We start from the raw sequence: 51356 nt of genomic DNA on the forward strand, positions 1-51356 counted from the left end.
CCGCTCCGCGGAAGCGCTAGCGGGCCGCTGCGCGGCCCGCACAACCTGACTGCTGCGCAGTCTGGTTAACGCCCCGTCCGCTGCGCTCCCAGGGCTGCGGGACTATGTCCCGCTACCAGGCTTTCGCTTCACTCCATCCCGGTTCGGCGAGTCCGCTGCGCTCCCCCGCCTGACGGTCCTTCCGGCGGCGCCTCCAGGACTGCTTGGGCCCGCTGGCGCGGGCCGGGCTGGCTACTGGGGGTGGGGGGTTGCTCGTTCGTTGCCGGTTTCAGTGTAGTGGGTGCATCGGGTTGATGCAGCATGTAGTCTTGGCGGAAATACGGGACACCCCCAACCGCCCTGGAGCCTCCCCATAATTCCGAGAGGAATGACCGCGGATGGCCGGTCACGCTGAATCTACCGGACCTGATCCCACGCTGAGCAGCGTTTCTCTGCGCCGGGTGACGCAGTATCAGACGGCGTTCGTGAACGCCCGGTTGAGGCTGTTCGCGCTCCTGGAGGCGCAGGGAGTGCCCGCGAGCGAGGCGGACGACCTGGAGGCCGGGGCGGTCGCCGGGGCGCAGTGCCAGATGTTGGAGCTGGACGGGATGGCGCCGGCCTCCCGGAGCTCCTGTTCGCGGACGGCTGGGACGAGGGGGTGCGGGTCATGAGCCAGGCCCTGGTGGGCATCGCGGACCGGGAGTGGTCACGGCGCGGCGGCCGGTCCGCTGGAGCCGCTGAGCTGGCCGTACATGTTGAGGGCGTGAGGCAGCGTGAACGGGTCGGCCTGGAGCGGTTGGAGACGTTCGTCCGGGAGGCGGTGCTTCCGCGGACGCATTCGCACACCACGGCGCGGCGTCGGGTGCTGGAGGCGCTGGGCGAGGCCGGCGGTCTATGCACGGCCCGGACGCGGACGGGGACGTCGTGGTCTGCACGCTCGGTGCCGGGCACTACGACGTGGACGACAAGCCGCCCTTCAAGGACGGAAAGCCCGGCGGCTGGCACAAGGCGGGTGTGTCGATCTGGAACGACCTGGGCGCGGCCTGCATTCCGCACGCGGCCCTCTGAAAGACCACAGGAATTCGATGCTCGGAGAGGGCATGGAAATGTCAGCGATTCAGCTCAAGGAACACCAGGTAGACCAGCGCTCCGCGTTTCGCAGGTGGGTGGGATTCCCTGCAAGATCATCTGTGCCCCCGCAGGGTGCCCGAGGCACAATCGTATCAGCGACCGGCTCGGGCAAGACGATCACGGCCGCCGCGTGCGCGCTGGAGTCGTTCGCGGACGGCCGGATCCTCGTGACCGTGCCGACCCTGGACCTGCTCGCGCAAACCGTCCAGGCGTGGCGCCTGGTGGGCCACACCAGGCCGATGGTCGCGGTGTGCTCGCTGGAGAACGACGCGGTGCTGAACGCGCTGGGGGTGCGGACCACCACCAACCCGATCCAGCTCGCCCTGTGGGCAGGGTCCGGGCCGGTGGTCGTGTTCGCCACGTACGCCTCCCTGGTGGACCGTGAGGAACCGGAGGACCCGACGGGTCGGAGGAAGGTTCGCGGGCCGCTGGAAGCCGCTCTGGCGGGCGGGGAGCGCCTGTACGGCCAGCGCATGAACGGCTTCGACCTCGCGATCGTTGATGAGGCCCACGGAACCGCCGGGGACATGGGGCGGCCGTGGGCGGCGATCCACGACAACACCCGCATCCTCGCCGCCTTCCGGCTCTACCTCACCGCCACACCGCGCATCCTCGCCTCGCCCTGCCCGCAGAAGAGCACGGACGGCCAGGAGCTGGCATCGATGGGACAGGACTCGGAAACCTACGGGCCGTGGCTGGCCGAGCTCGGGCTGAGCGAGGCGATCGAGCGCGAAATTCTCGCCGGATTCGAGATCGACGTGCTGGAGATCCGCGACCCCTCCCCCGTACTCGGGGAGTCCGAAGAGGCGCGGCGGGGCCGGCGTCTGGCCCTGTTGCAGACCGCGCTTTTGGAGCACGCGGCGGCGTACAACCTGCGTACGGTCATGACGTTCCACCAGAAGGTCGAGGAGGCCGCCGCGTTCGCGGAGAAGCTGCCCGAGACGGCTGCCGAGCTGTACATGAACGACGCCTCGGACGAGCACCTGGCGAAGGCGGAGAAGCTCCCCGCGTCGTCGATCGACGCGGAGTTCTACGAGCTGGAGGCCGGCCGCCATGTCCCGCCGGACCGGGTGTGGTCGGCGTGGCTGTGCGGCGACCACCTCGTGGCCGAACGCCGCGAGGCGCTCAGGCAGTTCGCCAACGGCATCAACGCGGCCGGGCGCCGGGTCCACCGGGCGTTCCTCGCCAGCGTTCGCGTGCTCGGAGAAGGCGTGGACATCACCGGCGAGCGGGGTGTGGAAGCCGTTTGCTTCGCCGACACCCGCGGCTCGCAGGTGGAGATCGTGCAGAACATCGGCCGCGCACTCCGGCTCAATAAGGACGGCTCCACCAAGGTCGCCAGGATCATCGTGCCGGTGTTCCTGGAGCCGGGCGAGGACCCGACCGACATGGTCGCCTCCGCCAGCTTCAAGCCGCTCGTGGCCGTCCTCCAGGGCCTGCGCTCGCATGATGAGCGCCTGGTCGAGCAGCTCGCCTCCCGCGCGCTCACCAGCGGCAAGCGCAAGGTCCACGTCCGGCGTGACGAGGACGGGCGGATCGTCGGGGCCGGCGGGGAGGGCGACGGCGAGGACCAGGACGATACGCAGGCCGCCGTCGAAGCGGCGCTGCTCTACTTCTCCAGCCCGCGCGACGCGGCGACGATCGCGGCATTCCTGCGCACTCGGGTCTACCGGCCGGAGTCGCTGGTGTGGCTGCAGGGCTATCAGGCCCTGCTGCGCTGGCGGGCGGAGAACGAGATCACCGGCGTCTACGCCGTGCCCTATGACGTTGAGGTCGAGGTCGGCGTCACAAAGGACTTCCCCCTCGGGCGGTGGGTCCACCAGCAGCGCAAGGCGCTGCGGGCGGGTGAGCTGGAGGGCCGGCGCAAGGTCCTCCTGGACGCGCCGGAGGCCGGGATGGTGTGGGAGCCCGGCGAGGAAGCCTGGGAGAGCAAGCTCGCCGCGCTGCGCTCGTATCGACGCGTCACGGGGCACCTCGCTCCGCGTCAGGACGCGGTCTGGGGCGAGGGCGAGGCGATGGCGCCCGTGGGGCAGCACATGGCCAATCTCCGCAGGAAGGGCGGCCTCGGGAAGGACGCGGAGCGGGCGGCGGAGCGCGCAAAGCAGCTGGAGGCGATCGACCCGGACTGGAACTGCCCCTGGCCGCTGGACTGGCAGCGCCACTACCGGGTGCTCGCCGACCTGGTCGACGTCGACGGCAGCCTGCCCGAGATCCAGCCCGGCGTCCTGATGGACGGCGATGACATCGGGCGGTGGTTGGAGCGGCAGTCCCAGCCGGGCACCTGGGCGCAGCTGTCGACCGAGCAGCAGGAGCGGCTGTCCAGGCTGGGTATCAAGCCCGCTGAGGCGCCATCTCCGGCTCCGACAGCAACGCGTGCGACGAAGGGCCCGGGCAAGGCACAGCAGGCGTTCCAGCGCGGTCTGGCGGCCCTCGCACAGTGGGTGGAACGGGAAGGCGCCCACTGGCCTGTACCGCGCGGCCACGCTGAAGAGATCGTGGTCGACGGTGAGCCGGAGCCGGTGGTCATCAAGCTGGGCGTATGGAATTCGAACACCCGGGCGAGGTGGGACAAGCTCACCTCCGAACAGCAGGTCGCCCTCGCCGCCCTGGGCGTGCCCTGGGCGAAGGCGGCGGTGCCTGCCCCGTCCAGCCCGGCATCGGTGGACGACGGTCTCGTCCAGCCCGTGCCGTCGGACGCGCAGGCGCAGGAGGACCACGACAGGGCGACACGGTGACGGAGGAAGAGCGCCGGGCGGCGCGGGGCACGGCGCGGATGCAGCGCATGCGCACCCATACCAAGGCCGAACTGCTGCGCATGGCCTATGCGGGCGGCCTGGTGCCGTACAACAACCCCGAGAAGTGGCGCAAGGACGAAATCGCCTCCACCGTGGTCGACACCGAGTTCCGCACCGCCGACCAGCCCGCCCCGCCCCGGCCCGCCGCAGTCACCGCACGTCCCGTCCCGGTGAAGCCGCTGCCGCAGAAGGACCACCATGACGAGTGCGACAAGTCGGTGTACGAGGGCAGCACCTGCGACCTCATCGAGCAGTACGGACCGCCCTCCGAACAGGGCGACTACTGAGACAGTCACCCGATCGGGGAGGCACGTTCGGCGCCACGGCTCAGGCGAGGCTCCGCGACGCGATCAGCCGGTTGGTCAGCTCTACCGTGGCGAGGTACCACCAGAAGATCCAGTCGAGGAATGCTTCGTCGTACTCGCCTCGCTGGTCGGCCCGGCGGTGGCGCAGGTCGAAGCGGTTGGCGATCTCGAACAGCGCGCCTTCGTCCTTCCCGAGGTGCTGCTTGATCAGGGCACGGCGTTCCTCAAGGATGCGGGCGAGGTTGAAGATGGCCGATCGCTTGCTCTCGGCTGACGTGTCACGCCCTCGGAAGAGGGCGATGGCGTGGCGGACACCGGCGGTGGTGTCGGGTGGGCTGTCGTTGAGGGCGCGGTGCACCAGCTGGCTTCGGGCGTCGTCGGTGACGGTGACCAGGCGCCCGAGGTCCTCACCCTCGGCGGCCAGTTCGTAATCGATGCCGGCCTCGCGCAACAGCTGGTTGACTTTCCACCGGTACAGGAAGCGTGCCGGGCCGTTGTGAAACTCCGAGTGGTGCCATCCGCAGCCGCTGTAGGAGTGGAAGCGCCGCGTACGGGGGCGGCTCACCAGGTCGTGGAACACCTCGATCAGCCCGTAGAAGGTGTCTTCGCCCCACGCCTCCGGCGCCAGCGGCCACAGATCGGGGATGCCAAGTCGCCTGTCGATCACGTCGGAGGGGTCAGGCAGCTCGCTGTGATCGTCGATGCATTCCTCGCCGAAGACTTCGACCAGGTAGCCGTTGTCGGCGAACTCGCCGATGAGCCGCGCGAAGTCCCGTCGGGTGTCCCGTGCGGCACTGTCATCGTGAGCAAGTCCAATGCCGCGGCGCTGCGGCCAGTGCGGCCGGGGCGCGGCCGCATGCCTGAGCTCGGGCGCCCGGCGGATGAGTTCGGTGAACCAGTCGTGCTGGTCCATCACGGCCCGTTTGGTGCCCCAGCCGGTGGCGGTGGTCGCCCAGGGATCGGATGTCGGCGCGGTGTGGTTGGGCAGATCCTCGAAGTCGGCGACTGCGGTTGTGCCGGCCAGGGCCTCCGTCATGAGCCAAATAGCCCGGTCCTGCCAGGAGCCTGTGGACCGGAGCACGCGCTCGCCCTCGGATATGAACAGCGATGCGGGCCAGAGGAGTTCGTAATTGCTCAGGTCCAGACTCACCACAACATCATCACCCATAGGAGATGCGTCCCGACCCTGGGCGATGAATTCCCGTCTCAGTCCCGGATGAGCTCCTGGAACTGCGGACATCCCACCGCATGCCCCTCTCTGACGAGGACTTCCCCGGCAACGACCACGACCTCCGCTACCACGGCAGACAGTCGTGGCACACACGAATCTCGTGCGAGTTGCCGTCTTCATCGAACGCCTTGAGATCGACGGAGCCGACCGGCGCCCGGTAGGTGACGTCCTGCTGCGGGTCGGAGCCTTCTGCCATGGCGGCCAGTATCTACCAGCGCTCAGATGGCCTTCGGGGCAAGGAACGTGACCCGTCCGCCACGATCGTCAGCAGACCCGCACAGGACTGCCCGTCTTGCCGCCACACCTGCAGGAACGCTGTGGGAAGCGGCGAGGAGTGTTGTCAGTGGGTGGCCATAGCCTGTCGAGACGGGAAACGCAGAGAGGCACGCCCATGAACGCCAGTTACTACCGGAGCCAGCTGGACAGAAAGAACAAGGCTCGCGCTGACGCGGAGAAGAAGGTCGGCGAGTTCCGCAAGAAGGAAGCCGACAAGCGCGCGAAGGCCACGAAGGAGAAAGCGGCAGCCGCCAAGGCAAGCAGCCAGGGCACCGTCAACAGCAAGCAGCGTGCTGCCCAGCGGTACGAGAACGAGGCCAACAAAGCTGGCCAGGACGCCAGCACGTGGAGCGCCAAGGTCGGCAAGCTCTCCAAGGAGGCAGCTGACCTGTCGGCCAAGCTGGCGAAGGCGGAACAGGTTGAGCGGGCCGCCGCAGAGAAGGCTCGCCAGCGTGAACAGCAGAAGACGGAGCGTCATGCCGCAGCTGAGCAGCAGAAGATCGAGAGCCGTCTGTCGGCGACGGAGGGCGAGGTGCGCACGGTGCTGAAAGAACTGCGGGCCCCGAAGCCGGAGAAACTGCGAGTGCTGCTACTGGCAGCCGCCTCCGCCGGTGACCTGCGAGTCGGCCAGGAACAACAGAGGATTCGTGCGGCCGTGCAGAGCGCCACCCATCGCAACCTTGTCGAACTGGATGTCCACCCTGCTGCGACGGCGGACGTCTTCCTGGACGCGCTGACCCGGTTCCGTCCCCACGTGGTGCACTTCTCCGGCCACAGCACACAGGACCTGATCGCTTTCGAGAAGGGCGAGGACGGTTTCCACGAAGGTGCCATCGTCAGCGCCGGCGCCTTCGCCCGGGCCATCGCCGCCGTGGACGACAAGCCGCTGCTGGTCATGCTGAACTCCTGCCACTCCGCAGCCCAGACCGGGAAGCTGGTCGGCACCGTGCCATTCGCCATCGGAATGTCCGACACTATCGGCGATGTCGACGCCATCACCTATGCCGCCCGGTTCTACGCCGCCGTCGCCGACGGCCAGTCCGTCCAAGCCGCCCACCTGCTCAGCCGTGTGGCCATCGAAATGAACGGCCTGCTCGACCGCGACCTGCCGACCCTGGCCTGTGCAGCGGACGTCGCCCCCAGCGCTACAAAGCTGGTGACGCCACCTCCGGAGTAGGACGTGGGCATCTCGTGCATGAGCACCCTGCTGTGGATACGCCTGCTAGCCCGGACCGATCGGTTGAGCCGAACGCACGATAGATGTCACCAGTGACGGGCCGCCGACCTGCGCCTTTGCGGCTGGCGCGGCAAGGCAGCTGTCACTGGTTCTGCACGTTACTTGTCATCGGTGAGGGGCTAGGCAGGCATGCTGTCACCGGACGCGCCGCAGCTGGCCAGGTGGATGAGTCGGGCCGTTGCGGGGGCTCAGCCGCGGTCCAGCGCGTCTATCAACTTGCCGAGATTCCGCACCGCACGATCGGACGCGCCCTTGGCTGCCAGAGCTCCCAGAACGACGTCCCGCTCCAGCAGCCCTGAGCCGCGCAGGTCCTGCAGAATGCGCTGGGCTTGCTGCTTGCCGAACTGGTCACCGAAGCCGTTGTTCTTGTAGAAGTCCAGGCGGTCGATTGCTTCGGCCAGCTCGGAATCGATCTGCTCGGGCTGCTCATCGGGCCGGGTGAGGTCGATGGCGCCGAGTTGGCGCGCCCAACCTTTGAGCGGAAAGCCGTGGATACTCTCCACGATGGCCAGCGAGGACCCACGTGCCAGGCCCGCAGCGAAGTCGAGGGTCTTCTCGTCCGGAACGTATGCCAGAACGGGCCCCTTGCCACGGCCGACACGGTCGCGGGAGGCACGGGGTGTGGTGACAGTGTGTTCCGCCGCGAAACGCCGCAGGGACGGGATCTGCTGTTCCACACCGAAGGCATTAAGCACGAGCACGCCAGCGGCGCCCTGCTCAGCGCATTCTTGCCGGACCCACGCCACGGCCAGATCGGCTGCGATCTCCCAATCCCGCTCGGGGTCGTCATCGGGCACCCACGCTGCCCGCAGGATGCTGCTTGCGCTCACCACGTTCGCGGTCCTCTCTACCTGAGACGGCCGCGCGGAGTGCGCGGCCGGACCTGGTCACGCTATCCGCAGCCTCCGACAACCGGTCCCTGTGCGAGTAAGGGGACGGAGGGTAGACGGGCCCGCCCGTCGATCTTGGTGACATCGGGCGTGCTTTGGTGACGCCTATCGTGCTTCGGCTCATCGGTCCGGGCTCGCAGGCTGTTCGGGCGTGGTTGCTACAGGTCGAACTCGAGGTGCTCGATGTCCGTGAAGCGGACCTCCTCCAGCTGGCCAGCGCGGCGGCCGTTGTCCTGGAAGTACATCTCCTTGAGTGCTTCGGCGGCGATCCGCTGGAGCTGCCGGTCGGTGGCGCCGGCCTCCTGGGCGTCGAAGAGGCGGGCGGCGTAGCGGGGCGGCAGCGCGACGCTCAGGTGTCGAAGGCGGTCCTCGTCCGTCGTGCCGATCGGCGCGGTGTAGCCGATGCGGGCGCGGGTGTCGATGACGATGCCGCCGGTAGTCGCCGCCCTCTGCCGCGCCTTAGCGCGGATCTGCGGCTGCCACCGCTTCTTCACCTCCCGCTCCAGACGGGCTGCGAGGTCCGGGCGGGGCTTCTTGATCTGGTCTTTGACGTACCGCTCGACCGTGCGCTGCGAGATCCGCAGCATCTGGGCGACCGCCTTGGTGCCCTTCAGCTGCTTGACCAGGTACCGCATCTGCGCGGGCGCGCTCTTGGGCGCCGGGCGGGTGAACGCCTTGTGCACCGCGGCGTCCAGGCCGTCCCTGAACATGCTCATCGCGCTCTACCTACTCCCCGGTGTCCTGATCGGTGACGGTGCCGTCCTTGATGTACCGGGCGAGGTTGAGCTCCGGGGCGTTGAACTGCTCGCGCACACCCTCGCCCCACAGCACGCTCTGGGTGCCCTCCCACTTCACCAGCCCAGGGTTCACACCGAGCTTGAAGCCGCCGGGCAGCGGCTTGCCGTCCCGATAGGGCAGGAAGTCCAGCGGGGAGGGCCCGTCGGAGGCGTAGACGGCACAGTCCGAGAGGATGGCCACCGGGTACTGCCCGGTGAAGGCGGCGTGCTTGACGATCTTGCGGTGCATGTTGATCCGGGTCCGGGAGATGACGGCGGCGCGGATGTCCGGGCGCCACGTCGGCCGGGCGAGGGCCCGCCACGGCTGCCCGGGCTTCCAGCCCTCCCCGCGCGGGCGCTCGCGCAGCTTGCCGATGCCGCCCTTCACGGTCGCCTTGATTGCGGACACAACAATCGCCAGCTGAGGGTCACGCTGCCGGTAGCCGTCCATCGCCGCGAGGAACTCCTCCGGAGGCAGGTCCGCGCCCACCCCGAGGTCGGCCATCGTGGCGAGGTAGGCATCGCGCAGCCGGTTGTACCAGGCGTCCAGGTAGCGGCCGTTGTCGTGGCGGACGTACGCCTCGATCGGGGGCACGTCGTAGCCGAGCTCTACCGCGTACGCCACCGTCGGCGTGGCATACCAGGCCGGCCCCTCCGGGCGGTCACCCTTCGGCGTAAACGGACTTGGCAGCAGCTCGCCGTCCAGGTCCGTCCACTCCTTTGCGAGCTTCACGCGGGACAGGTCGACGTGGCTGAGGTCGACCAGCCAGGAGCCGGGCAGTTTCGCGTCGAAGACGGGGTTCTTGACGTGCGTCGGCGCGCCCAGGCCGACCGTGAGGCCGTTCGCGCCGGCGGCGAAGGCCATGTTCACGTCGATGCCCACCAGGTGGGGGCGAAGGCATTCGGCGTCGGTGAGCGGGCGTGCCCAGTCGTACGCCTCCTCCACCAGGACCTCGGCCGGGGTGCGGTGGTGGAAGCGCGGCAGGTCCGCCAGGACCGGGTGCCCGTCGGGTGCCTCGCACGGCGCACAGTCCACCGGATCCTTGCCCAGCGAGCCGGGGTTGTGCTCGGAGTGCCGCTTGCCCGTCGCGTCTGGTACGGAGGCGCGGGTCGGCGGGTGCAGGGCGGTCATCAGCTCCAGGCCGGTCACGGCGGTCGATCCGCGCGGCGTCATCACGCGGGCCGCATACGTGCCCAGCAGCCGGGCCAGCTCCGCCGGCGGCAGCTGCCCCGCGTCTGCCCAGTGCCGGGTGTCGAGCGCGTCCCACGATGGGATGCACAACTGCACGCAGGAGCGCTCCGAGCCCTGCGCGGGGCGGTAGATCCGCGCCCACGGCCCGAACCCGCGCTTAGTCAGCTGCCAGTGCGCGCGCGCCAGCTGCTCGATGACCTTGTGGCCCTCCGGCAGCCGCCCGGCCAGGCGCTCCTGTTGGGTGAGCGTGACGGGCAGGCCGTAGTACTCGCACGCGGCCTCGGTCAGCACGATCAGGGGGTCGGCGTCCTTGCCCGCCCCGGACAACTTCGGCTGACCGAGCCGCCCTTCGCGCAGCGTCCACTCCACCAGGGACGGGATCGACTTCGCGGTTACGTCCAGGACCAGGCCGCCGACGCAGTACGCCAGCACCTGGCCGTCGGTAACGTCGACGACCGCGAGCGGACCGTTTTCGAAACGCGGATCGGCGCCGTTCACCAGGGTGCCTGCGGGGGCGGCCTTCTTCGAGGCCGGACGGCGCGACGTCGGCCTGGTCGTGACCGCCGGGCGCGGTACAGGGGCAGCGGGGCGCAGTGCGGTGTTCGCAGCCTCCGCAGCCGGGCCTGCGGGTGCGGGCGCAGGAGCGGCCGCACCCGCAGGCGTCTCGGGAACCGCCGTGTCCTCAGAAGACACCGGAGCGTTGGGGGGGTAGAGCTGGGCGAGCTGCTTGAGCATGCGGGCGTAGGCATCGCGCTCCGGCGGCCGCGGCTCGGTCTTGCCGGCCTCCCAGCCGCTGACCGTTGCCCGCCGCACCTGCAGCGCGGCGGCCACCTCGTCCAGCGTCAGGCCGTGCGCCTGGCGCAGCCGCTTGCGCTCCGCCGGGGGCGGCAACTGGGAGCGGGACGCGATGAGCGCGTCGACCGCATCGAACAGCTCGGACATGCAGCACCTCCTGTCCCGCAACCCTAACGTGAAGCGCACATTTCACGTACCAAACGCGTACGGGTGGCGTAAATGGCGGTTGGGGGTCCACGATTGCTTCCGGAAAGGCGTCCGCGAGCTGGGTTGCTGCAGGCTCTTTAGCCGAGGGCCTGCGGTGGTGTCCTGGCTACGCCTGAACTGGCCGGGGAGAGCGGCTTGGTGTGAGAGGTCTGGGAGAGCAGACGGCCGCCGTGCACCAGTCATCGCGGTGGCAGAACGCTCGGGGGCAGGCATGGGTGAGATCGTCAAAGGGCTCGAACGAGCGTTGCTGACCCGTCCCATTCCCACCGGTGACGCCGCTGTGCGTTTCCTGCTCAAGACGGAGAAGGGCTCCACGAAGAACGTGGCTGTCCTCCTGGGGATCTCCCAGCGCACGGTACAGAGGTGGGCCACCACCCGGCCGGGAGTGCGTCGGCGTCCCAGTGCTGTGCATAGGGGGTTGATCGATGAGGCCGTCAGGGCACGGTGGCAGCCCCTGGTGCGCGCCCGCCGAAGGGCCCGGGCCGAGGCCGACGGGTTTGTCCTCCACAACAGGGCGCGGTTCGGATTCGCCGCTCCGGCAGGCTCGTCGGACGATCCGCGGGTACGGCTGATCACCCAGTACCTGTCGGGAGAAGTGGCCCGCGAGCTGTTCGCCGCCCGGGACGCCGGCAGGGGCGAGCAGCAGCAGTTGGTGATCCTCGCCCGTGCTCTGGGGCATGCCTACTTCCGGGACGGAGGCCGACGTGCTCACGGTCTCGGGATCGCCTTCACCGACGTGGAGTTCGCCGATTTCTCCATCAACTGACGTGCACCTGGGTCCGGGTTCAGGACGAGGGCGGGATCTGGTGCCGTGTCAGCATCGCGTCGTAGCACTGTGCTTCCTTGCGTTCGCGCCAGTCCCACTGGATACGGCCGGTGCACTGGCCGGCGGGCGGCTGGGGCGGGCGGAGCCTGGCCGCCTCCGCTACGCGCAGCAGGTGGGTGCGGTCGTGAGAGCCGGCCAGCAGATGCTGGTCCTGGCCAGGAACGAGCCGGGCGAAGCAGACGGCGGCCTTCAGGAAGACGCGCGCCCACGGCGGCACGCGGTGGGTGGCGCAGCCGTCGGTGTAGCGGGCGCGGTCATGCAGGGCCAAGGCGGCCGCGGCGTCGTCGTAGTCGCCGGGACGGGCGGTGGCGAGCTGCTGGAAGGAGGCGCCGGTGAATGACGCGGCGGCGAGAGCGGCGGCCAAGCGGGGATGGGCGGTCACGGTGGCCAGGCGTCGGGCGACTTCCCGGGCTGTCTGCTCGGTGAGCGGTGCGGGTGGCGGGCGGTGCCGGAAGGTGATCGCCGGCGGCGCGCACGGGGCGGTACATGGAGCGGGGCTGTCGTAGGAGACGAGACGGTCCAGCACAGGCAGGGTGAGCCACCGGTCTGCCGGCCGGGCCGGCTGGTCAACAAGCTGGGGTACGGGTGCGGTCGCGCCGTAGTAGTGGCGGCGGGCGGCCTGGAAGTCGGCGGTGACGCAGTAGTCGGCCGTCTGCAGCGCCTGGTGCAGGGCGGCGGGCAGATGGGGGCGGTGGCAGACCAGGGTCAGGTGTATGCCGGTGAGGGCGCGCAGTTGCAGGAGGCACATCGTGCGGCGGGCGGTGAGGCGGTGGGCGCGCAGGACGGTCAGCCGGGTGACGGACAGGGCCGTGATCCATGCGGTGGCGGCTTCCCAGGCGGGCTGACGGCCGTCGGGGAAACGCCCCGGGAGCAGGGGCGGTTTGCCCAGGGCGGCGATAAGGTCGTGGGCGAGGCCGGTTTCGCTGGTGGTGCCCGGGCCGGGGTGCAGGCTGATCCGCCCGGAGGGCGGATGGTGGGCGGCCAGGGCGGTGTGCGTGTGAACCGCATCGTCGCCCGGGTCGATGACCACGGCGACGGACGGTGGCACGGCGAGTGGCATGGCGGCGCGGTGGTCAGGCGAGGCGACTGAAGGCCCAGCGCAGCAGCTCCTGATCGACACGGGAGCGGCCGATGCGGGTCAGGGCAGTGCGGGTGTGGGCGGTCAACTGGGCCCAAGCGCGAAAGTTGCCGTGTGCGGCGTGCTGGTCGGCGAAGGCGATGTCGTCGGGATCGGCGTCGGCCCAGACCGGGTGGAACAGCGGAATCACCTCAAGGACCTCGGCGGGGGTGAGGCGGGTGAAGTGCTGCCAGATGAAGATGCGGGAGGACAGCATTGGTTCGCGGCGCAGCACGGTGTGGCAGCCCTCGCCGCCGACGAAGATGATCGCGAGCTGGGTTGAGGGTTCGTCCCACAGGTAGCGGAAGTATTCGAACGCCTCCCCGTTGAGCCATTGGGCCTCGTCCACCAGGAAGGTGCGGGGGCGTTCGGCCAGCGCGATCTTCAGCAGGCGGTCGAACTCGCTGGGGTGGCGCGGCGGTTCGCCGGCCAGGTCGAGCGCGGTGAACAGTTCGTAGCGCACCGCGCGGGCGGTGGGCCGGGCCCGGAAAGTGACCCGGCGGACGTCCTCGCCGGGTTCGAGTTCGCGCAGGCAGGTGTTGACGGCGAGGGTCTTGCCGAAGCCGGCGCCGCCGTGGATGCACATCATGGCGCGGGCGGCGACGGTGTCGGTGATGTTCTCCCGGGCAGTGAGCAGGGCCCGGGTGGTAACCACGGAGGCGTCGGGCAGGTCGACGTACTGGTAGGTGACCGCGGTCACGAGGTGTCTCCGTCTTTGTCGGTGGTGGGACGTGCGGCCCGCCCGTCAGGGCCGTCCGGAGCGGGAGCGGAATCACGGCCGGACGGGAGCGGGGTGGGCCGGTCTGGCGTGGTCAGCGCGGCCAGGGAAGCAGGGGTACGCCACCCGGCCGGCGGCGCGGCGGGAGGGATGAGGTCCGGCAGCGACAGGTCGGTGTCGGTGGCCTGGGCGAGTTCGGCCTCGGCCTGCGCGGTGGTCAACGCACCGAGCCGCTGAGGTGCCTCGGGCTGGTTCACTGCGGCGTAGCGCTCGCGCTGGGAAGCCTCCAGGTCCTTCTTGAGGCGGCGGGTGCGGGCGGCCCGTGCTCGCCGTACGGCGCTGACCTGTTCCTCGGTGGCCCGGTCGGCCAGATCCGCGGGACCGAGGTAACGGCCGGTGGCCGCGTGGTAGACCTCGATCCGGTGATCGTGGTGGGGCATGAATCGGACCCGGACCTGGATCCCGGCCTGACCAGTCATCCACGCTCCCACATAGTCGCGTTTCCTGAAGCGCACCCCGCGGGTGGTCAGCGTGCGGGTACCGGCGTCCTCCAGGGTGAAGGTCCACAGATCCGCGACTGGCACGTCCCGCAGCGGGGTGGGATCGTCCTGCCACGCCTGAAGCGGGGTCCTGCCCCGCAACGGCACCGGGCTGTGCTCGGTGTTCCACCAGAGCGTCCAGGCCAGCAGCCGGGCGGTGAAGTCCTCGAAACTGAGCACCATCTCGTCCTTCGGACGGGAAGAACGTTTGCCGGGGCGCGGCTGACGGGCGTAGCCGGGCAGCGCGGCCAGGAACATGCTCTCCACCGCCCGGTTGAGACCCTCCACGGTGCCCTTGAGGTGGGGGGTGTAGGCGGGTAGGTCCTCCACCGTCACGTCCAGGAGATCGAACGCAGCGGTCACGGTCCTGGACAGGAAGTCCTTGCCACGGTCCACACGCACCTTCTCCGGCAGGCCGCTGAACGGGCCGTAGGGGTCCTCGCGCAGGACCGCGGAGCGCAGTGCGGACAGCACGGACTCCCGCGACGGATGCACCGGCGTTACGGCGACGCCGGTGATCGCGTTCGTCGCGCAGTCGGTGAACCAGGTGATCCACGGTCTGCGGGCGGTGCCATCGACGTCGACCAGCACCGGGGCCTGCATGTGGTCGGTCTCCCACACTTTGTTGCGCCAGCCCCGCGGCCGGGCCAGGAACACATCGTGCTTGCGCGCCGCCCGCTCCCCTCCCGCGAGGCCAGCCCGCTCTCCCGGCGTCAGGTCCCGGCGGATCGCGCGATGCAGCGTCGTCAGCGACGGTGCGTCTGCAGGCGGAGACTTCCGAGCGGCGCGGAGGACCAGTTCGCGATGGACGGCCCGCACGTTCCCCTTCCACAGTGCCAACAGCCCACGGACTTCAGGCGTGATCGTGAACGTCGCACCGGCCCGGGGCGGGGCACCAGGGCTGGTGGCCGCGGCCTCATCACCCTCAGCCGCGGCCAAGCACCGCCACACCGTGCGCTCCGCCACCCCCAACGCGTCTGCAGCCACCCGTACATGACCCGCTGTCAGCGTCTTCCCCGCCCGCAGAGCGAGCAGCCGCCGTACCGCCGGACCGCGCAGTGCCGTCCTCGACGCCGCAGGCAACCCGCCGCCTGTACGGACGGCGTCACCGTCCTCCATGTCATTCCCCTCGCGCGGTGGGACGTCGTGTACGTGCCGGGTGCCGGGCGCTGCGATCGCCCCTCCGCCTCTTGCCGGAGCGCCTGGTTCACAGCGGCGGCGCGACCCTGCGCAGCAGCCGTCCCAGCAAAGCCCGGTCGACGGCCGCGTCAGCGGTGGTCAGCAGCGCGTTCTGCATGTGGGCAGTCAGAGCGGCCCACATGCGGAACGTGCCGTGGGCGCACGACTGGTCGATCCACGTCAGATCCGGGGCCGCGACGGTGCGCCACAGCGGATGGAAGCCGGTCACCACGGCCGCCACTTCCGCTGCAGCCAGGCGCGGAACCTCCTGCCAGCCGCCGACCCGCGATGCCAGCTGCGGCAGCCGGGCCAGCGCCCGCTCGCTGCCCGACCCGCACAGCACCACCGTGATCCGTGTGCCGGGGTCGTCCCACAGGCTCTGCAGGTACTCCAGGCACGGCACAGGCAGGCGCTGCGCCTCATCGACCACCAGCACCCGCGCCTCACCCAAAGCCCCCGCGACCGCGGCGTCGGCCCGCGCCGAGGTGTGCGGGAAACGGCCCGGCAGCGCCAAAGCATCGAACACCGCCCGCCTCATGCCGGACACCGACGGGCGCACCGGCACCGGCACCCACGTCACCTTCCAGCCCGGAGGCACCTCGTGGAGCGCCATCCGCACGGCCGCGGTCTTGCCCCGGCCCGGGTCGCCGAACACACACACCGCGCCCTGAGCCGCCATCGCCTGCCCGACCGCCTCGGCCACCGCCCGCACCGACGACGTCCCCACCAGCTGTGCTCCCGCCGGCAACGCCACACCCGCCACCGCACCGCCCTGCCCCGCCGACAAGCCCGCGAACGCCGCCGGCGGCGCGGGGTGCGGCGGCCGGCGCGCCGCCACCTTCGCCGCGCCGCCCTCACGCGTCCCGGCCAGCGCAAGGTCAGCCAGCGCCTGCCGTGTCCGCTGCTCCTCCCGCTCCCGCCGCACCACCACGCGGTCCGGCAAGACCCTGCCGGCCTCCAGGTCCCGCCGCACCACCCGGTACAGCGACGCCAGCGACGGCACCTCTCCCCCGGCATCCTTCAAATGCCGGTGCAGCACCGACACGTTCCCGCCCGCCTGCGCCAGCACCTCCCACACCTGGTCGGACAACTCCAGCCGGGCCCGCGGCCTGCGCTCCACACGGCCTTCCGTCCGCGCCGCGTCCAGCCAGCGCCACACCGTGCGCACATTCACCCCACCAACCTGCGCGCCCGCACGCACGTGCGCCGTGGTCAACGCCCCCGCCGCCTCGAGCTCCAGCAGCCGGGCCACCAGCACCGGCCTGGACACCCTCAACCCCGCCGTGACCTCACCCCACACGCCCGGCTCCCCCACCCCACACCCTCCCGACGCCCAAACCCGACGCCGACCACCGTGCCGCCGACCGGCCCCCGAAGGATCAGAAGTGCCGTTCCCACGACAGCGGAACAGAGAAGGGTGTACCGCCCCATGACAGCCACGACGGCACCAGACACCGCCCCATGTCAGTGACTCCCCACGCTCAACACCACACCACCAGCGAAAACACCATGACCTGACATGCCGTCACTGACACCACCCACTGACACCACACCGGCACATCGCAGACAACCTCGGCCGGAAGTCGAACCACCGCATCAGCGGCGGCGACTGGCGGAACTTCTCCAACTTCCCCGCCACCGCGCCGAACGGCAACGCCTACGCCTCCTGCTCCGCCTACCACCGGGGCAGCGGCGGCAATCCGTGGGGCGTGGACGCCCCCGTTCCGTTCCTCGGGGACGGGCCGGGGAACCGTCCCGGCAGTGTGGTGCACTGTGACGAGCCGGCGAACAAGTTCACCGAAAACCTCACCCGGTGACCCGGAGTGGGTGAGTGAGCACATGACCACCGACTGATCCGATGCACGAAGAGGGGGGACAGGCCGGCCCGCACCGGCCGGCCCGTCCCCCCTCCGCACGTCTAGGGAGAAATCCTCATGGGCTTTCTGTACTTGGCCTTCTTCGCCGCGTTCCTCTACCTGGTGCCCGTGGCCCTGCTCTGCAGGAAGGTCGCGATCAAGACAACGGCGAAGATGGGCTGGACCATGGCTTTCCTGCTGATCGTCTTCCCCGTCATCCTGCTGGTCATCGGCGGCGTGGTGGACGCCAAGGGAGCCGCGTCGTAGGCATCTGCCGCATCACGCACAGAGGGAGCACGGCATGCGCATTCCTGGACCCGAACCGAGGGCGGACGGCGGGGTGGGAGCCATCGCGGAGACCGGGGGCCTGCACACCTACCAGCTGTGGCTGCACCAGGAGTACGGGCCCGTCGCGCGCTTCCAGCTGCCGGGCGTGGAGATGGCCGTCTCGGTCGCCGACCCCGTGCTCCTTGAGGCCGCGGCACACATCGACAAGCGGCCCGAGCCGCTGTTCGAGTTCCTTTCACCGCTGTGCGAGGCGGGGACCTCCAGGTGCTCGGCGCCCGTGAACACGGGCCCTGGCGGCGGCTGCTCCTGGAGGTGCTCGCCGGGCGGCCTTCCCATGAGCGGCACTTCGGGGAGTTCGTCTCGCTCGTGGAGGAACTTGCCGACCGGTGGGGCGCCCAGACGCGCCCGAATGACCCCGGCGATGGGGGCGGCGCGCCGGTCGTCGCCCTGCAGAAGGATCTGACCGCGCTCTCACTACGGATGATCTGCGCGTACGCACTGGGCGGCGACGGCCTGGACGGTGTCGTCGACCCGGACGCGGTCGTCGACGCCTTCGAGGTCGCCCTCGCCGAGTACCTGGGGAAGATGTACCGGGCCGCGAACGAGGGGGAGGACGACAGCGGCGCCGCGGAATGCTTCACCACCGCCGTCTCCCAGCTCGGCGAGAACTCCACCGCGATGCGCCTGGGCGGAGTCCACGCGCTGGCCGGGCTCGCCGACGTCCCCACCGATCTGCTGCCCCAGACGTGTGCGGTCAGCTGGTCCGGCCGGGGATCACGGCGAGCTGGGAGACGAGGAGTTTGGGCCGGGTGGTCATGACCTCCCTGACCGTCCACCCGTCAGCTCGCAGCAGATCCGCATAGGCCGCCACGAAGACGTGCTCCTCGGCTGCCACATCCGCGAAGCTGTAGCCGTTGATCGCGTCCGGGAAGGGCACGTGGTGTCCGACACGGACCTGCCCTCTCCCGGGCCAACCGGGACTGCACAGAAAACCGGCGGTGAGAACGCGGCTGTACTCGTCGAACTGCGCTGCCGGGTAACGCTGAAGGAGCAGAGCGGTCGCGGCCAGCGTCACCGCCTGGTCCCGCGCGTCAACGTCCACCACAGTCCTCCCCCCTCCTCTCCCGATGCCCGGAATTCTGTCAGGGCTGCCCCCAACTCTGAATCGGCGCTGCGGATCATCGCTCTCCTTCCGCATTGGCCTCCGGGGCGGGAGGCCACCAGGGCCCTGACGGTCCGGCCCCGGTCCGTCCTCATCAACGTCGACCGCTCACGCCGCACGCGACCACGGCGGTGTAGGTTCCGCACTTAGACCTCATTTCACTTGGTGAGCCTGCGGTGACATATGAGGATCGCGGCGATGGCGGTGAAGGCGCGGAAGTGTTCCGGCTTACGTTCGTAACGGCGGTGGAGGCGTCGGCAGCCCGACAGCCAGGACATGGTCCGCTCCACGACCCAGTGGTGCCGGCCTAGGCGTTGGGGTGACTCGATGCCCTTGCGTGCGAGGCGGTGCCGGATACCGCGGGAGGCGAGCCAGCGCCGCAGGTGGCGGTAGTCGTAGCCTTTGTCGCCGTGCAGCTTGCCGGGCCGTCGGCGGCGCGGGCCTCGACGAGAACGGATGGGCGGAATGCCGCGGACCAACGGGATGAGGGCCTGGCTGTCGTGGAGGTTGGCGGCGGAGATGCCGACCGACAGGGGAATACCACGACAGTCGACGAGGAGGTGGATTTTCGATCCCTTCTTGCCACGGTCGGTCGGATTCGGCCCCGTCAGCTGCCCCCTTTGAGGGCCCGGACGCTGACGGAGTCGATCGCGCACCGCGACCAGTCGAGCCCGCCCCGGGCGCCGAGTTCGTCCAGGACCAGGCGGTGAAGCTCGGCCCACACCCGGGCCTCGGTCCACTCGGTGAACCGCCGGAAGGCAGTGACCCCTGACAGCCCGAACCCCGGCGGAAGTTGGTTCCAGGTGCAGCCCGAGGTGGCCACGAAGACGATGGCGGCCAGGACCTCACGGTCCCCTCGTCGGCGGTGTCCTCCGCCCTGCGGGCGAACCGGTGCCGGTGGCACCACCCGCTGGAACAGCGTCCACAGCTCGTCCGGTGCCATCCGCTCGACAAGCGCAGCAGTCATCACCCCAGACTGCCGCAAGATCACGCCAAGTGAAATGACGTCTAAGAAGGGCGACAACCGATACTCCGTCCGCCTCATCGACGGCAAGGACAACGGTGCAGGCGGAAAACGAATAGACAAGACGTACACACAGAACCGCGTCCTTGACGGCGACCCCTTCTACGTGAAGATCACCGACTAGCCGGGAATGACATGCCGCTCCTTCACGAGTACACCTGCACGGCCACACCAGGCCGCCGCGTCCTGGAGGTGTACGACGCCGACACCTACCTCGGCGACACAGCAACCCTGCACACCGCCGAAGAACAGGTCGTAGCCGGAGAGCGCCACCACCTCCACCTGGTCAGCCTCCAGCCCGCCATCAAAACCCAGGTCAGCATCCGCATCTGGGACACACTCCCCCACGTGCCTGCCGACGCCGAAGGCCACGTACCGATCACCATCGAGTCGCAGACCGGCACCCTCGTCGTCAACGAGCTCGAGTTCGGCCCCGCCGGCGAGACGACCCTGCCCCGGCCCGGCGTGTATGAGGGCCACGCCTGGTGGCGCGGCCGACAAGCCGCAGGCGACTACTACGACAGCTATTTCGACCAGGAGACCGAGGACTGGTCCCTCGAACAGACCCGTGCCTACTTCGCCCAGTGCCCCGCGGGCGAGCACTACGTCCTCGACCTCGCCTACCTCCGCGAGCCGGACCCAGTCGACGGAAACCAAGCGGGTCGCTGAAGCCCCGCAACCATGCGGCAGCGGCCAGCCTGCGTCCTGAGCGGCACGCCCACGCCTCGTAGCAAGGGGCCGGTCTCCTGTCCCAGAACCTCTGGGCAGGAGACCGGGCGGTCAGGACGGCCCGCCCCTTTCACCTGCAGCGTCCCGCCCGGTCCAGCTCAAGGGCCCGGCTAACGGACCCTGGAAAAGCAGTGCGCCTGGCCACCGTCCTCGTCGGGCACAGCATCCGCGCACGCTGTCCGCCCCTGCTCACCCAGCGACGGAGTCGGAGCGGAATCCTCCCAGCCGTATCGCCGCGGCTCCGTCGAGTCCTGCCACCACAAAGTCAGCCCACCCGCCACGGCCATGAGGACCAGCCATACCGCCACGGCCCACCGCCACAACCGGCGACGGCCTGTCACCGCCACGGTTCCACCTCAGCCCCGGCGCCCACCAGGATCGGACCGTACCGGTGAACGCTTCTTGCGATCCCTTCACTGCCGCTCAGCGCGCCGTCTCCCGTCGCGTACGTCTCGAACGGAACGGGCGCACGCGAAGAATTGCGGCGGGCCGCTCGTTCAAGACCCTTGTTCGCTTCTGCGCCCAGCCCCTTGGCCAGCTCGCACCGATTGGCGCCGTTTCGGACCATATTGCCTCCTGTCACGGCTACTTGGACGACAGAGTAGGACGAGCACGCCCAGGAGTCCTCGCGGCGGCCATGCCGACGCCGCGCGGCTGACACACGGCGCAGCGACTGGTGAATATCGGTCGACGTCAGCGCCGTGGTGCGCCCGGGGTTCGCGTGCCTGTGCGGCGGCGCGCCAGTGCTCTCAGATGGTGAACCCGCCATCGCAGTACCAGGCGCTCTCGGCGAGGGCCTGGTACGTGGCGGTCTGCCAGCTATTGAGGCGTGCCTGGCGGCAGCTTTCAACCTGTTCGTGAGGTACGCGCGGACACTCTCGGCATATTAGGCAGAGGCAGCGCTGTGCAACTGCGCGAGGTAATAGGCAATGCCGCTGACTTCTTGAGCCGCCTGGGCGGCATAGAGCTCCGTGAGCCGGAAGATTGCGAAATGACGTTCCACGCGTTCGGTCAGGGAGGCATTCCAGTGAGCAGGTGGGTCGACGAGGAACTGGACGGCCGCTGGCCTCGTCTCCACGACGGTGGCGGCGAGTCACGCATCGTCGCTGGTAGCGTCGGAATATGGGCGGGAAGGACCAGGAGGAGGAACGGGAGCGGCACCTGCTGGGCGCCATCTGTGCCGAGCTGTGATGTGTTCGGGCCGTCCGGCCCCGCTCCGGCGCGGGGTGCGTGGGCGGGAGGCAGCATCATGCGACGGGCCGGGCTGTGACAGTCGGGGGCACTGCTCCGTGAGGGGGGGGCGCGCAGGCGCCAGAGGAGGTCGCGTGCCGCATCGCGGGTGGTGGTGTCGGCGGGCGTCATCGTGGTCATCACGGGCAGGCCGAGGGTGTTGACGGTGATGGGTCTGCTGCGGCCGTTGATCTAATGGTCGGTGGCTGAGGGTGCTGAAGGCGCCTCCTCGATGCCGACTGTCGGCGTCAGCACGAGACGCCCTCCGCTGATTCGGGCCCTGGGCTCTGAAAAAGGACTGACGCGCATCGCTTCGGGAGGCGGCGCGAGGGCCTGAGGAATCGAATGCTCTTGGCTGTGCGCCGGGCGCGGGTCAGCGTCGCCGTGCGGGAATGAAGGCGCCGGTGAGGCGTTCGGCCTCGGTCCACAGGCGTGCCGCGATGGTCTTGTCCTGGGCGCTGCGCGGCGGGGCGATGGTCTTGGTCGGGCCGACCATCGCCCAGCGCGGGCCGTAGTAGCCCCCCGCGGTGGCGTCGGGGCTGGTGGCCGCGTACAGCAGGGGTTCTGCACCCTGCTCCGGTCCCTGAGACGGAACGATCTTGTACAGAAGTGATTCCAGCAGGCCGGGCCGGCCGCCGTTCAGGGTGGGGCCGGAGGTCATCAAGTTGGTGCGGGTGTAGCCGGGGTGGGCGCCGGCCGACAGCAGGGGCCAGTCGTGCTGCGTGGCGAGTTCGGCGAGATGGATCATCATCATCATGTCGGCGAGCTTGGACTGAGCGTAGGCCCGGGTGGGGCTGTAGTTGCGGCTGGACTGCAGGTCGTCGAAATCGATGCGGGCCCTGTTGGCGGTGCCGCTGCTCATCGTGGCCACCCGCGGGGCGGGTGCGGCCAGGAGCAGGGGCAGGAGCTGGACGGTGAGAGCGAACGGGCCGAGGAAGTTGCTGCCCAGTTGCAGCTCGAAGCCGTCGGCGGTCTCCGTGCGCTGGGGCACGTTCATGACGCCTGCGTTGTTCAGCAGCAGGTCCAGTGGCCTGCCGTCGGCGGCCAGGCCGTCGGTGAACTCGCGTACCGACGTCAGGTCGGCCAGGTCCAGGCGGCGGACCTCCGTCCGGGCGCCGGGGTGCGCGGCGAGGATTTCGTCGCGGGCCTGCTCGCCCTTGGCCGGTGTGCGCACCGCGAGCAGGACATGGGCCCCGGCGCCGGCCAGCCGCTTGGCGGCCTCCTTGCCAGTGCCGCTGTTCGCGCCGGTCACCACGGCGAGCTTTCCGTGCTGGTCAGGAACCTGGTACATGAGGGAACTCCATTACGGACTGCCGGTATCTTGTTTCGATCCCACGATAACGGACCGCCGGTATCTAATCAAAGTACCGCCGGTTTGTAACATGAGGGCTGTGACCTTCCAACGTGCCCGCACTGACGAACAGCGCAGCCAGCGGCGGCGCCAGATCCTGGCCACCGCGGCCGAGATGCTGACCGAGATGCCGGTCGCGAAGCTGAGTCTGAACGAGCTGAGCCGCCGCGTCGGCCTGGCCAAGGCGAATGTGCTGCGCTACTTCGAATCACGCGAAGCGGTGCTGCTCGACCTGCTCGACACCGAAATCCAGGACTGGATCACCGAGCTGGAGCGAGCGCAGGCGGACGGCCAGGGCACCACGCGAGAACGCGGAGACGCTCTCGCCGACCTGCTCGCCACCTCGATGGCGCAGCGGCCCACCCTGTGCGATCTGCTCAGCGCTCAGGGCGCGGTACTGGAGCACAACATCTCCACCGAGGCCGGCATCCGCCACAAACGTGCCGCCCGTGAATCACTGCAGAGCCTGGTCCAGCTCGTCCTGCGCCACCTCCCCGAACTCGGCTCCGAGGATGCCGCCGCACTGGTGGAAACGACCCTGCTGATGGCCATGACCGCCTGGCAGTGCAGCCGTCCCACGGACGCGATGCTCGCGGTCTACGCCTCCGACCCCGAACTGGCTTCCATGCGCCTGGACTTCACCGACCTGGTCCGCCGTACGACGGCCGTGACCGCTACCGGTCTGCTGGCTCGACGCCAAGCGCGGACCGACGCGCCCCCGGCCAACTGAACGAGAGTCGTTCCACAACTGCACGAGTGCCATAGCGGCCTTCGCGCTGTCGAACAGCTCCCCGTCGCGCCGTCTCCCGAAGTGGGGTTCTGGCACAGCTTCCGGGCTCTGTCGCCGATGTGGGGGTGCCCGACTGGTGGATCACGGCGAGAGGAGGGTGCGGTGCCGTAGGAGTGCCCAGGCGGGCTCGCCGTGGGCTGGCAGAGGGCTTCGCGGAGAGCTTCCCGGCGCCCCACGGACTCAGGCGGTGCGGCCTTTGCGGTATCGGCCGGCCCGGCTCGGTCCTCGTCGGCGCTCCAGGGTGCGGGTCGCCTTGTTCTCGACTGGCTCCAATGGCGGATGCCGTTGTGCGTGGGAACGGCTCGCAGGGGAGGCTGTTTTATGGCACCGAGCCGTCGATGCCATCGTTCATTCCGCTTTGACCTGCAGAAACAACGTGTGGACTCGGTGAGTGGCATGACCCTGCAGCCCGACGATCTTGCTGCCCACTACGAGCGGCTCGCCGACGACTTCGAAGAGAGCTGGGCCCACAGCCCGGCGTTCGTCTCATGGATGAACCGGCGCATTGGCACCAGGCTCGCTCTCCAGCCCCAGGACCGAGCCGCGGACATCGGGTGCGGCAGCGGGCTGTACGCGCGGTCCATGGCCGAGCAGGCGCTCACCGTCGTGTGCGTCGATCCCTCAACGAAGATGCTGGCAAAACTGCCGAGAATGCCTTCCTTCGTACCGGTGCGCGCGTCCATCGAGGATCTGGCCACTGGGTCTGTTCAGCTCCCTCACGCGGGGCACCTCGACGGGGTGCTGGTCAAGGACGTCATTCATCACGCTCGCGATGTGCCGATGGCACTGCGCACGCTGGCGTCCTTGCTCGCTCCGGGAGGGCGGCTGGTCATCGTGACCTGGCCGTTGCGCATCGACTATCCGCTGTTCGACAAGGCGGTGAAGCAGCATGAGCAGGCTTACATCGACCCTCAGGACATGACGAGGGTGCTTACCAGCTGCGGTCTGAGGGTCGAGGTGACGTGCGAGAGGTATCACCTGTCGATCGCCAAGGAGCAGTGGCTGGCTTGGGTGGCCAACCGCTTCATGTCGCTTCTCTGCACCTTTGACAACGATGAACTGGCGGAGGGGCTGCGCGAGATCGACACCCGCCACCCCGGGCCTGTGATCGAATTTGAGGGCCGATTCGTCTTCACCCACGCACTCGGCTGAGGCCCCGCTAGAGGACTTCAACAGCGCAAGGCCCGGACCGGATGTCCGGGCCTTCGTCATGCTCCGGATCTTTCAGTACCGATGACCAGCCGCCAGACGCCCGGGGCAACACCCGCGCCGATCGCCGCTACGCTGAACACGCCCCCCCTGCGTCAGGGCTACGTCCCCCCAGGGACGCTCTCAGGCAGAGAGCCGAAGGACCGCCGACCTCGAGGCGCGCGCTGTTGCGGGTCTCGGCAAATCCCCGGGGCTGCTCTGGGGCCCCACTCCGTTCGCCGTGGAGCCAATGTGCCGCGGCCGCCGACCTTTCGAGGACCGGGCCGGCTCGGCCCGTCCGCGTCGGATGGCCGGCATCGCGGCCTGGCCCGTCTACGAGTTCCCGGCCAGGAACGGCAGGATCACGTCGGCCATCTCGTCGGGTACTTCCTCGGCGAGGTCGTGTCCGGCGTCGAGGACGTGCCCAGTGACGCCGTGGGCCATGAGCCGCATCTGTGACTCGTTGCGGTCGCCGATGAAGGCCGAACCACCGAGCGCCAGCACCGGGATGTCCAGCTTCTTCTGTGTGGCCTGCCGGTTCTGTTCGGCGTCGACGAGTATCGCCCGGTATAGCGAGAGCATCGCGCGGATGCCACCGGGCATGGAGTAGCAGCGCACGTATTCGTCGACCGCGTTGGGGGGTGAGGGCGGTGTGGTCCTCGAAGCCGAAGCCGGGGAACAGGGCCTCGGCGAACACGAGAGCGTTGACGTGGTCGCGTTGACGTGGTCGCGGTGACGCGCGGCGAACTGGTAACCGGTCACCGCTCCCCCGGTCCTCGCCGGTCACGGCGTACGTCTCGTGTCCGAGGTGGGTCATCAGCTCGGCGGTCCCGGAATACGCCAGGGACCTGCTTTCTGCCAGCGGCAGAACACCGGCCCGACCGGGCTCGACGATCACTACAGTCCAGGCTCATGACGACGATTACGACGCGTACGGTCGAGTACGCGGCCGACGGTTTGACGATGAGCGGGCACCTCGCGCTCCCGGCCGGTGTCGACCGCCGGCCCGCGGTCCTGATCGGGCCCGAGGGGGTGGGGCTCAGCGACGTCGAGCGCCGCCGGGCCGATGCTCTCGCCGAGCTGGGATACGTGGCGCTGGCCTTCGACCTCCACGGCGGGCGCTACTTAGGCGACCCCGAGGAGATGCTGGCCCGTTGCCTGCCGCTGCTCGCCGACCCCGACCGGATGCGGGGCATCGGCCACGCGGCGCTCGACGTGCTCCGCGCCGAGCCGCGGACCGACCCGGAGCGGATCGCCGCCATCGGCTACGGCACCGGGGGCGCCATCGCGCTGGAACTCGGGCGCGACGGCGTCAACCTGCGCGCGATCGCGACAGTCAACGCAACTACCACGGGCCGGCCGGGCGAGGCGGCGCGCATTCGCTGCCCGGTGTGGGCCGGGGTCGGGTCGGAAGACCCGATCATGCCGCCCGCGCAACGGGACGCGTTCACCGCCGAGATGCAGGCCGCGGGCGTCGACTGGCGTCTCGCGGTCTACGGCGGCGCCTTGCATGCCTTCCACCACCCACCGGTCGACCACATCGTGCGTCCCGGCGTCGGTTATCACCCTCAGCATGCGCAGCGAGCCTGGCGGGACGTCGTCGACCTGCTCGCCGAGTGCCTGCCCATAACGGAGTGATCTGGGCAGACGACTGGGATGTGGTCGCAGGCTCTGACCTTGAGTTTCAACTTGTCGCTGAGCCCTCGCTCCAGCGGAACCAGGCGCGCTCCTGATCGATGTGGAGGAGGAACTCAGCAACGGGTCCCGATGGTGATTCCAGGGTCAGAGCACCTTCGATGAGGTCGTAGACCTCATCGAACCGTTCGAACTCCCCTTCTTCGACAAGGGCGTTGATCTCGTCGAACCAGGGCTTGAACTGGCTGAAGGCGGGCTGAGGGCGGGCTGAGGGGAGAAGCGTCCGCGCTGCCAGGGCATTCCTGGCTCGTCGACGGCAATCGTGCCGACGAGAGTGCTGCCGCTCAGAAGCCGCCACTCTTCTCTTCGTGATGATCCGTCATCCTGCTCCACGGTGAGGTTCCTACGGCCTTCCCACCTGGCCGTGCCCAGCACGGCTTGCCCGGCTCGCAGAGGTGGGCGAGTGGGGTCCTGGCGTGGCGCCACTGTGCCACACGGCACCCAAGGGCCGGCCGCCGGGCCGCTCGACGGCCCCGGGCCGCTGAGCGACTGGCCGGCTTCCTCCGCCTCGGCCTCTTCAGTGACCGGACTGGCGGACGACATTGTCTGCCTCTGCCAGGGCACAGACTCGGTGCTCTCTCGGCGGTCCCGCCCAGAGCGTCTCGCCGACGCCGCCCGGCCACCGCAGGCGGCGCCCCCGGTGTCTGGTGTGGTCGGTCAGGAGACGACGACGCTGCCCGCGGGCGACGTGTTGATCGTTCCCTGACCGCCGCTGACACGGCTGACGGAGTTGCCCTTGCCGTCACGCTCGGAATACACCGTGATCTCAGAGTCGATGTCGTACGTGATCTCTGCGGAGTTGCTGTCGACGTTGTAGCAGCCGCTGGGATTGGTGTGGGTGGTGCCGTTGATGGTCAACGTACCGGATGCCATGGAAGATCCGTTCTCTCAAAGGCACGCCGACCGGCCGTCCTGAAGCCACGGACCGGCCCGGCCGACGCCGACGACAAAGATGCCTTCAGCATTGAGGAGAGCCGACATACCGGCATATCCGGCTGCATCAAACAGGTGACTACGTACTACGCCGCGAAGCGGTCGCACCCGGTAACCGCTGAAACCGGCCGAGGCAGCACAGCTGCCCTTACGTGGGCGACGGCGTCCTCCAGCACCCTGTTCAAGACCTTGCTGCCAGCACCGGCCCCGACACAGTCTCCTGGCAACACGCAGAACTTGGCAGAGAAGATGAGGTGCGCAGGCAAGCCGTCGGCGAGCCGGGCGGTGGTGCGGCACCGCGCCGCGCGCCAGCTGGCGCATCATGCGCACCCCGAACACCGGGACCCGCGGGCGGCCGCGCGCCGCTGCAGGGACTCGAAGGACATGGCGGCGGCCTGGTCGGTACGACGAGCTCGCCGTCGAGCACCAGGCCGTCGGGCGGGACGGGGGACGCGCGCACCCGGGCAGGGAAGAGGTCCTGCTGCGAGGCGGCGCCGCGGCGGGACTGCAGGAGCACCCGGCCGGGCGTGGTGTGAACAGGAGCGCACGGAATGCGTCCCACTTCGGTTGAAAGATCAGCTCGCCGGGGAGCTCGCCTGGCCGAGGCAGCTGTCACGGGCCTGGGCCGGCATCGGCTCGACCGGTGGGAGAAGCACCACCACGCGCGTGCTGGGGTCAGTCGTGCGCTCGGGTCACAAGCTTCCAACCGGTCCCGGTGCATCCCTGGTGCGGCGGCGGGAAGCGGTGACCGCGCACATCGGTGCTGTACCGGTGGTGCTCACCGCACTCACACTCGTAGATCCCCGACTCGGGCACGATCTCACCCGGCTTGAAGATCGTTTTGTCCTGCTCATCGCTGTTGTTCATGAGTCCGGTCTATGGGCCCCGGCGGCACGACGCGACTCGGCGAGCGCCGGACAGGATTTTCGGGCTGCGGGTGGTGCTTGACCGGCGCACCGGCAGGAGGATGCCCCGGGGTGCGTGGGCTCCGGCTCCCGCGCACCCTGGTCTCCATGAGCCGGTCGCAAGAGGCCGGGCTCCAGGGCTGGGACGAGATGGACGTCGTCCGGTCCGCACTGATCGAGTGGCGGGGCGGCGGGCCGGAGGCCTGGGCGATGTGATCGACCGGAGCAGTCCGCCGGGCGCGCCCCCGGTGAACGGCCAGGCCGTGCTTGGCGAGGCTGGCGGCTATTGCCTTCTCGCCCGTCGCTGCGTTCGGGCAGATCGGGATGTCCCCGCTCTCCAGCACGGCTCGCTGTCCGTGGGCGGCCGCCGCCGAGGCGGGAGCCCTCGCTGCACGGCGGCGACCGCGGCACCGTCGAGCGGGTCGAGCGGGTCGAACGGGTCGAACGGTATTCCTGAACGCCTAATCGTCCTCTTCGGAACCGGAGGCACGGCGGCAGGTCATGTCCTGGGAGTCGAGGGTGCCGCGCAGGAGGTAGGCGTCGACCCGGTCGTTGACGCACGGGTTGGGTGAGGTCGTGACGCTGTGCGCCCCGGCGTCCTTGCCGGTGAGCAGCGCCGAGCCCTGGAACCGGCGGTGGAGTTCGACGGCTCCCGCGTAGGGGGTTGCCGCGTCCCCCTCGTTCTGTACGAGCAGGACGGGCGGCAGCCGCTTGTCGCCCCTGACGTCGATCGCAGTGTGCTGGGCGCTGGGCCACGTCGCGCACGGCAGGTTCTGCCACGTACTGAACCAGGCCATGAACGGGCTCTTGGCGTGCAGGCGCTCGGCGTCCCGCTCCCAGCGTTCCCAGTCCTTGGGCCACTTGGCATCGGCGCAGTTGACGGCCGTGTAGGAGGCGACCGCGTTCTCCTTGGCGACGTTGCCCTTGGTGTCGGAGGGGTTCGTGCGGGCGCCGTCGGCCAGCTTCTTGGGGTCTCCGGCCTCGTACGCGCTCCACGCCTCGGCCTTGGGGGCCCAGGTTTCGTCGAAGTACACGACCTTCTGGAACGAGTCGATCAGCTCCCGGGGGCCGATGGTCCCCTCGATCGGCTTCTTCCTGGCCTTGTCCAGCAGCTTCTGCCACCGCTCGCGCACCTCGGCCCGGGTCTGGCCGAGGTGGTACTCCGCGTCGCGCCGGGCGACCCAGGAGGTCCAGTCGGCGAAACGGCGTTCGAAACCGGGGATCTGGGCCTGGTGCATCCCGTACCAGATCTTGTCCGGCGCGGGATGCACGACAGAATCGAGCACCATGCGGCGCACGTGGTCGGGGAAGAGCGTGCCGTACACCGCGCCGAGGTAGGTGCCGTAGGAGATGCCCAGGTAGTTGAGCTTCGGCTCTCCCAGGGCCGCGCGGATCACTTCGAGGTCGCGTGCGGTGTTCGGTGTGGTCATGTGCGCCAGCAGCGCACCGCTGCGCTTCTTGCAGCCCTCGGCGTACCGCCGGGCGTCGTCGCGCAACCGCTTCTTGTCGGCATCGTCGCCGGGCACGGGGTCCGGCTTGGGGCCCTTGGCGAATTCCTGCGGATCGGCACAGGAGACCGGGGCCGAGTGGCCCACCCCGCGCGGATCAAATCCCACCAGGTCATAGGCCCGTGCGACCTTCGACCACACCTTGGGATTGAGGCCGTTGAGCGCCGCCACACCGGAGCTGCCAGGACCGCCCGGGTTGATCACCAACGTGCCCTGCCGGTCTTCGGGCGCGGCGAGGCCGGCCAACCGGTCGAGCCACACCTTGATGGTCGCGCCGTCCGGCTCGGCGTAATCGACAGGCACGGTCACCGATCCGCAGCGGAAGTCCTGGGGCAGGCCCCACTCGGGCGAACACGACTGCCAGTCGATGCCCGCCTTGGCCGCGCGTTCGGCGGTCTTCTGGACGCCGCGGGCCTCGGCCTCGGTCTCTCCTTGCGAGGACGCCTCTGCGGCGCGCGTCTCAGAGGCGGTCGCCCCGCCGTCGTCCGTGAGGGCGACACCCGCCACCGTCACGACACCGATCACCACCGCACTCGCCCCCGCGACACCCACCAGCCGTCTCATAAGACATTCCTCACCCGGCGCTCGGCCGACAGCGGTTCTCCTGCCATGAGCCTGGCCGCCCTCTCGCCGCGCACAACGCGTCAGGGCGGTGGTTCACCGGTACGGGCTGTGGCAACTGGCTTCTTCGGCGGTGAGAGCCTGTCTTCGAACTCTGGGGCCTCTGCGGCTCAGCGGCGCCCCGACCCAGCAAGATCGCTTCGCATGGCGACCGTCGTCTGCATGTCGTCTGCATAAGGGCAGACGTTTCGGTCGGAGCCTGGGCGGTGGCCGTGTGGTCGGGAGCGAGGGAGGGGTGGCTCCCTCGCGGCGCACAAGGGGCCTTGTCCCGGGCTGGGGTCCCGCGGCAAGGGGCATGGCGAGGTGTCTCTGGCCCTCCTTCATTGGGCGCCGGGGCAGCCGACGGGATCGCTGGCGGGGTCCGCGCAGTGCTCGCAGTGCTCGCAGTGCTGCCGTGGAGGGGTAGGAGCTGATTCGGGGTTTGGCTGGGGCATGCCCGAAGGACGATTGAGCGCGACCACCGGTTGCCGACCTCGCCCCGTGGCCGCAGCGTGCGGCGGAACGAGGCATCGGTGACGGGCGAGAGAATGATGGCTGGCTGGCCTTGCAGTAGCGAAACGGGGTAGCAGCACTGCATGAAGCTGCAACCGCGTTTCACGCTGGCCGCGGCCACTCTTGATGCACCAGACGCCCACGAGTTGGCGCAGTTCTATCAGGGCCTGCTCGGGTGGCCGATGCGAAAGGAGGAACCCGGCTGGGTTGAGATCGCTCCGCCCGATGGCAGTGCCGGACTGTCATTTCAGACAGAGCCACTCTTCACCCGCCCGCGGTGGCCCTCCACACGGTCCGAGCAGCAGATGATGATGCATCTGGACATCGAGGTGAACGATCTTTCATCAGCCGTCGAGCACGCTCTTGCCCTGGGGGCGACGGTGGCGGACTCCCAGCCTCAGGATGACGTACGCGTCCTGTGCGACCCGGCGGGCCACCCGTTCTGCCTCTTCGTGCGCACCGGCCCGAGCGCCTCCTCGAACTGATCGGCCATCAGCCAGGTGTCGCCCGCTCCCGGGGCAGGTGTCGCCCGGTCCCGGGGCCGGAGCGAAGAGTTCCCGGTGCGCGTGCACGGGCCGCGGGCCGGGCGTCAGGATGCGGATCGCCGCCGGCCGCAGCACCGGGTCCTGTGCGGTCCGCAGCCGCGGGATGAGCCCGGCGCGCAGCAGGGAGGACTTGCCGCTGCCCGAAGGGCCGAGCACGATGAGGCACCGGCGTTCCCTGGCCAGGGCCGTGAGGTTGTCCGTGAGGCGGGTCCGGCCGAAGAACCAAGCGTGGTCGTCGGGTTCGAAGCGGGCCAGGCCCCGGTAGGGCGGGTCCGCGGCCTCCTCGTCCATGTTCCGGGGCCGGATCGTCTCCTCGGCCCGGGCGGCGTGCCAGCGATGCTCCCAATCAGCCGGGTCTCCGTTGCAGGCCCGCACATAGGCCAGTGTCAGAGGCAGGGACGGCAGCGTTTCCCCCGCCGCCGCGCGGGCCAGGGCGGCGGTCGAGTACGTGGCCTCTCGGGCCATCTCCCGGTAGGTCGCCCTGCGGAGCTTGCGCAACTCGCAGGCGAAGCGCTGGACAGGCCCCGCCCCTGGATCGATCGGTTTCTCACGGCGCCCCACCGCAGCTCGGCCTCCCCCTTGGTGTCCTGCCGTTCAGCCCAACACGGCCACCACAGCGGCCAAAAGACAACCGCGAGCCAACCCCCGGCCCCACCCGTGCCCGCCGTTGTTTTGTCTACCAGCACAAACAGGGGCTGCGAGAAAACCGGCTGGCCACTGAAATCACTGGGCAAGGCCGAAACCGCCGTTTCCCACAAGTGACGGGACGGTATCTGCGCCCCGTGATCGGGGGAGGGCGCAGGTGTTCAGGACAACAGCTGGAAGGACAGGATCATGCGCACAGTACGGTCTCTTGTGCCGGGCGGCGCACGCCCGCAGCGGGAAGAGAGGACGGCGTCGCCGACGATACGCCGAGCCGCCGTGGCGGGTACCGCGGCCCTGGTGATGGGGCTGGGCGCCGTGCCCGCCATCGCTGACGGGCAGGGGAACGCCCGGCCCGATCGGGCACCGACCGCGGTGCCCGCGGCTCAGCACAAGGCCGCCGACCGGAGCGAGGTCCAGCGGTCGATCCCGTGGAAGAAGCGCGGGGCCGGCAAGGTCAAGAGGTGTGCCCGGCACGGCAAGAAGTACGAGTTCAGTGAAGCTCCACAACACACACGCTCCCTGCGGTACGTACCGGTTGCTGCGAATACTCAGTGGCGGGGCTCTGCTGTCAGTGGTGAAGATCGCGGCATGAACGTCTTCCTGGAAACCAGCCGGCTCGTGCTGCGTGCGTTCACCGAGGCCGACGTCGATCACCTGCTCGCGCTGGACAACGACCCCGACGTCATGCGCTTCATCAACGGCGGCCGGCCCACGAGTCGTGAAGCAATCCAGGCCCAGAGTTTGCCCAGGCTCCTCCACGACCACCCATGCTTGGGGACCCGCGGTTACTGGGCCGTGCAGGAGAAGGACACCGGAGCCTTCCTGGGCTGGTTCGAATTCCGTCCACTGGTCGACCACAGCCCCGCTGTGGTCGAGCTCGGATACCGGCTCAACAAGGCCGCCTGGGGCCGCGGCTACGCCACCGAGGAATCACGGGCCCTGATCCGCAAGGGCTTCACAGATCTCGGGGTTGAGCGGGTGACGGCGAACACCATGACGGTCAACACGGGATCCCGGCGTGTAATGGAGAAGGCGGGCCTGTCGTTCCTCCGCGACTTCACCGGTGACTGGCCGGAGGCCATCGAAGGCTCCGAGCACGGCGAAGTCGAATATGAACTCACCCGAACCCAGTGGGAGCAAGCAGGACTCCGGTGACTACAACGCGCCGCCGCCGCTGAACACTTCCGCGGGTGGACCACAGCGCCGGGCCAAGCGCGGCGAGCTGCTGGAGCTTGTCGGCGGTGAGCTTCGTGCGCCTCGCCTGCCGTCTTCAGCGCTCAATACGGACACCGCATCGCCGCGGCCGCGTTCGGGGCAGCAGCGGGTGCCGGTGAGCTTGTCCTGACAGGCGGCTTCCGAGTACCTGCCCGTCCTGGCCCAGGCCACCACAGCCGTTGACGCGCTGCCCGCCTCGCTCGGCCACCTGGAGTGACGCCGCGACCTGGTAGCTCCTCAAGATTCCGGCCATGTCACCCTGTTCGCGTGACACCGAACATGGGCCGCCAATTTCCTGCCGCGCTTGCCGCCGCCATGGCGGTCCGGTACGACGACGCCGACGGTGACGGTGACGGTGTCGACTTCGAACCCTTCGCGGGCCTTCCTGCCCGCCGATGAGACAACCGACTGGTTCCGAGCATGGACCGGCAACGGCGAGCTGAATGGCGACGACTTCCGAGTGTTCGGCCAGGATGGCACCGGCGGATACGCCGCCCTCTGGCTGGTCCGCCCAGGCCGTGCACTGGTCGAGCAGCCTGTGGTCTTCCTCGGCTCCGAAGGAGAGACCGGTGTCGTCGCGCGTAACCTGGGCGCCTTCCTGTGGCTGCTGGCCGACGGCTTCGGCCCTGGGGAGGCAGCCACCTCGTACGAGCCCGACTGGGTTCCACACCCCAATCGTGAGCTGACGGCTATCGCGGAACAATTTGCACCAGACCGCCGCACTTCGGCGTCTTCCGCGATCGAGCAGGCCACACAAGAGTTCCCCGACTTCGACGACTACATCATGGAACTCTGCCGCTGACTCGATCGCCTGCGGCCAGAGGCGAATCGGACCAGATTATTTGAGACGCGGACCACATCGACGGGGACGGGACGGCAGTGAGCATCCCTGGACGACACCTGCTACGACGCGCCCGCGTTCGACGAGAAGTGCGGCCGCCTCGTCGATCAGGGAAGGTCAACTCCGGCTCGATGAGCCTGGACAACTTCTGCACACCGTTTCGGAAGAAGTTCCGCATCATCGACAAGGACAAGTACCTGCTGGATCCGGCAACGCCTGTTCAAGGGCGGTGACCCGTCCAAGGCAGACCTGGTCTGCGCGATGGCCAAGCCCTGACGGCCCCCATCGCATCACGGGCCCCGCCACCGCACCACGCGGCGGCGGGGTCCCGGCTGCGCGGTCAGTGCACCGGCCGCCAGTGGACGGATGCCTCATCCAGAGTCCGGAACGGCTGCTCCCGGGTCGGGTCGTCCCAGATCAGGCAGCCCCACACCAGGCCGGGCACATCGGATCCCATCCGGTCGGCCGGCCCCTCGGTGAGGGTGCAGAACACTTCGTCGAAGTAGCCGCCCATCGACGGAAATTGAGGGCCGTCCGGCGGCTCGCTCAGGTACCAGTGGCCCATCCCGTCATCGGACACCCAGTGACCGGATTCGGGGCCGGCCTCGTCACGGGTCAGTCACGGCACCGCGGCCAGACCGTCCCAGCCATCCTTCTGCCCCACGCCGGGAAGCCGGGGCCCCAGTGCCTGGCTCGGGGACAGGATGATCCCGCCGGGCAAAAACGCTCCGGAGCCGACCTCGCCTTGTTCGTCTTCCTCAATGACCTGGTGGTCCACTCCCCCGCACAGCCGCCACAGGGCAGCCAGCTCCAAAGGAAGCCCGAAGCCCAGTTGCCGGCGCAGCTCCGCATCCGCCGCGACGATCTCCTCCTCGTGCGCCGGCGGAAGCAAACTCCGGTGCGACAGCGGCGCGTGCTCGGCCAGCCACTGCTCGAGCCGGGCCCACGCCACCTGCACCCGCTCTGTCTTTTCGCTCATGCAGGGCACCGTACTGACAACGGGCTCCCGCCGAGGCCGTGTTGAGGCCACCACCGGGCCGGCCAGCTGCCAACGGGCCGGACGGGCGCCGGAGGAACACCCGGGCCGCCGAGCCCAGCATCTTCGCGGTGCGCGGCCTGTCCGTCGGGGCGCGCCGTGACGGTCGGGCTGGAACGTGATGCCCGGCAACCGGCAGATCGACCGGACGGGTGGCGGAAACATTTGCCCTGCCGCGGTCACAGACGGTCGCCCCCCGGCGTGATCACAAAAGCGGGGGCATCCTGCGCAGCCTGGCCTGTTCGAAGGAGCAAAGAGGCACCTGTGGACGGAGGTTGATCTTCAGGGCGGCGAGGCACCGACGTAAGTGGGTGTCGGAGGACCGGCCGTGCACTTGGAGGCCGCTCGGGCCCATCCTTTCCTGCTCGACCGGGATCGTCACCCCGCTGTCGGCCCGCCGTTGGCAGGGGAATACTCGCCCGCCCGGACGGTGCTTCCCACCCTGCCGTCCTCACCCGAGCCGCCACCTTCGCCGCGGTTATCACTCTCGCCGCCGCGGTGGCCGACGCCCTCCCCGCCCTCTTCACCTGAAGCAGCCGGACTCGAAAGCCGGTAGACGTGGCCGTCCATACGCGCTGTTGGGCACCTGGCGGTCAGGAGCGTGCTGCTGTCTGTCGGGAGCGGGACCTCTCACGACGCGTCCGCCGCACGAGGTCGGCCGCCGCCTGCGGCCAGGCACCGTGGTCGAACATGAACCCGGCATCCCTCAGCCGCCCGGGCACCACCCGTCGGCTCTTCAGGAGGAGTTCGGTGTCGGAGCGCAGAACAAAGGCGCCGATCTGGGCCATCCACTGCGTCGCGGGCAGCCCGACCGGCATGCCCCAGGCGCCGCGCAGTGCACGCATGAACTCCCGCTGCGGCAGCGGGCCGGGAGCCGCGAGATTGACCGCCCCGGTGATGTCGTCCCGGCCGATCAAAAACTCCACGGCGCGGACGAAGTCACGGTCGTGGATCCAGGACACGTACTGGGCGCCGCTTGCGACCGGTCCGCCGAGGCCGAGCCGCGCCAGCCACAGCAGGTAGTCGAAGACGCCGCCGCGGTCAGGGCTCATCACCATCGCCGACCGCAGAGCCACCTTGCGCGTCTGCGAGGTCGCGGCGCACTCCTGCTCCCGCTCCCAGTTCTGCGCGATCTCGACACTGTAGGCCCAGTAGTCGGGGACACCTGGCTCGGCTCCGCCGATCGCGCCGGTGGCCTCGTCGTTCGGTGCGTCGAAGCGGTGGGCGTAGATGGTGGCGGTGCTCATCTGGAGCCAGAGCCGGGGTGGCTTCCGGGCGTCGGCGATCGCTTGGCCCACGACGCGTGCGGAGTTGACACGTGAGTCCATCATGGCGCGGAGATTCTCGTCGGTGTAACGGCAGCTGACGCTACGGCCCGCCAGATTGATCACGACATCACTGCCGTCAACCACTTCCGCCCAGGGGCCCAGCGTCCGGCCGTCCCACTGGACCTCGCCCTCCCGCACCGGGCGTCTGGTCAGAACCACTACCTCGTGGCCCGCAGCGGTCAGCGCCCGACGCAGCACGCCGCCCACCTGCCCGGTCCCTCCCGGCAGCACGATCTTCACTGGCCCCTCCTCTGCCGCCTCACCGTCGTACAGCGAGCCTACGACCTGCCCTATCTGGCGCAGAGCGCGGCCTGTCCGTCGGCCGCCCCGGTTGCTCAGCGGGCGTCGCGGGCCACCCCCACCGCTTCCCGGCCACACTTGGGAAACGACACGTCATCGACCACCCACACCTGCGGCCGGATCACCTGGCACAGCCTCTTGGCGATCCGCCGGCGCACCGGCGTCCAGTCCCACGGCGACTGGCTGACGAACTGCTGCAGGGCCTGCATGTCAGCGTCCGGCAGACGGGCGGCCATCGGCTGGATCGACTTGCGCCGACCGTCCAGCATCAGCCCCCGCAGATAGCACTCACCCTTGGCCCGCTGATCCTTACGCGGCACCGAGGCGAACACATCAGCCACAAACAACCCCAACGCCGCCCGCAGACAGGCCACTTCATAAGCGTCCGCACACCCAACATGCTCCTGACCAGCACCAACGAACAGAGCTAACGAAGCACTACTAGGGCTCCGCCTTGTCCCACGGCTTGACCCCAAGCTTTCCGGTAGTTCCGAGGTCAAGGTTCGGGGTCACTGTCACGGGGGCAGCGCCGGCCTTCGCCCGGACCCGCACGTACGGCACGTTCACCGGCGTACCGGACTCGGTGGTGTTACGCCACACCAAGCCGGCGGTTGCCGATTCGCCGGGGCCGAGCGTGACAGGTCGGGGTTGCTCGTCGGGCCCGGCACCGGTAGTGATCTCGCCACTGCCGTCGAGGATCTTGACGCCGTGGACGGGCTTGCGGTCCTTGTCCAGGAGCTCCAGCAGGGGGTAGCCCTCTACGGTGTAGGGCTGCGTGCCACAGTTTTCGAGGTGCAGGCCGACGACGCGCAGTCCCATCGCCGCGTCGCCCTGATCGGTGCTGACACGGATCCCGGAGCCCGGGCATGTGCCTGGCTCGGCCGGTGCCTCGCCAGCGGGGACTTTGGTTACTTCGAGCACTTTGGCCTGGGTCACCCGCGGCGTGGCGGGTGGTAGGCCTCCGGCCCGGACGGTGCCTCTCACGGTCTTCCCGGGGCCGACGTCGCGCACGGTCGCGGTTTGGTTGGCCATGGCTCCGCCGTCACGGCTCATGAAGGTGAAGACGATCGAGTAGGTCAGGGTCTCGTCACTCTTGTTGGTGACCTCGTAGGCGGCCGAGATGCCCGAGTCCGAGCCGAGGCCGTCGGCGGAGACAGGGGAGCTTTTGGTGGGGGCGGGGGCAGTTGACGCGAAGGTCAACGAGGTGACGCGTACGCCGTCCTTGCCCGGATCGTCGACCTGCGCGGAAGACGACGGCACGGCCGTACTCGTGTCGGAGTGCCCTGCGTCCGTGCGCTCCGTCCCGCAGGCAGTAAGCAGTAGAGCGATCGCGGCGAAGGACAGGGGTAAGGCCGCAGTCGCGGCGAGGGGTGGGCGGAGAGAATCCAATCTGTTCATTCGGCTATCCCATCAGGGCGCTGGGGTCCAGCGCGCCTGTTGGGGGTCACGGTTTCGGGGCAGAGGGGTGTCACAAGCGGGGGCGGGGAGTCGTACCCGGGTGGGCCGCGTGAATACAGTGTCCGGTGCCACTGATCTTTGACCGGTTGCCACTGAAGGTTGGCCGCTGCGCGGTTCGTGCCATCGAACCTTGACCGCCCTGGTCAGCCCGATTTCGCACCCGTCAGCGGCTCCGGGGTATCACGGTCCGATGGGGCCGAACACCTCAGCGATGTTGTTCCACATGAAGCCGGTCTGCCGGCCAGGCTTCACACCGGCCCAGCCGAGCAGCGCCCCGAGGAGCTTCTCCTGGGAGATCGTCTGCGTCTGGTAGTACAGCTCAGCCACCCCGTCCCTGTACTCAAGCTGGTAGGTGTTGTTCTCGCTATAGCGGGCTTGGACGGGCGTTTCAGCACATGGCCGCGTTCGTTGGTCGCAATCAGCATGCCCGGATCGGTGATGCGTGCCAGGCCCCCGTCGCTCAGTTCCCTGGCCAGCTCGCGAGCCTGTGACAGCGAGGCCTCTGAGACCTCCCGGAGGACCTTCAGAGTTGGAAGGAGGCTGGGAACCGAACCGGCCAACCGCAACCTGCTGGGTCCGTGCCGCCCACTCCCGCGACGCACGGTCGTCAACAGCGAGCCCTTGCGCGGCGCCGACGATTCCGGTTCCTTGCTCATCCTCAGATTCCTTGACCGCCACTGAATCCGCCGGCGCCGCAAGCGGCCCACCCCGATCCGCCGTTGCTGCTCATAGCGCGTTTCACCTGGCCCAAGAAAAGCCATACAAAAGGCCGACGATTGCTCTACCGAGGTAGCCGTTCAGTTCCAGGTGCCGTAGACGCCGGTCATCGCCAGCAGCGCAAGGACGGGCATCGGCACGAACAGCAGGTCCGCCCACGTCCAGTCAGGGCTCCGAAGAACAGCAGGCACCTCATCCGGATGCCCCGGCCGGGCCGGCTTCGCGCGGCGCATCTGCACCGCACCAGCAGCCGCCTGACCGCGATCCAAGAGAGACCGCGAAAACGCGAACACCTCGATGACGTCACCACCGGTCGTGATCACCTGCATCCCACCCTCGGGCTCGATACGACGAACCGCCGCACCGGGAATCCAATAGCGAGCCCAGAAACCGATGACCTGCAATCCATCCGCGTACACGTCAACTCGGGGCCGGACGATCGCGCGCCACACGAACCGCATGATCGCGAGAAGAGCCGCCCCGAAGAAGGGCATCTCTCCGGGATCATTCCCGTCCCACCCCTTGGCTATGGCCCATATACCAAACACCCCGGCAGCCAGCACCAGAGGGATTCCCCCAATGGGTCCGCTCTTACGCCGAGCGATCACCACCGGCTTCTCCGTACGCCGCGGAACCGCCCTCCACGTACTGATCATCCGCAAGCCGCCTGACCACCACTGAACCCACCGGCACCACAACCGGCCCAGCTCATTCCAGCATTTGTACTCATATTGCGTCCAGTCTGCCCCCAGTCGATGCCACCCTTGGGCGCGGGGGGCCTGGTGTTGCCTCGCCACAGGGGAGCCCGAGGCCCGGAAGGGCCCCTTGTGAACGCGCTGCCCCGCCAGCTGCCCGCAAGCATCCGACCGGCTCCGGCACCTGCGCCGAGCCATAGGCTCTGAGTGATGAACTTTTTCGTGCTGAAATTGTTGTTCGCTACGTCGGCTCCGTTGTCAGCGAGAAGTAGAAGCGCTCCCGCACCGGCGCAATAGCCTGCGCTACCGACCACACAGATGACGAACGCACCACCCTGCGCATACCCCCGCCAGTGTTCCTTGACGTGGGCGACGGCCTTGCCGCCGGTCTTGTTCCACGCCTCGCCGAACTCGCCCTTCTTGATGTTGCCCCAGAGGCTGTCCTTGCGGCGTCGTTCGGCGTCCTGGCGCTTCTGTGCCTCCCGGGCCGCCGCGTCCGCCTTCGCCTTGGTTCTGGCCTTGTTGATCGTCTTCTTGAGCTTCTTGACGAAGCTGCCGAAGAACTTGCCGTCGGGGTCGGCGTGGATGACCGGGTTGTTGTTGCCGTAGGTGTAGCCGTGCATCTGCTGCGGGTCGGCTGTGTCCATGACCGGGTCGACCGAGATGAACCGGCCGAGCGTGGGGTCGTATTCGCGGGCGCCCAGGTGGGTGAGGCCCGTGGTGTCCGTGGTGCCGTCCACGAAGCCCCTGTTGCCCGGCCAGTTGACGGACTGCGCGGTGCGCCGGCCGCCGAAGATGTGCATCTTGCGCCGCGTGATGGCCTGGCCCGCACCGAGCGTTCGGTGTCTTGGACAGGATGCGGTTGCCGTCCGCGCTGTAGAGGTAGTCCGTGGTCCAGCAACGGTCCCAGAAACCGATGCCGTACAGACCGTTCGTGTGGACGTCGGCCCGTGGACGGACCACGGCACGCCACGTGAAGCGTGTGACGGCCAGGAGCAGAGCGGCCAGCGCAGGTACGTCGCCGGGACCGTTCTTGTTCCATGTGAGCCCTTGTGCGGCGCCGGCAACTTCGGTTCGTTGCTCATCTGCGGGCTCCTTGGCCGTCGCTGGATCCACCGGCGCTGCAAGTGGTCGAACGTGACACCCTTTCTTCCCGAGGCTCATCCGCACCGTGCAAGCACGTCGGCCCGACGCCCTCCCTGCGCCTGCGGTGCTGGGAGGGGGCGAGCCATTGGGGGCTGATCAGCGAAACAGGAGGCTCGTCTCCGCGATGAGCCCGGCGACACAAATGACGGCGATAACGAGTCCGGAAACTCTCGCGACTCTTGGTGTCGCAGCGCCTCGACCGCCGAATACGGTCCTGGAAACGAAATCCACGAAGTAGTGGGCCGCCCCCCTGAAGTCCGTTGCCAGGATCACGCCTACCGTTCCGAAGAGGAGACAGAAGATCAGGGTGTGGAGACTGGGATCGGAGGAGACTCGGCCTTCGGCGAGCAGTACGGTCACGGTGGATGCCGTCATGTCGGTTTCTCCATCGGATAGGAACGGTAGGGGCATCTCCTGAGGCATCACCACGTGAACAGCTTTCCGACCCTCGTACCGCTGCTACTGGAGAGTCCGGCTTCGGCACCAGCCCCGACTCCCACGCTCAGAGTCGTCGATCCTACTGGCTCGCCGCGATAGTTCCTCGCGCCGACGGCCCTTTCATGGCTCAGGTAGGCGGCGGGGCCAAGGCCACCGCCGATGGTTCCGCCCCACCCGTCACCTCGGAGCTGCTCGAAGTCCGTTGCATTGCTCCCCATGAGTCCAACCGTTGCGTTGAGGCCCACAGACGGCGATTCATATCCCTTGGAGAACGAAACCCCATAGTCGGTCTTTCCGTCCTTCCTTCGGGTGTTGACCAGACAGACGCTCGCCGTCGCACCGAACCCGAAACCAGCCGATCCGCTGAGACAGATGCCCTTCGTATCCCCTGCGGTGTAGTTGTTCCAGACCTTCTTCGCCTTGCTCGCCCAGCCGCCCAATTCAGATTTGAGCCCGCCGAGAACTCCGTCCCGTCGCCTTCTTTCCGCATCACGCTTCTTCTGTGCATCGCGCGCAGCCGCGTCCGCCTGGGCTCTGGCCCGCCCCTTGTCGATTCCGCGGTACCACCTGTCGCTGATGCCGCGCGACGCGTTGGCGATGCGTACCTGCTGCTTCTGGTACGGCTTGAGGCGGCCGTACCACTTCGTGTAGCGCTTGACCGCCCTGATGGCCGTCTTGGCCATCTTGTTGATCGTCTTCTTGAGCCTCTTGACGAAGCTGCCGAAGAACTTGCCGTCGGGGTCGGCGTGGATGACCGGGTTGTTGTTGCCGTAGGTGTAGCCGTGCATCTGCTGCGGGTCGGCCGTGTCCATGACCGGGTCGACCGAGACGAACCGGCCGAGCGTGGGGTCGTATTCGCGGGCGCCCAGGTGGGTGAGGCCCGTGGTGTCCGTGGCGCCGCCCACGAAGCCCCTGTTGCCCGGCCAGTTGACGGACTGCGCGGTGCGCCGGCCGCCGAAGATGTGCGTCTTGCGGCGGGTGATGGCCTGGCCCGCACCGAGGACGACCGCGGTGGTGGCCGTGCCCAGGTGGTCGGAGAGCAGGATGCTCACCTGGCCGCCGGTCCTTACCGCTACCGTCTCGTCCCCCGCGGTGTAGTAGCGGGCGCTGGACTTGGTGCCGTCCTTGTTGAGGGTGACTTCGTTGCCGCCCGGCAGGTACAGGGTGGTGGCGTTCGGTGTCTTGGACAGGATGCGGTTGCCGTCCGCGCTGTAGAGGTAGTCCGTGGTCCTGCCCGCCTCGACCGCCTTGGCCAGGTGGCCCTCCGCGTCCCAGGACAAGTCCTGTTCGCGGCCTGCGGCGGTGCGGCTGGTGGTGTTGCCCGCCTCGTCGTAGCTGTATGTGTCCTCGTGCCTTTCGCCGTCCGTCTCGTTGCTCACGGACGTCAACTGGCGCTTGCCCGCGCCCTTCTCGCCGTAGGAGTAGGTGCGCTTGACGTCGTGGGCGGCCAGCGGGTCGCCGTCGATCTTGTGCTGGGTCTCCGTCCTGCGGTTGCCGATGGCGTCGTAGGTGAAGGTGTGCCAGTACGCGTCCGGGCCGCCGACCTTGGGGGCCGTGCCGCCCTCGCCGCCGGCGTCGGGCTTGGCCGTGCAACTGTCCGTCGCCGTCCAGGCGTTGGTGATGCGGCGCAGCGCGTCGGTGGTGAAGCACTGGGTGTCCACCGAGCGCTCCTCGTCCTGGCCGGAGGCGGTGACGAGCTTGTTGATGTTGCCGGCCGCGTCGAAGCCGTAGCGGACGTCGTCGATGCGGGAGGGCCCGCTCTCGCGGTCCGTGGTGGTGCGGATCAGGTTGCCCGTGTGCTCGTCGTACTCCTTGGTGTCCCACACGTGGCGTCCCTTGGGGCCGTACTCGGTGCGCAGCGGGCGGCCGAAGGGGTCGTAGGTGATGTTGTTGACGAGGACGGGCGCGGTGGGGCCGGTCATGACGAGCTGGTCGTAGGGGAGGCTGCTGCCGTAGCGGTTGGTGACGCGTTCGGCGGCCTGTCCCGGCAGGGCGGGCTGGCGGGTCCAGTCCACAAGGCCGGTGCGGGCGTTGTAGCCGTACGTCCACTGGTAGGTGGCGGCGAGGGCGCCCTCCCTGGCGGGGATGGTCACCTTGGTGGCGGTGGGCTGGTAGCGGTCGTCAAAACCTGTCGTCTCGGCCACGTACTCCTGGCCGCCGGCGTGGCGGGTGGCTTTGGTGAGCCGGCCCTTGGCGAGGGTGTCCCATGTCCAGGAGGACAGCAGTGTGTCGCCCTTGGTCAGCTTGGTCCTGCGGCCGAGTGCGTCGTAGCCGGTGGTCAGTTCGGTGCCGCGGGCGTCGGTCGTGGTGACGGGGCGGTCCGCGTCGTCGTAGGTGACGTGTGTGGTGCCCTTGTCGGGGTCGTCGGTCTTCACTGCCCGGTCGCGGTGGTCGTAGGTGTACGTCCACGTCGCGCCGCTCGGGTCGGTGACGGTCTTGTGCTTGCCGGTGGGCGTGTAGGTGTACGTCGTCGACTGGGACGTGGTCCGCTCGGCGTCGGTGTACTGGATCAGCTCGGTGGTGCGGTCGTGGACGTCGGTGACCGTGGTCGTCGCCGTGTCGCCCCGGGGCGGGATCACGGTGGTGCGGTCGCCGTCGTGCCGGGTGGTGACGCGGGTCTGTTCGTCGCCGTACTTCTCGCGGATCTGGGCTGTGGTGCGGCCTGCCCCGTCGTACACGGTGCGCATCGCGTCGGGCGTCTTGGTGTCGTCGCCGGTCACCAGCGTGCCGGAGGCGTCGCCGGTGGCGTAGTAGGCGTCGTAGGTCTTCCACTCCAGGCCGCGGGAGTCGTACTTCTTCTCCCCGATGATCCGGCCGACGCCGTTGGCGGAGGGCGCCTGGCTCTCGCGCTCGCGCAGCAGGCCGTCGAAGAAGGCGTACTCGGTGCGGTAGTCACCGTTGTGGCGCAGGGTCTTCGTGGTGACCACGGTCGGCTCGGTCTTCGTCACCGTGTACGTGAACTGCTTGCTGGGCGTATCGGGGTGGGCGGCTTTCGTCCAGCCCTGCTCCCACACCTTCGTGGCCCGGCCCATGCCGTCGTAGGTGGAGTCGGTGCGCTTGCCGTTGGCGTCGATCTTCGCGGTGGGCAGGCCCCGGCCCGGCTCGGACTCGGTGGTCTCGGTGTGGCCGAGGGCGTTGGTGAGGACGGTCCTGGTCGGGGCGTAGTCGGTGGCCGGGGTGTACTGGGTGGTGGTTTTCGCGCCCGTGGCGTCGGTGGACTCGATGGTGCGGCCGTGCCGGTCGGTCTTGTTCCGCTCGACGGTGACAAAGCCGGTGCCCGCCGCGTTCTGCTCGTCGGCGCGCGTGACGTCGCCCTTGGTGGGGGCGGCGCCCAGGGTGGTGGCGTTGTCGAAGTAGGTGCGCTTCTCCGAGATCAGGTCGTCGGGCAGGTCGGGGGTGGTGCCGCAGGCCTTGGCGACGGTCTTCACCGAGGCCGCGAGCTCCACCAGGTTGGTCTTGGTGTTGCGGGCGTACGTCGTGGTGGTGCAGGTCTCGTCGCCGGACTTGGCGGTGTCGCCGTGGTCGGACTCGGTGGCGGGCATGCCGTAGGAGTCGTAGGTCCGCTCGACCTTGGTGCGGCGCCAGGTGTCGCCCACGGCGGTGCGTGACGTCTGCGTCCGGCTGTCACCGGCCACGAAGGACTGCAGGGCCGGCAGCCCGTCGCCACGCTTGCGCGTGGCGGTGGCCGCCGACTTCCAGGGGATGGATGCGGACGCCTCGATGAGCTTGCCGCCCTCGAAGGTGGCCTCCTCGCGGGTCATGCCCGCGAACACGGGGTGGTCGCCGGCCTCCACGCCCTCGGAGTCCTTGACCTGGGCGCCGGAAACGCCACGGAAGTAGCGGGTCTCGGTGCGCAGCTTCGTGCCGTCGCCGCCGGTGCCGGTTTCCGTCCTGACGTGCCCGTAGCCGCGGAAGTCGGCGTGGGTGCGGTACTTGGCCTCGGTGAACTCGTCCTGCGTCTTCGCCCAGGCCGCGCCGCCGAGGTAGGTGTAGTCGGTCTGCTTGGCGGGGGCGCCGCCGACATGGTCCTCCTCGCGGACCTGGGTGACCACATAGGTGTGGAACCAGTCCTTGGTGGGCTTGTAGTCGGCGCCCGGCGAGTCCGGCGAGGTCCAGTAGACGGGGTAGCAGCGCTTGGTGTTGCTCTCCTCGGCGGGCAGCTTGGATGCCGTGCACTCTGGAGCGGAGTAGGTGATGCCGATGGTGCCGCCGGATTCGGTGTCGATGGCGTGCACGCGGTAGCGGATCAGCGGCGGAATGCCGTCTCCGGTCTTGTCGACGCGGTTGGCCAGCTGGGTGCCGCGGAAGGTGACGGCGGGCGTGGTCTCACTGGTGCCGCCGGTGTGGCCGGTGTGCTGCACGCTCTTGAGCCACAGGGCGGGTGAGGAGCCGTCACCGGTGGAGGGGAAGGAGTGGGTCAGCTTCCAGGAGTCGACCTTCTGGTAGCCGGTCCCCGCGCGGACCTCGGTGGTGATGTCGGTGATGCGCTTGCGGGACCAGAAGGAGGGGCTGTAGCGGTTCTTGCACTCGTCGCCGGACTTGCAGTGCTGGTCGTAGGGCACGTCGGGCCAGTGCTTGGCGTTGGCGGCGGTGAACTTGGTGGCCGCGCAGTCGAAGGAGGAGGTGGCCAGGCAGCGTTCGGCGGTGGTGAAGGTGACCTTCGCCGCGGGCGTTCCCGTGTACAGGTCGTCGTGGCGCAGCCCGTACTCGATCTTCTTCAGGTAGCCGCCGCGGGTGTAGGGCGTGGCCGTCGAACTGCCGCTGCTCAGGCTGACGTTGCGGCCGTAGCGGTTTTGTTCCTTGCCCCAGTAGTAGGCCATGGCGTCGCCGTGCGGGGTGAGGACGTAGTCGAGGTTCCAGCGCCAGGCCTGCTGGCACCAGGAGTCGGCGAAGGTGTCCTTGTGGCACGGTTCGCCCGCGTGGTTGCCGTGGACCGGGACGGTCCAGGTCGCGTTCGTGGTGGTCTTGCCCGAGGTCCAGCCGGGCAGCTTGTGGTAGCCGAAGAAGTACTGAATGCCCGCGGTGTCGGTGACCTTCCAGTACTCGCCGTCGTTGTCGCCGTTCCCGCGTCTCGCGTCCTTGACCAGTTCGACCTTGCTGCCGTCGTCCTGCTGCGGCTTCCAGGTGCCCGTGGCGTCGTCGCGGACGAGCTCGGTGGTGGAGCCGCCCAGCGACAGGACGGCGTTGTGGCCGCCCCAGCACAGGTCGCCGTTCTTGGCCTTGTTGTTGCCGTCCTTCATGTCCGCGTTGCAGGACGTGTAGCGGCGCTCGATGAAGCCGGGCTCCAGGCTCCAGCCGTCACCGACGTTGTTGGCCTGGTTGTTGGTCGCCGCGGTGCGCCCGTCGACCGAGGAGGAGGAGTAGCCGAGGGACAGTTCGGGGCCCATCTCCCCCGGGACGTCTGGGGTGTTCAGGTCATACGTCCAGGAGAAACCGCCGGACGAGTCGCCGGCCTCCCACGAGCCGGACGGCGACAGGGGGGTGGCTCGGAAGTCTCCGCCGCCTCCCCCGGCGCCGGAGGAGGCGGCCTGCACGGCGAACAGGGAGCGCGCGCGGCGGGCCGGCTTGGCGGTCGACTCGTCTGTGGCGGGCTGGGTGGCGGCGGACTCGGCGTTGACGGACTCGGCGTTGACGGACTCGGCGTTGACGGACCTGGCGTTGACGGGCCGACTCTTGGTGGCGTCCGCCTTGGTGGGTTCGGCCTTGGCGCCGCCCGGCTTGGCGGAGTCGGAGTCGGCCTCGGCGGAGTCGGCCTCGGCGGGCGTGCCGGGCGTGCCGGGCTTGTCTTGTGCGGGCTTCCTCTTCGTCTGCGAGTTCGGCGCCACGTCGGCGGCCCCTTCCCCGAGGTCGACGCGCGCGCTGAGGGTCTGCTTGTCCGCGTCGTTGTGGGCCGTCTCGACCGGAGCGGGTGCGCAGTCGTCCGCGCCGGGGGCGGTCAGCGCGCACTGCGGGACCCGGGTCAGCGTCAGGCGCGATGCCCAGTCGGCTCCAAGGGCGTTGCGGAACGACGCGTAGTTGATGCCGAGTTCGGCGTCACCGCCGTCGGACTCGACGGACAGCAGAACTCCGGAGACGCCGGCCCGTTCGGTGCTCTTGCGGTCCAGTACCTCTACGGCGACTTCGCCGGACACCGAATTGCCCGCGCCGCCGCCCTGCTTCTTGGCCGCGGCGATAGGGGTGATCGGGGTGATGTCGACGGGCAGGGAACCCGGTGTCAGTTTCTTCTTCCGGCCCGGGGCCGACATCTCGGCCGAGGCCGTGCCCGGCTTGGGCCAGGCCGCATCAGGAACGCTCCGCCACGCCTTCTTGTCCGCCTCGTCGCCCGCGGTCTTCCTGTTCCCCTCGACCGGCGTGACCGGGACGGGCTTTGTGGTCTGCAGCTCGCGCAGGGAAAGCCTGGTCATCGCCAGAGTCTCGGCGGTGAGCAATCCGCTGAGCAGGGCTGTCGCCGTCAGCGTGGTGACCACGCGTCGGATGCGGCGCCTTCTCCGGTCCGAACGCCCGGGCCGGCACCCGGAGTTTATTCGAGAAGACGCACGCATTCTTCAAAAGCTCCCGCATCAAGGGCAGATGGACGCCGGAGAACTTAGCACGCCCTTTACTCGTTCGTGGCATGGGTATTGATGCATATCGGCGGCATGACCTTCGACATGAGAGTTACCGACAGAAGTCCCTTGACCTGGCGTTCTACGTCAAGTAAGTCGGCGTCGGAATGGCCGCGACTGACGCCGGAAGCAAGGTTGTTCTTGACACGTGCTTTACTTGCCCGGGTTTCCGAGGATTGAATGAAGAGGAAGACGCATGCCTTGTCGTCCGCATTCCAGATGGCGAATAGGGCTTGCGGCCCTGGTAGTTGGCGCCCTGTCGGCAGGGATCGGGGTCACCTCCGCTCCGGCGGCCGTGGCCGGCCCCCGGCCCGCAGGCAGCAGCGGGACAAGCGCCTCAGGACCGGACGAGGACGAGGAGACCACCGCCTCGCGGCAGGCCGCCCGCGGCGGGGACCGGGTCGAAGTCCTCTCGCGGCGCACCGAGTACGCCACGGTGTACGCGAACCCTGATGGCACTTTCACCCAGGACACCGCGACGGTTCCCCTGCGGACGAGGCAGGACGGCAGGCTCGTCGACATCGACGAGACTCTGGTCGAGCGCCCTGACGGCACGTTCGCTCCCCGGGCGGCCTCGGTGGGCGTGCGCTTTTCCGGCGGCGGAACGAAGACCCCGCTGGCCGCCGTCACGCGTGAGGGCCGGTCCATGAGCGTGGGCTGGCCCGGCGAGCTCCCCGCGCCGAAGGTCGAGGCGGACACGGCCACCTATCCCGACGTACTGCCCGGCGTGGACGTCAAGTTGCGGGCCTCGGCGGCCGGCTTCCAGCAGGTCCTCGTCGTCAAGAACGCCGACGCGGCCCGCAACCCCGCGCTCAAGACCCTGCGCTTCGCCCTGGACAGTAAGGGCGTTGACGTACGCACCGACGAGGCGGGGAACCTCACCGCCCGCAACCCGGCGGGGAAGGTCGTCTTCACCGCCCCGACCCCGACCATGTGGGACTCCTCCGCACCTCCCACGGCCGGCGCCGCCCACGCTCCCGCGGACGTACGCAAGGCCACGGTGCGCGCCAAGCCCGCAAACAGCACGCCGGTGCGCGCCACGCCCGCGGACAGCACGCCGGTGCGCGCCAGGCCCGCGGACAGCACGCCGGTGCGTGCCGGTGAGGACGTCTTCGAGCCGCGTGAAGGCGCCGAGGAGTCCCGCATGCCGATCCACGTGGACGGCGGGGAGATGCGCCTGACCCCCGACCAGAACCTGCTGACGCACCCGGAGACGGTCTACCCCGTCTACATCGACCCCTCCGTCTCCAGCCCGCGCCTGGGCTGGACCTCGGTCTCCAAGAAGCACCCGGGCACCTCGTACTGGAATCACTCCTCGCACGTGGCGCGGGTCGGGCACGAGTCGGAGACCGGGGGCACCTGGCGGTCCTTCATCCAGTTCAATCCGCGCTCCTTGCACGGCAAGCAGATCACTTCCTCCACGATGCGGATCAAGAACACGCATTCGTGGTCGTGCAGGAAGAAGCCGGTCCAGCTGTGGCTCACCGCGGCGATCTCCTCGGCGACGACATGGAACAGGCAGCCCGCCTGGCACGAGAAGTACGCGACGGTCAACGGCGCCAAGGGGTGGTCCAGCAGTTGCCCCGCAGGCAACCTCGAGTTCGACACCACCAAGGTCACCGCCAAGGCGGCCGCCGGGAAATGGAGCAAGCTGGCGCTGGGCCTGCGCGCCGATGAGTCGAATTCCGAGTCGTGGAAGAAGTTCGACGCCCGGACCGCGGTGCTTTCCACCACCTACAACAGCACCCCGAACCTGCCCGCCGCCGTCGACACCGTGCCCTCGACTATGACCGGCGGCCGCTGCGGCGACAACGGCACCCATGTCACGCTCGGCAACACCGACGTCCAACTGACCGCGAGGGTCTCCGATCCGGACGGCGGCACCGTCACCGCCCGGTTCCACCTGTGGCCCACCGGCAAGCACGACGCGGACCCCGGCCTCATCGTCAACCGCGATGTGAAGGTCTCCAACAAGGGCGTCGCGCGTACCACTGTCTCCAAGGCCCTGCTCGGCAAGCACATCGGCGCGGCCAACGGCAGCTTCTCCTGGAAGGTGCAGGCCCGCGACGGCAAGGCGGCCTCCGACTGGCGCCCCGCTCTCGGTGCCCCCGGCTGCCGCTTCGCCTTCGACCCCGACCGGCCCTCCCACCCGCCGTCGGCGACCTCTGCCCAGTTCCCTGACGGCGATGCCGGCAAGCCCGAAAAGACCGCGGCGGCCCGCACGGAAGGCACCTTCGCCTTCTCCGCCGGCGGCGTCAAGGACGTGGTGAAGTACGAGTACTGGAGCGACTGGGACCCCACCGTGCGCAGCATCGCCCCCGCCCAGCCCGGAGCCGGCGCCACTGTGAGACTCACTCCGCCCTCCGCGGGCCCCCACCGCCTCGTCGTCCGCTCCCTCGACAGGGCGAACAACCGCTCCGATACGGCCGTCTACTCCTTCTACGCCGACTCCCCCGGGCAGCCGGACGAGCCCGGCGACCTCAACGGCGACGGCAATCCGGACCTGCTGGCCCTGCGCACGCAGGGCGGACTCACCCTGCACCCGGGCATCGGCAACGGCCGTCTGGCCACCCCGGCCCCCGCTTCCCAGCACTCCTTCGACCACTCCCTGACCAGCCACCGCGGTGACTGGAACGGCGACGGCTACGAAGACCTCATCGCCACCACCGGCGCCAAGGGCTCCCGCCAGTTGCACATGTATCCCAACAACGGCTTCGGATATATGTGCACCAGCCTCGGCGAAGCCGGTGAGGGCTCCTCCTGCGAGGGCGAACGCCTGGACCTCACCGTCTCCGACGAAGCCGACGACCACTTCAAGAACGCCGACCAGATCCTCGCCGTCGGTGACATCGACGGGCCCACCGACCTCGACGGCGACGGCGAGATCGGCGAATGGGACCTGCCGTCCTTCCCTGACCTGCTGGTCAAGGAAGGCAAGCACCTCTGGCTCTACTATGGCCACCCCTATGGCTACTTGGACGAGTACGCCGAGCCCGTCCTCATCGGCGACAGCAGCTGGGAGGACTACGACCTGGCCGCCCCGGGCGACGTCACGAAGAACGGCCACCCCGACCTGCTGGCCCGCAAGAAGTCCACCGGCGAACTCTTCCTCGCCCAGGGAACGGGACCCGACGGCGCGGGATTCGGCGACACGGCGGCACGGGTACGCGTGGCCACCGGCTGGAGCCCGGCCGCCGCCCCGCTCCTTGCCTCCGCAGGCGACGCCGACAACGACGGCCGGCCCGACCTGTGGTCCACCACCCCCACGACCGCCGGCCTGCGATTCCACCCCCGCCTCACCCCGACGGGCCTGGGGGACGCCGTCACCGTCGCAGCCGACGGCTGGAGCGGCCTCCAAGCAGTGAGCTGACCCCGCCGTGAAGAAGGCGCCGGCCCTCGTATGCAGATGCTCTGCATACGAG

At 69.0% G+C, this 51356-nt stretch carries 41 protein-coding genes and 4 pseudogenes; 16 read left to right on the forward strand and 29 right to left on the reverse strand.

Going from position 1 to position 51356, the window contains the following annotated elements:
- Positions 1-685 precede the first annotated feature (685 nt).
- Entirely contained in the window at positions 686-817 is a 132-nt protein-coding gene (locus AB0N81_RS40155; RefSeq protein WP_365367568.1) for a hypothetical protein, read from the reverse strand.
- 56 nt (positions 818-873) lie between these two features.
- Here AB0N81_RS40155 and AB0N81_RS40160 point away from each other — a divergent pair, with 56 nt between their 5' ends.
- The 3 genes from AB0N81_RS40160 to AB0N81_RS40170 are packed head-to-tail and all read left to right on the forward strand — an operon-like array spanning position 874 to position 4192.
- A complete protein-coding gene (locus tag AB0N81_RS40160; RefSeq protein ID WP_365367570.1) occupies positions 874-1047 on the forward strand; it encodes a hypothetical protein in 174 nt (57 codons plus the stop codon).
- Positions 1048-1085: 38 nt separating this feature from the next.
- Positions 1086-3845: a Helicase associated domain protein gene (locus tag AB0N81_RS40165; RefSeq protein ID WP_365367572.1), complete on the forward strand. Its 2760-nt coding sequence runs from the start codon at positions 1086-1088 to the stop codon at positions 3843-3845.
- A complete protein-coding gene (locus AB0N81_RS40170; protein WP_365367574.1) occupies positions 3842-4192 on the forward strand; it encodes a hypothetical protein in 351 nt (116 codons plus the stop codon). The genes AB0N81_RS40165 and AB0N81_RS40170 overlap by 4 nt, the downstream gene beginning before the upstream one ends.
- Positions 4193-4232: 40 nt before the next feature.
- Here the strand turns inward: AB0N81_RS40170 and AB0N81_RS40175 are convergent, their stop codons facing one another.
- Complete coding sequence (locus AB0N81_RS40175) at positions 4233-5378, reverse strand: hypothetical protein (protein WP_365367576.1); 1146 nt, start codon at positions 5376-5378, stop codon at positions 4233-4235.
- Positions 5379-5505: 127 nt separating this feature from the next.
- Positions 5506-5637: a hypothetical protein gene (locus tag AB0N81_RS40180; RefSeq protein ID WP_365367578.1), complete on the reverse strand. Its 132-nt coding sequence runs from the start codon at positions 5635-5637 to the stop codon at positions 5506-5508.
- 195 nt (positions 5638-5832) lie between these two features.
- On the opposite strand from AB0N81_RS40180, the gene AB0N81_RS40185 reads away from it, so the two are divergent.
- A complete protein-coding gene (locus AB0N81_RS40185; RefSeq protein WP_365367580.1) occupies positions 5833-6894 on the forward strand; it encodes a hypothetical protein in 1062 nt (353 codons plus the stop codon).
- 248 nt (positions 6895-7142) lie between these two features.
- Here the strand turns inward: AB0N81_RS40185 and AB0N81_RS40190 are convergent, their stop codons facing one another.
- From AB0N81_RS40190 to AB0N81_RS40200, 3 genes are all read right to left on the reverse strand, one after another.
- Complete coding sequence (locus AB0N81_RS40190; protein ID WP_365367582.1) at positions 7143-7784, reverse strand: hypothetical protein; 642 nt, start codon at positions 7782-7784, stop codon at positions 7143-7145.
- A gap of 218 nt (positions 7785-8002) precedes the next feature.
- Positions 8003-8560 carry an XRE family transcriptional regulator gene (locus tag AB0N81_RS40195; RefSeq protein WP_365367584.1) on the reverse strand — a complete coding sequence of 186 codons (558 nt, stop codon included), beginning with the start codon at positions 8558-8560 and terminating at the stop codon, positions 8003-8005.
- Between the two features lie 10 nt (positions 8561-8570).
- Positions 8571-10754 (reverse strand): helix-turn-helix transcriptional regulator, encoded by a 2184-nt coding sequence (locus AB0N81_RS40200; RefSeq protein ID WP_365367586.1) that lies wholly within the window; start codon positions 10752-10754, stop codon positions 8571-8573.
- 271 nt (positions 10755-11025) lie between these two features.
- On the opposite strand from AB0N81_RS40200, the gene AB0N81_RS40205 reads away from it, so the two are divergent.
- Complete coding sequence (locus AB0N81_RS40205) at positions 11026-11580, forward strand: XRE family transcriptional regulator (protein WP_365367588.1); 555 nt, start codon at positions 11026-11028, stop codon at positions 11578-11580.
- Positions 11581-11599: 19 nt separating this feature from the next.
- Here AB0N81_RS40205 and AB0N81_RS40210 read toward each other — a convergent pair whose 3' ends face one another.
- The 4 genes from AB0N81_RS40210 to AB0N81_RS40225 all read right to left on the reverse strand — a co-directional run bounded on the left by AB0N81_RS40210 (position 11600) and on the right by AB0N81_RS40225 (position 16451).
- Positions 11600-12700, reverse strand: coding sequence for a hypothetical protein (locus AB0N81_RS40210; RefSeq protein WP_365367590.1), 1101 nt, complete (start codon positions 12698-12700; stop codon positions 11600-11602).
- A 13-nt stretch (positions 12701-12713) separates the two neighbouring features.
- Positions 12714-13457 (reverse strand): ATP-binding protein, encoded by a 744-nt coding sequence (locus AB0N81_RS40215; protein WP_365367592.1) that lies wholly within the window; start codon positions 13455-13457, stop codon positions 12714-12716.
- Positions 13454-14617: a transposase gene (locus tag AB0N81_RS40220; protein ID WP_365367594.1), complete on the reverse strand. Its 1164-nt coding sequence runs from the start codon at positions 14615-14617 to the stop codon at positions 13454-13456. The genes AB0N81_RS40215 and AB0N81_RS40220 overlap by 4 nt, the downstream gene beginning before the upstream one ends.
- 604 nt (positions 14618-15221) lie before the next feature.
- A complete protein-coding gene (locus tag AB0N81_RS40225; protein WP_365367596.1) occupies positions 15222-16451 on the reverse strand; it encodes an ATP-binding protein in 1230 nt (409 codons plus the stop codon).
- A 676-nt stretch (positions 16452-17127) separates the two neighbouring features.
- Between AB0N81_RS40225 and AB0N81_RS40230 the strand changes: the two genes are divergently transcribed.
- Both AB0N81_RS40230 and AB0N81_RS40235 read left to right on the forward strand, forming a co-directional pair.
- Positions 17128-17316, forward strand: a complete 189-nt coding sequence (locus AB0N81_RS40230) for a hypothetical protein (protein ID WP_268769297.1) — start codon at positions 17128-17130, stop codon at positions 17314-17316.
- Positions 17317-17580: 264 nt separating this feature from the next.
- Positions 17581-18156, forward strand: coding sequence for a hypothetical protein (locus AB0N81_RS40235; protein WP_365367646.1), 576 nt, complete (start codon positions 17581-17583; stop codon positions 18154-18156).
- On the opposite strand, the gene AB0N81_RS40240 is transcribed toward AB0N81_RS40235, so the two are convergent.
- Entirely contained in the window at positions 18092-18442 is a 351-nt protein-coding gene (locus AB0N81_RS40240) for a hypothetical protein (RefSeq protein ID WP_365367598.1), read from the reverse strand. The genes AB0N81_RS40235 and AB0N81_RS40240 overlap by 65 nt on opposite strands.
- A gap of 215 nt (positions 18443-18657) precedes the next feature.
- A protein-coding gene (locus AB0N81_RS40245; protein ID WP_365367600.1) for an IS5 family transposase occupies positions 18658-19466 on the reverse strand; the annotation gives its coding sequence in 2 pieces (ribosomal slippage) (positions 18658-19116 and positions 19119-19466; 807 coding nt in all).
- 34 nt (positions 19467-19500) lie between these two features.
- Here AB0N81_RS40245 and AB0N81_RS40250 point away from each other — a divergent pair.
- Together AB0N81_RS40250 and AB0N81_RS40255 are read left to right on the forward strand one after the other, a co-directional pair.
- Positions 19501-19647, forward strand: a complete 147-nt coding sequence (locus tag AB0N81_RS40250; RefSeq protein ID WP_365367602.1) for a hypothetical protein — start codon at positions 19501-19503, stop codon at positions 19645-19647.
- 11 nt (positions 19648-19658) lie between these two features.
- A complete protein-coding gene (locus tag AB0N81_RS40255) occupies positions 19659-20192 on the forward strand; it encodes a hypothetical protein (RefSeq protein WP_365367604.1) in 534 nt (177 codons plus the stop codon).
- Between the two features lie 1663 nt (positions 20193-21855).
- Here the strand turns inward: AB0N81_RS40255 and AB0N81_RS40260 are convergent.
- Positions 21856-22773, reverse strand: coding sequence for an SDR family oxidoreductase (locus AB0N81_RS40260; protein WP_365367606.1), 918 nt, complete (start codon positions 22771-22773; stop codon positions 21856-21858).
- Positions 22774-22873: 100 nt separating this feature from the next.
- Between AB0N81_RS40260 and AB0N81_RS40265 the strand changes: the two genes are divergently transcribed.
- The gene (locus AB0N81_RS40265; protein WP_365367608.1) at positions 22874-23563 is read left to right on the forward strand and encodes a TetR family transcriptional regulator; all 690 of its coding nucleotides are present in this window, start codon (positions 22874-22876) and stop codon (positions 23561-23563) included.
- Between the two features lie 456 nt (positions 23564-24019).
- Positions 24020-24775, forward strand: coding sequence for a methyltransferase domain-containing protein (locus tag AB0N81_RS40270; RefSeq protein ID WP_365367610.1), 756 nt, complete (start codon positions 24020-24022; stop codon positions 24773-24775).
- Positions 24776-25144: 369 nt separating this feature from the next.
- Here AB0N81_RS40270 and AB0N81_RS40275 read toward each other — a convergent pair.
- A pseudogene (locus AB0N81_RS40275) lies at positions 25145-25637 on the reverse strand (alpha/beta hydrolase); the annotation flags it as partial.
- An 86-nt stretch (positions 25638-25723) separates the two neighbouring features.
- Between AB0N81_RS40275 and AB0N81_RS40280 the strand changes: the two are divergent.
- Positions 25724-26449 carry a dienelactone hydrolase family protein gene (locus tag AB0N81_RS40280; RefSeq protein ID WP_365367612.1) on the forward strand — a complete coding sequence of 242 codons (726 nt, stop codon included), beginning with the start codon at positions 25724-25726 and terminating at the stop codon, positions 26447-26449.
- Positions 26450-26495: 46 nt separating this feature from the next.
- On the opposite strand, the gene AB0N81_RS40285 is transcribed toward AB0N81_RS40280, so the two are convergent.
- From AB0N81_RS40285 to AB0N81_RS40300, 4 genes are all read right to left on the reverse strand, one after another.
- Positions 26496-26804 carry a hypothetical protein gene (locus AB0N81_RS40285; RefSeq protein WP_365367614.1) on the reverse strand — a complete coding sequence of 103 codons (309 nt, stop codon included), beginning with the start codon at positions 26802-26804 and terminating at the stop codon, positions 26496-26498.
- Between the two features lie 359 nt (positions 26805-27163).
- Positions 27164-27379, reverse strand: a complete 216-nt coding sequence (locus AB0N81_RS40290) for a hypothetical protein (RefSeq protein WP_365367616.1) — start codon at positions 27377-27379, stop codon at positions 27164-27166.
- 735 nt (positions 27380-28114) lie between these two features.
- Positions 28115-28306, reverse strand: coding sequence for a hypothetical protein (locus tag AB0N81_RS40295; RefSeq protein ID WP_365367618.1), 192 nt, complete (start codon positions 28304-28306; stop codon positions 28115-28117).
- 499 nt (positions 28307-28805) lie between these two features.
- The gene (locus AB0N81_RS40300) at positions 28806-30416 is read right to left on the reverse strand and encodes an alpha/beta hydrolase (RefSeq protein WP_365367620.1); all 1611 of its coding nucleotides are present in this window, start codon (positions 30414-30416) and stop codon (positions 28806-28808) included.
- Positions 30417-31048: 632 nt separating this feature from the next.
- Here AB0N81_RS40300 and AB0N81_RS40305 point away from each other — a divergent pair.
- Positions 31049-31450, forward strand: coding sequence for a VOC family protein (locus tag AB0N81_RS40305; RefSeq protein ID WP_365367622.1), 402 nt, complete (start codon positions 31049-31051; stop codon positions 31448-31450).
- A 45-nt stretch (positions 31451-31495) separates the two neighbouring features.
- Here AB0N81_RS40305 and AB0N81_RS40310 read toward each other — a convergent pair.
- A pseudogene (locus AB0N81_RS40310) lies at positions 31496-31975 on the reverse strand (hypothetical protein); the annotation flags it as partial.
- Positions 31976-32431: 456 nt separating this feature from the next.
- Here AB0N81_RS40310 and AB0N81_RS40315 point away from each other — a divergent pair.
- Together AB0N81_RS40315 and AB0N81_RS40320 are read left to right on the forward strand one after the other, a co-directional pair.
- The gene (locus tag AB0N81_RS40315) at positions 32432-33310 is read left to right on the forward strand and encodes a GNAT family N-acetyltransferase (protein ID WP_365367624.1); all 879 of its coding nucleotides are present in this window, start codon (positions 32432-32434) and stop codon (positions 33308-33310) included.
- 375 nt (positions 33311-33685) lie between these two features.
- A pseudogene (locus AB0N81_RS40320) lies at positions 33686-34172 on the forward strand (SMI1/KNR4 family protein).
- A 379-nt stretch (positions 34173-34551) separates the two neighbouring features.
- Here AB0N81_RS40320 and AB0N81_RS40325 read toward each other — a convergent pair.
- The 10 genes and pseudogenes from AB0N81_RS40325 to AB0N81_RS40370 all read right to left on the reverse strand — a co-directional run bounded on the left by AB0N81_RS40325 (position 34552) and on the right by AB0N81_RS40370 (position 47796).
- Positions 34552-34791: a hypothetical protein gene (locus AB0N81_RS40325; protein WP_365367626.1), complete on the reverse strand. Its 240-nt coding sequence runs from the start codon at positions 34789-34791 to the stop codon at positions 34552-34554.
- Between the two features lie 39 nt (positions 34792-34830).
- Positions 34831-35190 (reverse strand): hypothetical protein, encoded by a 360-nt coding sequence (locus AB0N81_RS40330; RefSeq protein ID WP_365367628.1) that lies wholly within the window; start codon positions 35188-35190, stop codon positions 34831-34833.
- 650 nt (positions 35191-35840) lie between these two features.
- Complete coding sequence (locus tag AB0N81_RS40335; protein ID WP_365367630.1) at positions 35841-36815, reverse strand: DUF1731 domain-containing protein; 975 nt, start codon at positions 36813-36815, stop codon at positions 35841-35843.
- A gap of 110 nt (positions 36816-36925) precedes the next feature.
- Positions 36926-37300 (reverse strand): annotated as a pseudogene (locus AB0N81_RS40340) (transposase); the annotation flags it as partial.
- A gap of 16 nt (positions 37301-37316) precedes the next feature.
- Positions 37317-38273, reverse strand: a complete 957-nt coding sequence (locus AB0N81_RS40345; protein ID WP_365367632.1) for a DUF4232 domain-containing protein — start codon at positions 38271-38273, stop codon at positions 37317-37319.
- Between the two features lie 240 nt (positions 38274-38513).
- The gene (locus AB0N81_RS40350; RefSeq protein WP_365367634.1) at positions 38514-38660 is read right to left on the reverse strand and encodes a hypothetical protein; all 147 of its coding nucleotides are present in this window, start codon (positions 38658-38660) and stop codon (positions 38514-38516) included.
- A gap of 470 nt (positions 38661-39130) precedes the next feature.
- Positions 39131-39613 carry a hypothetical protein gene (locus tag AB0N81_RS40355; RefSeq protein ID WP_365367636.1) on the reverse strand — a complete coding sequence of 161 codons (483 nt, stop codon included), beginning with the start codon at positions 39611-39613 and terminating at the stop codon, positions 39131-39133.
- A gap of 89 nt (positions 39614-39702) precedes the next feature.
- Positions 39703-40548, reverse strand: a complete 846-nt coding sequence (locus AB0N81_RS40360; protein ID WP_365367638.1) for an RHS repeat-associated core domain-containing protein — start codon at positions 40546-40548, stop codon at positions 39703-39705.
- 439 nt (positions 40549-40987) lie between these two features.
- On the reverse strand, positions 40988-41266 hold the full coding sequence (locus AB0N81_RS40365; RefSeq protein ID WP_365367640.1) for a hypothetical protein: 279 nt from the start codon (positions 41264-41266) through the stop codon (positions 40988-40990).
- 47 nt (positions 41267-41313) lie between these two features.
- A complete protein-coding gene (locus tag AB0N81_RS40370; protein WP_365367642.1) occupies positions 41314-47796 on the reverse strand; it encodes an RHS repeat-associated core domain-containing protein in 6483 nt (2160 codons plus the stop codon).
- Positions 47797-48229: 433 nt separating this feature from the next.
- Between AB0N81_RS40370 and AB0N81_RS40375 the strand changes: the two genes are divergently transcribed.
- Positions 48230-51304, forward strand: coding sequence for an FG-GAP-like repeat-containing protein (locus tag AB0N81_RS40375; RefSeq protein WP_365367644.1), 3075 nt, complete (start codon positions 48230-48232; stop codon positions 51302-51304).
- Positions 51305-51356 lie beyond the last annotated feature (52 nt).

The organism is Streptomyces sp. NPDC093510, from assembly GCF_040683555.1.
Taxonomy (GTDB): Bacteria; Actinomycetota; Actinomycetes; order Streptomycetales; family Streptomycetaceae; genus Streptomyces.

Bases quoted from the DNA above. Each gene is read 5' to 3' on its own strand.
- AB0N81_RS40330 (WP_365367628.1), bottom strand. From the start codon at position 35,190: ATGAGCGAAAAGACAGAGCGGGTGCAGGTGGCGTGGGCCCGGCTCGAG.
- AB0N81_RS40180 (WP_365367578.1), bottom strand. From the start codon at position 5,637: ATGGCAGAAGGCTCCGACCCGCAGCAGGACGTCACCTACCGGGCGCCG.
- AB0N81_RS40300 (WP_365367620.1), bottom strand. From the start codon at position 30,416: ATGAGACGGCTGGTGGGTGTCGCGGGGGCGAGTGCGGTGGTGATCGGT.
- AB0N81_RS40200 (WP_365367586.1), bottom strand. From the start codon at position 10,754: ATGTCCGAGCTGTTCGATGCGGTCGACGCGCTCATCGCGTCCCGCTCC.
- AB0N81_RS40210 (WP_365367590.1), bottom strand. From the start codon at position 12,700: ATGCCACTCGCCGTGCCACCGTCCGTCGCCGTGGTCATCGACCCGGGC.
- AB0N81_RS40280 (WP_365367612.1), top strand. From the start codon at position 25,724: ATGACGACGATTACGACGCGTACGGTCGAGTACGCGGCCGACGGTTTG.
- AB0N81_RS40250 (WP_365367602.1), top strand. From the start codon at position 19,501: ATGACGTCTAAGAAGGGCGACAACCGATACTCCGTCCGCCTCATCGAC.
- AB0N81_RS40270 (WP_365367610.1), top strand. From the start codon at position 24,020: ATGACCCTGCAGCCCGACGATCTTGCTGCCCACTACGAGCGGCTCGCC.
- AB0N81_RS40165 (WP_365367572.1), top strand. From the start codon at position 1,086: ATGTCAGCGATTCAGCTCAAGGAACACCAGGTAGACCAGCGCTCCGCG.
- AB0N81_RS40365 (WP_365367640.1), bottom strand. From the start codon at position 41,266: ATGACGGCATCCACCGTGACCGTACTGCTCGCCGAAGGCCGAGTCTCC.
- AB0N81_RS40155 (WP_365367568.1), bottom strand. From the start codon at position 817: ATGCGTCCGCGGAAGCACCGCCTCCCGGACGAACGTCTCCAACCGCTC.
- AB0N81_RS40260 (WP_365367606.1), bottom strand. From the start codon at position 22,773: ATGTACCAGGTTCCTGACCAGCACGGAAAGCTCGCCGTGGTGACCGGC.
- AB0N81_RS40305 (WP_365367622.1), top strand. From the start codon at position 31,049: ATGAAGCTGCAACCGCGTTTCACGCTGGCCGCGGCCACTCTTGATGCA.
- AB0N81_RS40295 (WP_365367618.1), bottom strand. From the start codon at position 28,306: ATGAACAACAGCGATGAGCAGGACAAAACGATCTTCAAGCCGGGTGAG.
- AB0N81_RS40185 (WP_365367580.1), top strand. From the start codon at position 5,833: ATGAACGCCAGTTACTACCGGAGCCAGCTGGACAGAAAGAACAAGGCT.
- AB0N81_RS40160 (WP_365367570.1), top strand. From the start codon at position 874: ATGCACGGCCCGGACGCGGACGGGGACGTCGTGGTCTGCACGCTCGGT.
- AB0N81_RS40255 (WP_365367604.1), top strand. From the start codon at position 19,659: ATGCCGCTCCTTCACGAGTACACCTGCACGGCCACACCAGGCCGCCGC.
- AB0N81_RS40175 (WP_365367576.1), bottom strand. From the start codon at position 5,378: ATGGGTGATGATGTTGTGGTGAGTCTGGACCTGAGCAATTACGAACTC.
- AB0N81_RS40345 (WP_365367632.1), bottom strand. From the start codon at position 38,273: ATGAACAGATTGGATTCTCTCCGCCCACCCCTCGCCGCGACTGCGGCC.
- AB0N81_RS40230 (WP_268769297.1), top strand. From the start codon at position 17,128: ATGGGCTTTCTGTACTTGGCCTTCTTCGCCGCGTTCCTCTACCTGGTG.
- AB0N81_RS40220 (WP_365367594.1), bottom strand. From the start codon at position 14,617: ATGCAGGCCCCGGTGCTGGTCGACGTCGATGGCACCGCCCGCAGACCG.
- AB0N81_RS40360 (WP_365367638.1), bottom strand. From the start codon at position 40,548: ATGCACATCTTCGGCGGCCGGCGCACCGCGCAGTCCGTCAACTGGCCG.
- AB0N81_RS40195 (WP_365367584.1), bottom strand. From the start codon at position 8,560: ATGAGCATGTTCAGGGACGGCCTGGACGCCGCGGTGCACAAGGCGTTC.
- AB0N81_RS40290 (WP_365367616.1), bottom strand. From the start codon at position 27,379: ATGGCATCCGGTACGTTGACCATCAACGGCACCACCCACACCAATCCC.
- AB0N81_RS40205 (WP_365367588.1), top strand. From the start codon at position 11,026: ATGGGTGAGATCGTCAAAGGGCTCGAACGAGCGTTGCTGACCCGTCCC.